General features: G+C 51.5%; 51 protein-coding genes and 1 pseudogene (2 of these 52 cut by a window edge). 26 read left to right on the plus strand and 26 right to left on the minus strand.

Annotated features, from left to right (window positions below; translation table 11 throughout):
* On the plus strand, positions 1-1,822 hold the 3' portion of the coding sequence (locus AC286M_RS15480; RefSeq protein WP_488205239.1) for a transglycosylase SLT domain-containing protein. Its footprint begins 443 nt before the window's first position; 1,822 of the gene's 2,265 nt are visible here — the last part of the coding sequence; its start codon lies off the left edge, out of view; the stop codon is at positions 1,820-1,822.
* Positions 1,823-1,934: 112 nt separating this feature from the next.
* Positions 1,935-2,732 (plus strand): twin-arginine translocase subunit TatC, encoded by a 798-nt coding sequence (tatC, locus tag AC286M_RS15485; RefSeq protein WP_488205240.1) that lies wholly within the window; start codon positions 1,935-1,937, stop codon positions 2,730-2,732.
* Between the two features lie 76 nt (positions 2,733-2,808).
* Here tatC and AC286M_RS15490 read toward each other — a convergent pair whose 3' ends face one another.
* A complete protein-coding gene (locus AC286M_RS15490) occupies positions 2,809-3,123 on the minus strand; it encodes a DUF3067 family protein (RefSeq protein WP_488205241.1) in 315 nt (104 codons plus the stop codon).
* A gap of 564 nt (positions 3,124-3,687) precedes the next feature.
* Here AC286M_RS15490 and petC point away from each other — a divergent pair.
* Positions 3,688-4,233: a cytochrome b6-f complex iron-sulfur subunit gene (gene petC, locus AC286M_RS15495; RefSeq protein WP_488205242.1), complete on the plus strand. Its 546-nt coding sequence runs from the start codon at positions 3,688-3,690 to the stop codon at positions 4,231-4,233.
* A gap of 98 nt (positions 4,234-4,331) precedes the next feature.
* Positions 4,332-5,318, plus strand: coding sequence for a cytochrome f (gene petA, locus AC286M_RS15500; RefSeq protein WP_488205243.1), 987 nt, complete (start codon positions 4,332-4,334; stop codon positions 5,316-5,318).
* A gap of 118 nt (positions 5,319-5,436) precedes the next feature.
* Here the strand turns inward: petA and AC286M_RS15505 are convergent, their stop codons facing one another.
* Together AC286M_RS15505 and AC286M_RS15510 are read right to left on the minus strand one after the other, a co-directional pair.
* Positions 5,437-5,895: a hypothetical protein gene (locus tag AC286M_RS15505; RefSeq protein WP_488205244.1), complete on the minus strand. Its 459-nt coding sequence runs from the start codon at positions 5,893-5,895 to the stop codon at positions 5,437-5,439.
* 220 nt (positions 5,896-6,115) lie between these two features.
* The gene (locus tag AC286M_RS15510) at positions 6,116-6,580 is read right to left on the minus strand and encodes a hypothetical protein (RefSeq protein WP_488205245.1); all 465 of its coding nucleotides are present in this window, start codon (positions 6,578-6,580) and stop codon (positions 6,116-6,118) included.
* A 348-nt stretch (positions 6,581-6,928) separates the two neighbouring features.
* Here AC286M_RS15510 and AC286M_RS15515 point away from each other — a divergent pair, with 348 nt between their 5' ends.
* Together AC286M_RS15515 and tsaE are read left to right on the plus strand one after the other, a co-directional pair.
* On the plus strand, positions 6,929-9,148 hold the full coding sequence (locus AC286M_RS15515) for a transglycosylase domain-containing protein (RefSeq protein ID WP_488205246.1): 2,220 nt from the start codon (positions 6,929-6,931) through the stop codon (positions 9,146-9,148).
* A gap of 11 nt (positions 9,149-9,159) precedes the next feature.
* Positions 9,160-9,645 (plus strand): tRNA (adenosine(37)-N6)-threonylcarbamoyltransferase complex ATPase subunit type 1 TsaE, encoded by a 486-nt coding sequence (gene tsaE, locus AC286M_RS15520; RefSeq protein ID WP_488205247.1) that lies wholly within the window; start codon positions 9,160-9,162, stop codon positions 9,643-9,645.
* Here the strand turns inward: tsaE and AC286M_RS15525 are convergent.
* From AC286M_RS15525 to AC286M_RS15535, 3 genes are all read right to left on the minus strand, one after another.
* Positions 9,625-10,332, minus strand: coding sequence for a hypothetical protein (locus AC286M_RS15525; RefSeq protein WP_488205248.1), 708 nt, complete (start codon positions 10,330-10,332; stop codon positions 9,625-9,627). The two genes, tsaE and AC286M_RS15525, sit on opposite strands and share 21 nt — an antisense overlap.
* Positions 10,333-10,480: 148 nt before the next feature.
* Positions 10,481-10,711 (minus strand): DNA-directed RNA polymerase subunit omega, encoded by a 231-nt coding sequence (locus AC286M_RS15530; RefSeq protein WP_488205249.1) that lies wholly within the window; start codon positions 10,709-10,711, stop codon positions 10,481-10,483.
* A gap of 207 nt (positions 10,712-10,918) precedes the next feature.
* Positions 10,919-11,170, minus strand: coding sequence for an excalibur calcium-binding domain-containing protein (locus AC286M_RS15535; protein WP_488205250.1), 252 nt, complete (start codon positions 11,168-11,170; stop codon positions 10,919-10,921).
* Between the two features lie 154 nt (positions 11,171-11,324).
* On the opposite strand from AC286M_RS15535, the gene AC286M_RS15540 reads away from it, so the two are divergent.
* Positions 11,325-14,171, plus strand: coding sequence for a GAF domain-containing protein (locus AC286M_RS15540; protein WP_488205251.1), 2,847 nt, complete (start codon positions 11,325-11,327; stop codon positions 14,169-14,171).
* Positions 14,172-14,282: 111 nt separating this feature from the next.
* On the opposite strand, the gene AC286M_RS15545 is transcribed toward AC286M_RS15540, so the two are convergent.
* The 3 genes from AC286M_RS15545 to cofH form a co-directional block, all read right to left on the minus strand.
* The gene (locus tag AC286M_RS15545) at positions 14,283-15,554 is read right to left on the minus strand and encodes a lipid-A-disaccharide synthase-related protein (protein WP_488205252.1); all 1,272 of its coding nucleotides are present in this window, start codon (positions 15,552-15,554) and stop codon (positions 14,283-14,285) included.
* Positions 15,555-16,418: 864 nt separating this feature from the next.
* Positions 16,419-17,639: a DUF790 family protein gene (locus AC286M_RS15550; protein ID WP_488205253.1), complete on the minus strand. Its 1,221-nt coding sequence runs from the start codon at positions 17,637-17,639 to the stop codon at positions 16,419-16,421.
* A 14-nt stretch (positions 17,640-17,653) separates the two neighbouring features.
* Positions 17,654-18,808 (minus strand): 7,8-didemethyl-8-hydroxy-5-deazariboflavin synthase subunit CofH, encoded by a 1,155-nt coding sequence (cofH, locus tag AC286M_RS15555; protein ID WP_488205254.1) that lies wholly within the window; start codon positions 18,806-18,808, stop codon positions 17,654-17,656.
* A gap of 118 nt (positions 18,809-18,926) precedes the next feature.
* On the opposite strand from cofH, the gene AC286M_RS15560 reads away from it, so the two are divergent.
* Together AC286M_RS15560 and AC286M_RS15565 are read left to right on the plus strand one after the other, a co-directional pair.
* Positions 18,927-19,589: a MarC family protein gene (locus AC286M_RS15560; RefSeq protein ID WP_488205255.1), complete on the plus strand. Its 663-nt coding sequence runs from the start codon at positions 18,927-18,929 to the stop codon at positions 19,587-19,589.
* Between the two features lie 631 nt (positions 19,590-20,220).
* The gene (locus AC286M_RS15565; protein ID WP_488205256.1) at positions 20,221-23,304 is read left to right on the plus strand and encodes a glycoside hydrolase family 10-like protein; all 3,084 of its coding nucleotides are present in this window, start codon (positions 20,221-20,223) and stop codon (positions 23,302-23,304) included.
* 147 nt (positions 23,305-23,451) lie between these two features.
* On the opposite strand, the gene AC286M_RS15570 is transcribed toward AC286M_RS15565, so the two are convergent.
* From AC286M_RS15570 to zds, 3 genes are all read right to left on the minus strand, one after another.
* Complete coding sequence (locus tag AC286M_RS15570; protein WP_488205257.1) at positions 23,452-23,739, minus strand: hypothetical protein; 288 nt, start codon at positions 23,737-23,739, stop codon at positions 23,452-23,454.
* Between the two features lie 329 nt (positions 23,740-24,068).
* Positions 24,069-24,518, minus strand: coding sequence for an SRPBCC family protein (locus AC286M_RS15575; RefSeq protein WP_488205258.1), 450 nt, complete (start codon positions 24,516-24,518; stop codon positions 24,069-24,071).
* Between the two features lie 122 nt (positions 24,519-24,640).
* Positions 24,641-26,110, minus strand: coding sequence for a 9,9'-di-cis-zeta-carotene desaturase (gene zds / locus AC286M_RS15580; protein WP_488205259.1), 1,470 nt, complete (start codon positions 26,108-26,110; stop codon positions 24,641-24,643).
* A gap of 248 nt (positions 26,111-26,358) precedes the next feature.
* Here zds and AC286M_RS15585 point away from each other — a divergent pair, with 248 nt between their 5' ends.
* Together AC286M_RS15585 and AC286M_RS15590 are read left to right on the plus strand one after the other, a co-directional pair.
* Positions 26,359-27,051: a DUF8692 domain-containing protein gene (locus AC286M_RS15585; protein ID WP_488205260.1), complete on the plus strand. Its 693-nt coding sequence runs from the start codon at positions 26,359-26,361 to the stop codon at positions 27,049-27,051.
* A 264-nt stretch (positions 27,052-27,315) separates the two neighbouring features.
* Positions 27,316-29,493 (plus strand): DNA phosphorothioation system restriction enzyme, encoded by a 2,178-nt coding sequence (locus tag AC286M_RS15590; RefSeq protein ID WP_488205261.1) that lies wholly within the window; start codon positions 27,316-27,318, stop codon positions 29,491-29,493.
* A gap of 226 nt (positions 29,494-29,719) precedes the next feature.
* Here the strand turns inward: AC286M_RS15590 and AC286M_RS15595 are convergent, their stop codons facing one another.
* On the minus strand, positions 29,720-30,139 hold the full coding sequence (locus tag AC286M_RS15595; protein ID WP_488205262.1) for a hypothetical protein: 420 nt from the start codon (positions 30,137-30,139) through the stop codon (positions 29,720-29,722).
* A gap of 273 nt (positions 30,140-30,412) precedes the next feature.
* Between AC286M_RS15595 and AC286M_RS15600 the strand changes: the two genes are divergently transcribed.
* Positions 30,413-30,712, plus strand: a complete 300-nt coding sequence (locus AC286M_RS15600; protein WP_488205263.1) for a hypothetical protein — start codon at positions 30,413-30,415, stop codon at positions 30,710-30,712.
* Between the two features lie 2 nt (positions 30,713-30,714).
* On the opposite strand, the gene AC286M_RS15605 is transcribed toward AC286M_RS15600, so the two are convergent.
* A complete protein-coding gene (locus tag AC286M_RS15605) occupies positions 30,715-30,921 on the minus strand; it encodes a hypothetical protein (protein WP_488205264.1) in 207 nt (68 codons plus the stop codon).
* Between the two features lie 220 nt (positions 30,922-31,141).
* Between AC286M_RS15605 and AC286M_RS15610 the strand changes: the two are divergent.
* Positions 31,142-32,265: pseudogene (locus AC286M_RS15610) on the plus strand (ISAs1 family transposase).
* Here the strand turns inward: AC286M_RS15610 and AC286M_RS15615 are convergent.
* The 3 genes from AC286M_RS15615 to AC286M_RS15625 all read right to left on the minus strand — a co-directional run bounded on the left by AC286M_RS15615 (position 32,215) and on the right by AC286M_RS15625 (position 37,143).
* Positions 32,215-32,958, minus strand: a complete 744-nt coding sequence (locus tag AC286M_RS15615) for a hypothetical protein (protein WP_488202632.1) — start codon at positions 32,956-32,958, stop codon at positions 32,215-32,217. The pseudogene AC286M_RS15610 and the gene AC286M_RS15615 overlap by 51 nt on opposite strands.
* A 50-nt stretch (positions 32,959-33,008) precedes the next feature.
* Positions 33,009-33,482: a hypothetical protein gene (locus tag AC286M_RS15620; protein ID WP_488202633.1), complete on the minus strand. Its 474-nt coding sequence runs from the start codon at positions 33,480-33,482 to the stop codon at positions 33,009-33,011.
* Between the two features lie 97 nt (positions 33,483-33,579).
* Positions 33,580-37,143, minus strand: a complete 3,564-nt coding sequence (locus AC286M_RS15625) for an NB-ARC domain-containing protein (RefSeq protein ID WP_488205265.1) — start codon at positions 37,141-37,143, stop codon at positions 33,580-33,582.
* Positions 37,144-37,275: 132 nt separating this feature from the next.
* Here AC286M_RS15625 and AC286M_RS15630 point away from each other — a divergent pair, with 132 nt between their 5' ends.
* The 7 genes from AC286M_RS15630 (at position 37,276) to AC286M_RS15660 (ending at position 42,162) form a co-directional block, all read left to right on the plus strand.
* Positions 37,276-37,500 (plus strand): hypothetical protein, encoded by a 225-nt coding sequence (locus AC286M_RS15630; RefSeq protein ID WP_488205266.1) that lies wholly within the window; start codon positions 37,276-37,278, stop codon positions 37,498-37,500.
* A gap of 391 nt (positions 37,501-37,891) precedes the next feature.
* Positions 37,892-38,125, plus strand: a complete 234-nt coding sequence (locus AC286M_RS15635) for a hypothetical protein (protein ID WP_488205267.1) — start codon at positions 37,892-37,894, stop codon at positions 38,123-38,125.
* 301 nt (positions 38,126-38,426) lie between these two features.
* On the plus strand, positions 38,427-38,597 hold the full coding sequence (locus tag AC286M_RS15640) for a hypothetical protein (RefSeq protein WP_488205268.1): 171 nt from the start codon (positions 38,427-38,429) through the stop codon (positions 38,595-38,597).
* On the plus strand, positions 38,594-40,666 hold the full coding sequence (locus AC286M_RS15645; RefSeq protein WP_488205269.1) for an AAA family ATPase: 2,073 nt from the start codon (positions 38,594-38,596) through the stop codon (positions 40,664-40,666). Before AC286M_RS15640 ends, AC286M_RS15645 begins: the two co-directional genes overlap by 4 nt.
* A gap of 15 nt (positions 40,667-40,681) precedes the next feature.
* Entirely contained in the window at positions 40,682-41,071 is a 390-nt protein-coding gene (locus AC286M_RS15650; protein ID WP_488205270.1) for a 6-pyruvoyl trahydropterin synthase family protein, read from the plus strand.
* Positions 41,064-41,720, plus strand: a complete 657-nt coding sequence (locus tag AC286M_RS15655; protein ID WP_488205271.1) for a 7-carboxy-7-deazaguanine synthase QueE — start codon at positions 41,064-41,066, stop codon at positions 41,718-41,720. Before AC286M_RS15650 ends, AC286M_RS15655 begins: the two co-directional genes overlap by 8 nt.
* A 4-nt stretch (positions 41,721-41,724) precedes the next feature.
* The gene (locus AC286M_RS15660) at positions 41,725-42,162 is read left to right on the plus strand and encodes a DNA phosphorothioation-associated protein 4 (RefSeq protein WP_488205272.1); all 438 of its coding nucleotides are present in this window, start codon (positions 41,725-41,727) and stop codon (positions 42,160-42,162) included.
* Between the two features lie 99 nt (positions 42,163-42,261).
* On the opposite strand, the gene AC286M_RS15665 is transcribed toward AC286M_RS15660, so the two are convergent.
* The gene (locus AC286M_RS15665; RefSeq protein ID WP_488205273.1) at positions 42,262-42,624 is read right to left on the minus strand and encodes a HesB/IscA family protein; all 363 of its coding nucleotides are present in this window, start codon (positions 42,622-42,624) and stop codon (positions 42,262-42,264) included.
* A gap of 412 nt (positions 42,625-43,036) precedes the next feature.
* Between AC286M_RS15665 and AC286M_RS15670 the strand changes: the two genes are divergently transcribed.
* Positions 43,037-44,740 (plus strand): DUF6930 domain-containing protein, encoded by a 1,704-nt coding sequence (locus AC286M_RS15670; RefSeq protein WP_488205274.1) that lies wholly within the window; start codon positions 43,037-43,039, stop codon positions 44,738-44,740.
* Positions 44,741-44,873: 133 nt separating this feature from the next.
* Here the strand turns inward: AC286M_RS15670 and AC286M_RS15675 are convergent, their stop codons facing one another.
* Positions 44,874-45,896: a cation diffusion facilitator family transporter gene (locus AC286M_RS15675; RefSeq protein ID WP_488205275.1), complete on the minus strand. Its 1,023-nt coding sequence runs from the start codon at positions 45,894-45,896 to the stop codon at positions 44,874-44,876.
* Between the two features lie 469 nt (positions 45,897-46,365).
* Between AC286M_RS15675 and AC286M_RS15680 the strand changes: the two genes are divergently transcribed.
* Complete coding sequence (locus AC286M_RS15680) at positions 46,366-47,007, plus strand: ABC transporter permease (protein ID WP_488205276.1); 642 nt, start codon at positions 46,366-46,368, stop codon at positions 47,005-47,007.
* A gap of 3 nt (positions 47,008-47,010) precedes the next feature.
* Here the strand turns inward: AC286M_RS15680 and sodX are convergent, their stop codons facing one another.
* The 5 genes from sodX to AC286M_RS15705 all read right to left on the minus strand — a co-directional run bounded on the left by sodX (position 47,011) and on the right by AC286M_RS15705 (position 51,377).
* Positions 47,011-47,364: a nickel-type superoxide dismutase maturation protease gene (gene sodX, locus AC286M_RS15685; protein WP_488205277.1), complete on the minus strand. Its 354-nt coding sequence runs from the start codon at positions 47,362-47,364 to the stop codon at positions 47,011-47,013.
* Between the two features lie 96 nt (positions 47,365-47,460).
* Positions 47,461-47,916, minus strand: coding sequence for a superoxide dismutase, Ni (sodN, locus tag AC286M_RS15690; protein WP_488205278.1), 456 nt, complete (start codon positions 47,914-47,916; stop codon positions 47,461-47,463).
* Positions 47,917-48,311: 395 nt separating this feature from the next.
* Positions 48,312-48,830, minus strand: coding sequence for an acetolactate synthase small subunit (gene ilvN, locus AC286M_RS15695; RefSeq protein ID WP_488205279.1), 519 nt, complete (start codon positions 48,828-48,830; stop codon positions 48,312-48,314).
* A 404-nt stretch (positions 48,831-49,234) separates the two neighbouring features.
* Positions 49,235-49,957 (minus strand): PEP-CTERM sorting domain-containing protein, encoded by a 723-nt coding sequence (locus tag AC286M_RS15700; protein WP_488205280.1) that lies wholly within the window; start codon positions 49,955-49,957, stop codon positions 49,235-49,237.
* Between the two features lie 256 nt (positions 49,958-50,213).
* The gene (locus tag AC286M_RS15705) at positions 50,214-51,377 is read right to left on the minus strand and encodes an aromatic ring-hydroxylating dioxygenase subunit alpha (RefSeq protein ID WP_488205281.1); all 1,164 of its coding nucleotides are present in this window, start codon (positions 51,375-51,377) and stop codon (positions 50,214-50,216) included.
* Positions 51,378-51,755: 378 nt separating this feature from the next.
* On the opposite strand from AC286M_RS15705, the gene AC286M_RS15710 reads away from it, so the two are divergent.
* Positions 51,756-52,961 carry an MFS transporter gene (locus tag AC286M_RS15710; RefSeq protein WP_488205282.1) on the plus strand — a complete coding sequence of 402 codons (1,206 nt, stop codon included), beginning with the start codon at positions 51,756-51,758 and terminating at the stop codon, positions 52,959-52,961.
* A 66-nt stretch (positions 52,962-53,027) separates the two neighbouring features.
* On the opposite strand, the gene AC286M_RS15715 is transcribed toward AC286M_RS15710, so the two are convergent.
* Positions 53,028-53,828 carry a lysophospholipid acyltransferase family protein gene (locus AC286M_RS15715; protein ID WP_488205283.1) on the minus strand — a complete coding sequence of 267 codons (801 nt, stop codon included), beginning with the start codon at positions 53,826-53,828 and terminating at the stop codon, positions 53,028-53,030.
* 414 nt (positions 53,829-54,242) lie between these two features.
* Positions 54,243-54,764 (minus strand): tRNA adenosine(34) deaminase TadA, encoded by a 522-nt coding sequence (gene tadA / locus AC286M_RS15720; protein WP_488205284.1) that lies wholly within the window; start codon positions 54,762-54,764, stop codon positions 54,243-54,245.
* A gap of 458 nt (positions 54,765-55,222) precedes the next feature.
* On the opposite strand from tadA, the gene AC286M_RS15725 reads away from it, so the two are divergent.
* The 3 genes from AC286M_RS15725 to AC286M_RS15735 all read left to right on the plus strand — a co-directional run.
* The gene (locus AC286M_RS15725; protein ID WP_488205285.1) at positions 55,223-55,816 is read left to right on the plus strand and encodes an NAD(P)H-dependent oxidoreductase; all 594 of its coding nucleotides are present in this window, start codon (positions 55,223-55,225) and stop codon (positions 55,814-55,816) included.
* Positions 55,817-56,010: 194 nt separating this feature from the next.
* Positions 56,011-56,391 (plus strand): hypothetical protein, encoded by a 381-nt coding sequence (locus AC286M_RS15730; protein WP_488205286.1) that lies wholly within the window; start codon positions 56,011-56,013, stop codon positions 56,389-56,391.
* Positions 56,392-56,467: 76 nt separating this feature from the next.
* A protein-coding gene (locus tag AC286M_RS15735; RefSeq protein ID WP_488205287.1) for a TldD/PmbA family protein crosses the window boundary here: on the plus strand, positions 56,468-57,671 show its 5' portion. The gene runs 134 nt beyond the window's last position; 1,204 of the gene's 1,338 nt are visible here — the first part of the coding sequence; the start codon lies at positions 56,468-56,470; its stop codon lies off the right edge, out of view.

The following is a 57,671-nucleotide window of genomic DNA, read 5'->3' on the forward strand; positions in this document are numbered from 1 at the left end:
CGAGGCTATGGGGCAGCCAGAGCAGGCACAACGGGCTTGGCAGACGCTACTGGAGGAACATGGTGAGCATCCAGTGGCGGCAGAAGCGCTGTACGCACTGGGTGAAAATGGCGATCGCAGCTATTGGGATCAGGCGATAGAGAAGTTTCCAGCCTCGCCCCGCACCGTGCAAATGGCTCAAGCGTTATTGAAAGAGCGAGAAGATAAGCTGCCGCTGATGCGGATAGTCGCTCGCCACGGCCTGCATCTGCCAGGTATTACAACTCTGCTGGATGAAATGGTTGAAACTTATGGCGATCAGCTGACCCCGGAAGATTGGGAGGCGATTGGCTTTGGCTATTGGGAAAAGTTGACCTATGGCAAAGCTGGAGACGCTTACCGCTGGGCACCAGAGACTCCTCAAAATCTCTATCGCGCGGGCAGAGGATTACAACTGGGACAGCAGCGAGATGATGCGATCGCAGCTTACTATTATCTCAGTGAGACGTTTCCGGATGATCCAGAAACGGCTGAAGGGCTGCTCAAACTGTCGGCTTTAGTCGATCGAGAAACTGCGATCGTGGTTCTTGATCAGGTGATTGAACGATTTCCAGAGGATGCCGCTGCAGCCCTGTACGAGAAGTCGCTGCTCCTGGACGAAATGGATAGTGCCGAATCTGCTTCCCAAGCTCGTCAATCCATTCTCAGTCAATACAGTTCCTCAGAAGCGGCGGCTACACTCCGCTGGAACATGGCGAACCAACATGCAGAACAGGGGCAGTACCTCCAGGCTTGGCAGTGGGCCGCTCAAATTCCTAACGAAAATCCAGACCATGAGCTAGCTCCAGAAGCCGCCTTTTGGGCGGGTAAATGGGCGCTAGAAGTGAATCAATCCGACGAAGCCCAACGCGCCTTTGAATATACGATTACCCACTATCCTGAGTCCTATTTTGCCTGGCGTTCAGCCGTTCATCTGGGGTGGGATGTCGGTGACTTTAATACGGTGCGTTACTTAAAGCCCGAAATTCAACAGCCGATGCAGCGAGCGCTGCTACCAGCGGGTTCAGAAACCCTGCAAGAGCTTTACCAATTGGGACAAGATCAGGAGGCCTGGGCACTCTGGCAGAGCGAATTTGAGAACCCAATGGAGCCGACGGTCGCGGAGCAGTTCACCGATGGTTTAATGCGTCTGGGCGTTGGCGACAACCTAGACGGCATTTTCATGGTGTCTAGCCTAGAGTGGCGTGAAAAACCAGAGGAAATTGAACAGTACAAAACCTTAGCGAAGCAGGATGCTTACTGGCAAGCCTTGTATCCTTTCCCTTTTCAAAACCTGATTCAAACCTGGTCAGCCGAGCGCGATCTCAATCCCATGTTGGTGACGGCGTTGATCCGTCAGGAATCCCGCTTTGAAACACAAATTGAGTCGGTTGTAGGTGCAAAAGGGCTGATGCAGGTGATGCCCGATACGGCAGCTTGGATTGATCAAAACATTGGCGCTGGGGAATACAATCTGGGCAATCCGGCTGACAATATTAAGCTGGGAACCTGGTATTTGAGCTACACCCACCAAGAGTACGGTGATAATTCGCTCTATGCTGTCGCTAGTTACAATGCTGGCCCCGGTAACGTGGCTGACTGGATTACGCGAGACAATTTCAAAAATGCCGATGAATTTGCCCAGCAAATTCCGTTTCCAGAAACCAAAAATTATGTGCGCTCCGTCTTTGGTGGCTACTGGAACTATCTACGACTCTACAATCCAGACATTGCGGCCAAGGTGGAACAGTACACTGCTCGCAAGACTACGAATTCCAACACATTTGAGATACCCAATAACTAATTCCAGAGCCTAAAGTTATCGTCTCGGTTCGAGCATTCATGAAGCAACCGATACAATAGGTTAAAGCACACAGAATCATCGTTCATTTAAACCGGAGAGCAACCGTTAGCGTATGACGCCTCCCCCTGAGTTGGAAACCGCTCAAATCAAGCCGTCCCAGGCAAATGACCCATCTGACTCCGATGAAAGAGATTATTTGGATGATCTACCGGACGACGTGGAAATGTCGTTATTTGATCATCTAGAGGAGTTGCGCTGGCGCATTTTCTATTCACTAATCGCGGTGATTGTATGCGTGGTTGGTTGCTTTGCAGTGGTGCGCCCAATTGTTGAGCTGCTGGAACTGCCAGCCAAAGGCGTCAAGTTCTTGCAGCTTTCGCCCGGCGAATTTTTCTTTGTCTCTCTCAAAGTGGCTGCTTACAGTGGCTTACTTTTGGCTAGCCCGTTTATTCTCTACCAAATTATTCAGTTTGTTCTACCGGGACTGACTCGGCGAGAGCGACGTCTGATTGCACCGATTGTACTCGGCTCTAGCGTGCTCTTTTTTGTGGGTTTAGGATTTGCTTATTTAGCCTTAATTCCAGCTGCATTGAATTTCTTCATCAGCTATGGAGCTGATGTGGTAGAACAGCTTTGGTCAATCGATCGCTATTTTGAGTTTGTACTGCTGCTCATGTTCAGTACTGGATTGGCGTTTCAAATTCCCATCGTTCAGCTTTTGTTGGGGCTACTGGGCATTGTGTCGTCAGAGCAGATGCTGAAAGGGTGGCGCTTTGTTCTGCTGGGAGCGGCAGTCCTTGGTGCGGTGTTAACTCCATCCACTGATCCGATTACCCAAAGTTTGCTCGGCGGTGCGGTGCTGTTGCTCTACTTTGGCGGCACTGGCATGGTCAAATTAGCTGGCCGCTAGCTGTCTTTCTCGTCTTCCTAAACGAATAAGAGCCGCGCTAGACGCGGCTCTTATTCGTTTTTCGAGGATTCTAGAGTTATTCATCCACGATCCATTCCGATTCGCGAATGCCTAAGTCAAGCGGGATACTGACTGCTTTGCCGAGGCGGGGGCTTTCTCGGGTTTCTTGGATGTAGGTGCGAATTTGGTCGGCACCGCCCCAGGCATTGAGATAGGCTGCGATCGCATCTAGATGAGCAAGATATTCATCTTCGGTCATGGGAAACGAAGCTTGCTCTAAGTACTTCCACATCACCTGCACAAAGATTTTGCCCTGGGTGCGTCGGAGCTGCATGCCAAAGGATCGGCCCCACTTGGTCAGCAGTAGTTCATGTAGTTCTTGTCCAGTCATCGTTTCAGGTCACTCATCCAAATCGCAATATTTGCAGCAACTACTACTTTGTTTAACCCCCATTTTGCACGTTGCAAAACTAGAACGCGAATCATCCGCTTGTCATGCTGCGATCGCAGATTTAACCGTAGTCAGCTCTGTTAGGACGTTTTTGTGGCACAGCTTCGCCGTGCCACAAAAACGTCCTAACCAATATGCCTATCGCAACCATCTTGTTAGTTTTTGGAACCAAGAGACGAAGCGCAAATTGATACATTTCTTAACGGAAAGCGAAAAGCTGGTTCACAATCTACATTTCCTAACGACCTTGAGGTTGAATCGTGTTTATGTTGTGTAACAATGGTCTCAGAAAACTGTAAACTGCTTTAGCAGATACCTTTATACGGATTGGGTTAGCTCAAAGTTTAATGAATTTAATCTGAATTTTCGTTCTGGATTTTTCATTAAGTTTAGTGAGTTAGCTGATGAATCTAAGCGCTCCGCTTCGTTCAAACGTTGCAGTCTGAATTTGAGCGCAGCAGTTATCGTAGTCTCCATTTTGAACGCCTACATACAGCTTAAGTTATGACTCAAATTTCTTCCGGGAATGCGGATGTGCCCAGCATGGGACGCCGTCAGTTTATGAATTTGTTGACGTTTGGTGCAGCTACAGGAACAGCACTCGGCGCGCTTTATCCCGTGGTTAAGTATTTCATTCCGCCATCCAGTGGTGCCGCAGGTGGTGGTGTCCTCGCTAAAGATGCATTGGGCAAGGACATTAACGCTAGTGAGTTTGTCTCTAAGCGTAAGCCCGGTGAGCGCTCATTGGCTCAGGGTCTCAAGGGCGATCCGACCTACATCGTAGTTAGCAACGAGGGTGGAATTGCGGATTATGGCATCAACGCGGTTTGCACCCACTTGGGCTGTGTTGTGCCCTGGAACGCCAACGAAAACAAGTTTATCTGTCCTTGCCACGGTTCTCAGTACGACAACACAGGTAAGGTTGTGCGCGGCCCCGCTCCTCTCTCCTTGGCGCTGGCTCATGCCACTGTCACTGAGAACGACACGATTGCACTGACGCCTTGGACAGAGACCGATTTCCGTACGGGCGATGATCCGTGGTGGTCATAACCCACCTTGCAAAGCTTTAAGCCTTGGTTGTTGTTTTCAGCCTAAGTTATTTCAACGTTTGAACCCCGAGTCCTGAGTTATTGAAAAGCGTGTTACTGATGAGAAGTGATTTTGTCCTGACGAGTGCGATCGCAAGTTTTCGCAGCATCGCCAAGGGCATTGCGGTAGTTTTGGCTGCTGTTCTGTTCTTGACCATTGGAGATGCGATCGCGCCTCAATCCGCTGCGGCTTATCCGTTCTGGGCGCAGCAGAACTATGACAGCCCCCGTGAAGCAACGGGCCGGATTGTTTGTGCGAACTGCCACCTCGGTGAAATGCCGACTCAGGTTGAAGTACCTCAAGCGGTACTGCCTGACTCTGTGTTTGAAGCCGTAGTCAAAATTCCTTATGACCTCGATACCCAACAGGTCTTGGGCGATGGCAGCAAGGGTGGCCTCAACGTCGGTGCTGTCGTGATGCTGCCGGAAGGCTTCAAGATTGCACCTGCCGATCGCATTCCCGAAGAAATGCAGGAAAAGGTGGGTAGCCTCTACTTCCAGCCCTACAGCGAAGACCAAGAAAATATCATCATTGTTGGTCCACTGCCCGGTGAGCAGTATCAAGAGATCGTCTTCCCAGTTCTGTCTCCCGATCCAGCAACCCAAAAGGGAATCAGCTTTGGTAAGTACCAGATTCACGTCGGCGGTAACCGCGGTCGGGGCCAAGTTTACCCGACGGGTGAAAAGAGCAACAACACCGTCTACAACGCATCCGCTGCAGGTACCATCTCCAACATCTCGGCAGTTGAAGCAGGTGGATACGAAGTCACCATTCAAACTGATGCAGGCGACACCGTTGTGGATACGGTGCCCGCTGGTCTAGCGCTAACTGTGGCCGAAGGTGATGCCGTTACGGCGGGTCAAGCGCTAAACGATGATCCGAACGTGGGTGGTTTTGGTCAGCGTGATGTTGAAATCGTGCTGCAAAGCTCTACTCGCATCAAGGGTTTGATTGCCTTCTTGGCTGCAGCAACCCTGACCCAGATTATGCTGGTGCTGAAGAAGAAGCAGGTCGAGAAAGTCCAGGCTGCTGAAATGACGTTCTAGTTGATCTAGAGATTTTGATTGCGAAAAATCTAGCTTCAGTAAAAGGCCATTAAAAAGAGGGCATTGCGCTTATGCGATGCCCTCTTTTATTTTTATTCAATCGTCTAGTGCAATCGGGTTAGACAACAATTTCAACGTGGGGAGCAAACACATACCAGGTCAGAATACCGTTGAGGGGCTGCTCTAGCTTGACTTTCAGATGCTGCGCTGCGGCTGGATCAGGGAAATACTGAGCCAAGTCAAACGCAGAGGGAGCTAAGACCTTGTACTTGTTCGCATTAGACAGTTCAGAAGTCTGAACGGCGTTTTGTTTTAGATAGGTATCTTGGGCAATCCGCATTTGGAAGCGCTCGTTGATGCCGTAGGCAATCTCAGCGTGCAGTGCGTAGACATACCAGGTTTGTTGGCCTCTAAAGGGAGTCGTTAAAAACACTTTGTAGTGTCCGGATTCACTCGTGAATCGGCTAATTTCAAACTCGGTGCCATCTTTTACTTCTGCCACAGTACTGGGAGACAGTTGAGTGGACTGCTGTGTGCTCGGCTTGAGGATGGTGTCGTTGATAATGATAAGTCTCATGGTGAGTACCTTGAGTGGAGTAGTGTTTACACTGTTCATTTCAGGGCAACGTCAACTCATTTCGCAGACCATCCCCGAAGTTCACCCAGCCTGGGTAAAGCGGCTAAATCAATACGCAAAAGGAGCTTAGCCTAAAGCTAAGCTCCTTTTTTATGAAACCTTTCTATGAGAGAGGCTAACCTCTTTCACCGATTAAGGTATGACTTAAATCGCAGTACACCTATGGACGGGTAAAGATCTCAACGTGAGGCCCAAAGGCATACCAAGTGATGATGCCATTGATCGGCTGCTCAAGCTTGACCTTGAGATGCTGGTTTGCTGCCGGATCGGGGAAGTACTGCATCAGGTTGAATGAATCAGGTGCCGTGACTTTATATTTGTTGGCATCTGATAGCTCATCTGCTTGCTTGGTCTCTTGCTTCAGATAAGTGTCTTGAGCGACACGCATGTAGAATTTTTCATCAACGCCGTAGGCGATTTCAGCGTGTAGTGCGTAGACATACCAGGTGCGCTTGCCTTCAAACGGATCGGTCAAAAACACTTTGTAGTGTCCCGATTCACTGGTATAGCCATTGATCTGAAACTCAGTTCCATCTGCAACCTTGACAAATGCTTCTGGGGGCAGTTGGGAAGACTGCTGAGTGCTTTGCTTAAGGGCCGTGTCGTTGATAATGATGAGTCGCATAAAGGGGGGGGCCTTTGTTTGAATGTGCTTACACGATTCATTTCAAGGAAATAAGAATCCATTTCGTAGAGGACGCCCAGAGATCACCCATTTAGGGTGAGCGCGAAAATTAATGGGCTTTTACCAACGGAATCTTCTATCATGGTGAGCCGAGTCCATAGATTGGCATGATTAAAACCCAAATTCCAAGTCCAGAAGGAGCGTTGTGTCGCCGTGATGCAATACACAACGCTCCTCCTAGATCTAAAAAAATCGACCAATGTATTGTCTTTATGCGATTTATTCGCTTGAATATAGACGCCTTGAACTAAACGCCTTGATTTTATTCGCCATTGGGGAGTTGTCACTGTGTCATTTGACGCTGTTAAATCCCGTTTTCGATCGATTCGGTTGCATCAACGTCCAGATATTCGCTGGGCTGATGTGGCTAGCTATATGCGGGAAGTCAGCCAAGTTGCCGGCTCGACGGTGATTGCAGTTGGCATGGTGTCAACCGCTGCGATCGCAGGCGGCTTCATTGGACTCGACATCACTCTGCGACGGCTACCAGATGTCCGACTGCTGGCCCACTACAGCCCAGTCGAGACGACTTATATTTACGACATCAACGGCAAACTGCTCAGCAGTCTGCACGATGAAGCCAACCGTGAAGTTGTTACGCTAGATGAAATCTCTCCCCATCTCAAGCGGGCTGTCCTGGCAATGGAAGATGACCGTTTCTATCAGCATGAGGGAGTTAGTCCGAACGGAATTGCCCGCGCGTTTTTGCGGAACGTGCAGAATCAAGAGACCGTGGAAGGGGCCTCGACCCTGACGATGCAGCTTGCTAAAAACCTGTTTCTCACACCGCGTCAGACGTTAAGCCGGAAAATTGCAGAAGCCGTCCTAGCGGTTCGTATGGAACAGGTGTATGGCAAAGACAAAATCCTAGAGCTGTATCTAAACCAGGTGTACTGGGGGCATAACACCTACGGCGTTGAAACAGCAGCTCAAAGCTACTTCAAGAAATCGGCGGCGGATTTAACTCTGGCTGAATCGGCGCTGATGGCCGGTTTGATTCAGGCTCCCGAAGAATATAGCCCGTTTGTCTCAATGGAATTGGCTAAGACGGGGCAACGGCTCGCCCTGCGACGCATGCGGGAACTGGGTTGGATTACAGAGACGGAAGAACGGGCTGCTTTAGCCGAAAAACTTCAGTTTGGTGAAGTTACTTCTTTCTCGCGCAGCAAATCCCCTTATGTCACCGATGCGGTCACTCAAGAACTGATCCGACATTTTGGTGAAGGCCCGTTGCTGAAAGGCGGAATGCGCGTTCAGGCGACAGTGGATGATTACCTACAGACTACTGCCGAAGGAGTGGTGCAAGCCAGCGCTTTTGATTTGTACCAGCGGGGATATTATGCGGATCAAATGGCGCTAATTTCGATTGACCCGCGTACTCATTTCGTCAAAGCCGTGGTAGGTGGCGTAAACTATCAGCAAAGTCAGTTTAATCGAGCGCTTCAGGCTCGCCGACAGCCTGGATCGTCCTTCAAGCCGTTTGTTTATTACGCAGCCTTAGCAACGGGTCAGTACACTCCCTACTCAACGATTGATGACACGGAAGTCACCTACCCCGATGGGGGCGGCACCTATACGCCACGCAACTACGAAGGTGAGTTTTGGGGGCCAATTACGCTACGGACAGCGTTGATTCACTCTCGTAATATTCCGGCCATTCGTCTGATGCACGATCTCGGTATTGAACAAGTGATTCAAACGGCGCGATCGCTAGGCTTGAAAGGAGATATGGAACCAGTCTTGCCCTTGGCATTGGGTGCTGTGGAAGTGACGCCGCTTGAGATGGCGAATGCGTTTTCGGCGTTTGCCAGTCAGGGTTGGTATGCTGAACCAACCTTCATTGCTCAGGTTACAGACAGCCAAGGACAGGTACTTCTCGATAACATTCCTGAACCACGGCTCGTTCTTGATCCGAGGGCGACAATCGAGTTAACCAGTATTCTGCAAGGGGTATTAGAAGAAGGGAGCGGTGTGGAGGCGCGGCTGCCGGATCGGCCTGCGGCAGGCAAAACCGGCACGACGGACGATGCCCGCGATGTGTGGTTTGTGGGCTATGTGCCCCAGCTGACAACGGCGATTTGGGTTGGCAATGACGACAACTATCCAATTGGGGCTGGAGCCGCAGCGGGTGATGTGGCTGCACCGATCTGGCGGCGATATATGATGGAAGCGCTTCAGGGTGTGCCCGTTGAATATTTCTCACCGATGGACGCACCAATGAATGGAATCAGTCCAGGGCAAGGGATGCCGGGAGCATTTGAAAATGGGGTTTCGCCACCGAATGCCTATCCACAGACGGGACAACCAACTGGCAATCAACCTGCATTTTCACCCTCGAACTCCACAGGTATGCCTCCAGTTCAACCTGGAATGCAGCCGAATGTGCCGTATAGCGCACCCGCCAATCCAACTATCCAAAATCAAACGATCCAGAATGAAGTTCAGCAACCTGCTGGCACGAGCAATCCATCAGCAGGTGTTTCTGAAATGAAGCAAGAACCGTTTTAGCGGCAATGGGCATGGAGAGTGTTCTTTCGTTGTTTCTGCCGGATGCAGAGCATACGCGCCAACTAGGGGTTGTTCTAGGCCAAACGCTGCCAGCCGGAATTGTCTTGCTACTAGAAGGAAATCTCGGTAGCGGCAAGACAACGCTGGTGCAGGGGATTGGTGAAGGTTTGGGTGTGACGGATGCGATCGCAAGTCCGACATTCACGCTGATCAACGAATATCTGGAAGGGCGAATACCGCTCTATCACGCCGATTTATATCGGCTGGAACCTGCTGAAACCGAAACGCTCTATCTCGATATGTACTGGGATGAGCTGGAAGTCGAACTAGGCATCGTAGCGATCGAGTGGGCAGAGAGATTGGTCTACAGGCCCGATCACTATCTCCAGATTCGCCTATTGCGGGACGAAACGGGTCGCCAGGTCGAGTTGATTCCCGTGGGGGAACGGGAGACGGAATGGCTAATAAATGCCCCTCTAGCGAAGCAGATCGGCTGAACCCCGTGCTGGGATTGTGGATTCAGACGATGAATTGGGCATTGAACTGTCTGTCGGCGTTGAGGATTCGGTCGCAGGTTCAGCCTGTGCTTCCGGCGTCATTTGGGGTGAGCTGAATGCCTCTGGATACGTCCGCCATCCGGCGATCTCGGCAAATGCAGGATTGTAAATTGCCACTAGCGTGTTGACTAGCGCATTGCGCTGTTCTGGCGAAAGACGTGCGATCGCAGCTTTGTCGCCTCGCACTGGATTCGTTTCGTAGCGGGATGATCCGGGATACTGGCTGATGATAATAATTTCATTTTCATCCAGATAGTCGGCTATCGTTAGCTTCCAATCCAGGCGATATTGGGTGGGACGACGCACAATCCGGGTATGGTAGTCGATCATGCGGCTGACTAAGGTGCCGTCCTCATCTACTTCGTTATCACGGTTGTCGATGTACTGGTTTTCCAGCGGTAAATCGGGAAATTGCTGGTACACATAGGCCGCAATCTGCTCCGGGATGAGGCGACGGAGTTCGCGTTCAGTGGGCAATTGTGCGATCGCAGATTGTCCATGCCACCACTGTCTCGCCTGAGTTGAACTGGAGGAATTGGACAGCAAACCGATTGGATTCAACAGCGTAAACCCAGCTATGACAACCAGACAGCTCAGAACGCTCAGGACAACATGAAATCGCTTCATTGGATTTAGCTAAATGGCAGTTATCAGAACAAGACGTGGTTTAACGCCAAAAGGTTCGCGCAGAATGAGTGGCACATTCACCCTCTTCCACGCGAACCCTGATGGAATTAAAACTGATTAAAAATAATCACATTGGGAACGAATGACCTTACTCGCCAATAATCTCAGGCTGAGTCAGTTCATCTGACATTTCAATGATGGCGCGAATCACGGGCTTCATTTTGGGGTCGTCGAGATTTTCGAAGTCTTCAAAACGACGGCGCTGTGCCCGGTTAGCAACCTGTACTGTAATCCGATAGCGGTTAGAAGCTGCCTCAATTAGGTCTTCTGAACGACGCATGAGCTGAGCAGAATCGAACGGAGAGCGCTTCTTTAGCATAGAAAACCTACTGGAGAAAAGTTCAGCAATTTGTTCTTTCCTAGTTTAGCGGATCAACTGGCTAGACCGATAGAACCTCGTATGGTGTACTTGCAGCCTGCACCGTGCCAGTCGTGCTAGTCGAAAACCCGCAGCGGTGATGATGCCGCCACACTGCGGCGATACAGTCATGCTTTCAGAATTTAGTTAAACTATGACTCGGTTAGACTATGACTCGCAGCCAATACCGTCGTGGTCACCGTCGAAGCGATGTGGATCAGCACCCGTTACTCTAAAGTTACGATACTCAATCTCGCCACAGTCCAGATCGGGTGGCGGTGGTGCAATACACACGTCGGGATAGGACGGGTCGCAGTTGGTTTGGTGACTGGTCTGAGCCAAGCCTAGCGGAGAATACAGGGTTAGAGCGGTCATTGCGATCGCAATCCCCACAACAAACACAATAAATCGACGTAGCATAGGAGAAAACATCCCAGATGTGGACACTCTAGGATGCCCCAATCACTCAACTATCGGCAAACACTGGCAAGTTTCGATGGACGTTGATCGACCCCCAGCATTAGATCGAGATTCTTATCGGCTTTTTCAGGTGATAGGCGAGATATCGCGTTGCTTGCAGACCCCAAGCGATATCCATCATCAGCTGGCCGAGATTGTTCAATTAATCAAAAAAGCTTTGCAGTGCGATCGCACATTGATTTATCGTTTATTGCCGAATCAGGATGGTGTGGTTGCGGCTGAAGCCGTTGATCCACAGTGGAATGCTATTCTGGGCCAATTTATTGACGATCCTTGCTTTCATCGTGACTGGGTGTCTGCTTACGAGCAGGGACGAATTAGCGCGATTGACAATGTTCATGAGAGTCATATTCAGCCGTGCCATGCTGAGTTACTAACCCGATTTCAGGTGCAGGCTAATTTGGTCGTGCCTGTGCTGGTTGATCGTCACCTTTGGGGGCTCCTGATTGCTCATCAGTGCCAAGCTCCACGGCAGTGGAGCAGCTTGGATCAAACCTTTTTACAGCAGGTTGCAATGCAGCTCGGCTTGGCCGTGCAGTGTGCGACACTGCGGCAGCAAATGCAAACCCTTGAGCAGCAGGGAGTCTCTCTATCAGAATCTAAAGAGGAATCTGCAAGGGAAAAGAAGCAGCCCCAGGTTGATTGCGCTGCCGATTACGCGACAGAACAGGCTGACCTTCATTCCGCTCACTATCGAAATCAGCGGTTTATCAACAGCATTCTGGAAACTAGCCCCAGCACGATTTATGTCTATGACCTCGAACAGCAGCGGAATGTCTATAGCACTGCCAATATGCTGGAACTGCTGGGGTATACGAAGGACGCCATTCACGCGATGGGCAGTCAAGTGTTGTCCTACCTCTGTCATCCTGATGACCGAGAGCGAGTGATGCAGCACCTTCAGCGCTGCCAAACATTGGTTAATCATGACGGAGTAGAAATCGAGTATCGCTTTCGCCATGCTGACGGGCACTGGGTTTGGCTGCAAAGCCGAGAAAGCGCGTTTTTGCGAGATGAGCAAGGACAGGTGACGCAGCTTTTAGGAACAGTTCAGGATATTAGCGATCGCAAACAGGCAGAGGCCATTCTGCGAACCCAATTTGAACGAGAACATCTGCTGCATCAAATTACCAAACAAATCCGCAAGTCACTGGATTTAGACGGCATGTTAGCAGTGGCGGTTAGCGAAATTCGGCAGGTTTTACAGGCCGATCGGGTTCTGATATTTCGGCTGCTGTCGGATGGTTCAGGGCAAGTGATTCAAGAATCGGTGCTGCCCAATTATCCAATGACAAACGATATGCGCTGGCTGGATGAGCATTTTCCGCCCGCCTGTTACGAGCACTATCGCAGTGGCAAACCTCGCATCGTGCCGGATATTGCCACAGATGACTGGGGCAGTTGTTTGGTTGAGTTTATGCAATCGGTGGGGGTGCAGTCGAAAGTTGTTGCGCCCATTGTGCAGGTATTGCCTGATGCATCGTCCCATCCATCCCGCCGAGTTTGGGGATTGCTGATTGTTCATGCCTGCGCGGAATGCCGAGTGTGGCAACCGGATGAAGCCAGCCTGTTGCAGCAAATTGCCGATCAGCTTGCGATCGCAATTCAGCAGGCCGAACTCCATCAGCGCATGCAACAACTCAATATCAATCTCGAAATTCAAGTCCGGGAACGAACTGCTCAAATCCGTCAGGCGCTGATGTATGGAGAAACGCTCAAACGGCTGAGTGACCGGGTGCGCGACAGTTTGGATGAGCAGCAAATTCTACGTACCGCCGTGGCAGAACTGGGACAAGCCCTGGCCGCTGAAGCCTGCGATTTGGGCCTCTACGATCTGGAACAGGCAACTGTTACGATTCATCACGATTGGGTAAAAGACAATCTGCCATCGGTTCAAGGCTGTGTTTTTCCGGTTGATTCCTTAACCAGCGTCCATCAGCAGACGCTCCGGGGGCAAAGTGTCCAATTTTGCTCGCTCCCGATTCCACCTGCGCCAGCTCGAATTTTGAAGCAGCCGTTTACCATTTTGACCTGTCCCCTGATCGGTGAAACTCGGATTTTGGGAACGCTGTGGATTTTTCGGACGGCCAAAAGTTACTTTTCAGACCGCGAAATTTGGCTGGCGGAACAGTTTGCTAACCAATGTGCGATCGCACTCCGGCAGGCCCGTCTTTATCAAACGGCTCAGTCACAGGTGCGTGAGCTGGAACGGTTGCATCAGCTTAAGGACGACTTCCTCAGCACGGTGTCGCATGAGTTGCGCACGCCGATGGCCAGTATCAAAATGGCGACGCACATGCTAAACGTCAGTTTGGCCTCGCTGGAGGGGTTGCAGAACTCACAAAACCCTAAAATGCCAATGATTCAGCGCTATCTCGACATTTTGCAGGAAGAGTGCCAGCGTGAAACCACTCTAATCAATAATTTGCTGGATTTGACGCGCTTAGAGGCGGGGACAGAGTCTCTTCAGTTGACGCCGATCCAGCTTCGATCCGTGATTTTGCAGCTCGGTGAACCGTTTATCGAGCGATCGCAACAGCATCAGCAACGGTTAGCGTTTGAGCTGCCCAATCACCTGCCCACGATTGTTACTGATTTGGATTATCTAGAACGTATCGTACTGGAATTACTCAACAACGCTTGTAAATACACCCCAGCCCACGGCACAATCACTGTTGGCTGTGCGGCCACTGCTGCTGGTATCACGCTTCGAATCAGCAACTCTGGAACAGAAATTTCTCCCGCAGACTGCGATCGCATTTTTGATCGGTTCTATCGCATCCCGAACAATGACCCCTGGAAGCATGGCGGTACGGGCTTGGGCCTCGCGCTGGTGAAACAGCTCGTTGAGGCTCTACAGGGCACAATTCGCGTCGAAAGCCAAGACAGCCAAACGCATTTTATTGTGCAGCTTCCACTGAGTTTTGCTGCTGCGGGGTGACTAATTGGGGGGCTGGATACTGAGTGCTAGATATTAGATTTTGGGTTCTAGGTGCTGGGTCGAATCTTTACAGCTTTTACAGCCTTTTATGACCTTTCCACGCCTTGCTCCTCACGCCTTACTCTCCAAAGCTAAACATTTCTCTCGTAAACAAGCCGCAATCCGAGATGCTGCACCGGGTGCGCCCATGCGGCGCTGGCCGTTTTCAGCTACTAGTTGCAGCAAATCAGGCCGAGTTAAAAAGTTTTGTACAACTTGACCCGCCTGTTCCGGCTTAATCAGAGTGACAGATGGCCCCAATAGCCGTGTCTGGGCTTCGGCAAAGCGGGGTGAAAATTGCGGCCCCGTTCCGGGTAGAATGAGCGCTGGTTTACCCAATCCCACAAACTGTTCTGTTGCGGTACCTGCCATTGCGATCGCAAAATCCGCCTGCTGCAAAAATTCTGCGTATCGATCGGTGGCAATGGTTAATGTTGACGCTCCTCGGATATAGGTTAGAGCATCGGTCGAATCCGGTCGCCAGCCTTCCATCTCTAAACGTTCACGGAGTGGTGCTAAATCAAGGCTAGGTGCGATCGCCGCTAAAAAGCGCACGGACTGCCGATCTAAATCTCGCATCACGTAAGATCCAGCGGTCAGAACAGTTTGCCAGTTGCGATAGGCTTCTGGCGGACGCGAACCCGGTAACAGTACAACCGTCAGCGGTTGCGGTGCGTCCTCTGTACCGACCGTGGAGTTAGTATTGTGCAATTCTGAATCGGTAGCCTTGCTAGTAGCTGTAACCAAGCCGTCCATCATGGGATTGCCTAGGTCATAAGCAGGTAACGACTTGGCTTGCAAAACGTGGCTGGTGAGGGAATCTCTAGGAAAAATGGCCTGACAGCGTTTGCGCCCCATGAGCCAGCGCTCCCACGGTAAATAAACCGATCCTGACCAGTTTTCCAGCGTGGCCACCCAAGAATCGCGCGGCAACCAGCCCACCTCATCCCGCAGATAATATTCTGATTTGGCTGTTCCTACAAAGGCATAGTTGGCCCTACTCAGCCACGCAAACAGCAGCGGCACAATATCGCCCACGGCTAAGATGAAGCCGCCCTCTTTGGCCCAAGCTCGGATAGTTTTGAGTTGCGATCGCGTCAGTGCCAGCAACCCCCCCTGCAAATCTCTGGCCAGTTGACGACCATCCATATAGATAAAGCCACCGGACGGCATGGGTTTGACTGCTCCGATAATGGGAATCTCCGCCCGCTGATAACTCAGTCCTTCTCCCACAATCGGTAGCGCAGCAATCTCCAGTTCGGGAGCCTGTTGCTGAAGCGCTTGCAAAATCCGCAAGCCGATTATGTCTTCACCATGACCGTTACTTAAACAGAGAAGCTTCATTGCCATCAGCTCAGCATTACAGTAGCAAACGTTGCAACTATAGCAATGGAAGCCTCTTTGCAACAGACCATACTCTCCCAGTGCTACACGATAACTAATCTAGGAAATGCAGCTTTTCCGAAATATATCTATACACCTTCAGAGAGACGCCAAGCCTGCTGCCTATTTGCCATACTCTAACCTGAGCGTTTTTTTACAAAGTCTTTAGTATTCTAAGTGCCGCCAAACCTGCCAAAACATTTAAAATTTGATCAGATAATATTCAAGGCTTTTAATCTTCAAATGCTTGTTTTTGAGCGGTTTGATACAGCCAGAATTGACTCCAAAATTCAATTCACGAGGCAAACAGCTCAACTTCATTTGCTTTTTGACCACCTTGACAGCGGCTTGACAGAGGAAGTTGAAGCGCATTATAACTAAATGGTTATTGAGTAATCAAATCCAGTTTTGGACGCTTTGCTAGTATTTACTGTATTTACTTGATCAAGGCTTTGATAACTTTGTATTAAAGATGCTTGAGGTGAAGATGATGACTATTTCGATCACAAACACGATAGCTATTTTAATATCGAATAAGCGTCAGTCATCTGTTCAGTCATCCCCTTGGAACCAGTTCCTAAGTTGGGTGATTCATGGTAAAGATTACCCTGATATTGAGTCAGATGATGTATCAAAAGATTCATCGAATCCTAGTAATCATTCTGATCATCAAGATATAAACGTAACTCAAGAAACCTGTGCTTATTGCTCGTTTTATGAGTTTGGTTGGTGTACGTTTCATGGAAAGTCGGTGGCTTCAGATAGTGAGATTTGTAATGAAATAAAGTGCATGCAATAGGTCAGTGCGATCGCAATCTCACTGGCTTAATTCTCCAAGATTTTAAGAACATCTTTAGGTACGAGCTTGTTTTTGAACCACACGACTCGTGCAGGCGTATTAGCAATATTCACCCCGGCCTTTTCCAAATTCAGCCGCTCTGAAACCGCCAGGATGAGATTCGGACAGCCCGACTGTCGCACCTGGGAGAACTTCTTACGCAGATACTCCGGTCGCCAGTAGCCGACAATTTCCAGCAAATAGGTGCGGCCATCCTCGTGTACCAGCCGGAAATCGGGAATCATCACGCTGCCGGGAATCGGGATGAGATCCACCTCTCGTTCCAGTTGCCAGTCGCTGTTGAGCTGAGCCCAGCGGTTGGCAAACGACTCCTCTAACATGCTGTCGTAGGGCTTGCCTGGTGGATAGTGCGTCACCAAGTCACAGCGCTCGGAATCCAGCGTAAACTGCTTCTGCTTCGGCGTTTTACTGTAGGAATCCTTCACCTGTAGCGTCGCCCGCAGATTCCAGCGCGTCACGTGCAGCAAGGCAGGCAGCAGCTTAGCAATATCCAATCCGTAGCGGGTGCTAGGTTTGAACAGACTAGTGGGGCCGTCAATCGTAATCGTAAAGCCCTGATCGGCATCGCCCTCAATATAGGTCATCAGCCGAAAAAACTTGAGATAGCGAAACAGCAGCTTATACTCGCCTGGATCGTTGCGGTGGACGTTGAGCGTGATGTGGCTGGCTTTGTAGAACACACCCTGCACCTGCGACAGGTTGTAGCGATGCAGCAAGGCTTCCGGAGTCGGCGCATCAAACTCGGTCAAGATCCGGTTTTCTTGCAGGTCAGCATACAGTCCGTGCTGGATGTCTTTGACCGACACTTCGCGATCGCACTCTACACTGAGCTGATCGGCTAGCTTGGTCAAATGCACTTGAGCATTGGGTATACTCGGCACCGTCTGAGCCGCCAAGCTAAACACCCGCTGCCGCAGATCCTGCGGTTCCAAGGGACTAACGATGTCAAACGTGCTGAAGCTGCTGCGGAGAATGTGAGCCAGTCCCCGCCTAATTCGGTAATCGGTATCTTCACCTTCTAAATCTTGCAACCGTCGATCTAAATTGCCCTGGGTGTCGCCCTGGCAGTCCTGAAACAGGGTGATCAGATCAACCGCCATCTCTAAGTTGCGATCGCAAATCGACAGCTTTTTCGGAATTAGGGAATCACCGCTCAGCCGATAGCTCAGCAAATCCGTTGGCAGCATAAATCGGGTCTGGATTACGAAACAGCGATGGGCGTGAGAACAGGATTATATAGTGTATCTCGCTGCTGATAGGGACGGTTCAGATCTGCGATCTCAGATCTCAATTCATCTACCGTCATACAGGTGCCGCCCTGTGCCCCAGCCATTGAGGTGATATGTTCTTCCATCAGCGTGCCGCCGATGTCGTTGCAGCCACAGGTGAGGGCTTCGGATGCGCCGTGTAAGCCCAGTTTCACCCAGCTTGGCTGATGATTGGCAATCCAGTTACCCAGGAAAATACGAGCCACTGCCGTGAGTAACAAGGCATCACTCAGGATCGGTTGATCGCGTCCGACCCGTTTTCGTAGCGGCTTGGGCGCTTCTTGACCGATGAAGGGCAGCAGAATAAATTCAGTAATCTGGGTTGGATAGTCGCGTTCAACGGCTTGCTGTTGCAGCGTGCGGAGGTGCTGAAAATGCTGCATTTGCTGCATGGGTGTTTCAATATGACCGGACAGCATTGTGCTGGTAGTCGGCAAGCCAACTTGATGTGCTAGGCCGATGATTTCCAGCCAGATAGCGGTGTTGATTTTTTCGGGACAGAGAATGCGGCGAACGGAGTCGTCTAGCACTTCAGCGGCAGTACCGGGCATGGAGCCAAGGCCCGCCTCTTGCAGCGCTTCAATCACGGTGCGATAGCTGAGGTCATCTTCGCGGGCAATAAACTGAATTTCCTGGGGTGAAAAGGCGTGCAGATGCAGGTCTGGAAATTCATCTTTGATGGTTTTGACCAGCCGAACATAGTAGGGCAGCGATTGACCGTCGAGCTTTGCCTCTAGATTCAGGCCGCCCTGCATACAAATTTCTGTGGCTCCGAGCTGTACGGCTGCTGCCGCTTTTTCCAGAATCGTCGCTTCGTTGAGCCAGTAGGCTCCATCCTGATCTGCGTCGCGCCGAAAGGCGCAGAAGTTGCAGTGCTGCTCGCAAATATTGGTGAAGTTGATGTTGCGGTTGATCACATAGGTGACAGTATCGCCTGCCTGCTGTTGCCGGAGCTGATCCGCCGCCAAGCGAATGGCTGCGATCGCACTTGGATCAGTTTGGCTTAGCAGCACCACCCCATCCTCGACTGAAATATCGTTACCCGCTAGGGATTGGCTAAGAATCTGATCAACGGTAGCAATAGACATAAACGCTCATCATGGAGAACCATACTCTACTATTGTGGCGGATTCAGGCGGGAAGGCAATCTGTCTTATTTTGCTGTCGTTAACATTGATCGAGATTTGGCGATACTGAGCAATTTCCATGCAGCAGTTTTTTGAGTTTGCGGTTGGTAGCCTACTGGCGCTGATTCCGGTCGTTGATCCGATTGGCGGAGCGCCCATTTTTCTGGTTGTGACGCCCGATGCGTCGCCGACTGTGCGCCGTCAATTAGCGGGACGAGTGGCGCTGAATGTGATGGCTGTCCTGCTGCTGTTTTTGCTGGTGGGTGGCGGCATTTTGCGGTTTTTTGGCATTTCGCTGGAGGTGGTGCGGATTGCTGGGGGCATTGTTGTCTTCAATGCGGCTTGGCAAACGATGAATGCTCAGCCCAAAATCTCCAGACGGGAAAATCGAGGTGCGATTCAGCAGTTAGAGCATCACGAAGACATTGCGCTGATTCCGATGACGATTCCGATGCTGGCTGGCCCTGGTTCAATCGCAGTAACACTGGGTTTAGCGGCTCAAGCCGGACGAGACTTATCCACCGGGACATTCATCAACCTGGCCGCCGCCGGAGCTGCGATCGCAGTTTTAGGCTTACTGATTTACCTATCGCTGCGCTCTTCGACTCTGCTGCTGAAACTGCTGGGCGAACGGGGCATCAGTGCTCTCAGCCGCATTTTGGGTCTGTTCATTATGGCGATTGGTGTGCAGCTCATTCTGAACGGCATTGCCGATTGGCTAGAGCTAATTGGCCTAATTTAAGTGGATTTGCTGTGGATTTGCAGCGGTCTTCACCCAATTTTCATCAAAATCTGCGATCGCAACCTTGTAGCGCGTCACCAATCGGTGTCATGATTTGCGTTGGAGTGCCCATCTGCCGCCACAATATCTCACCGTTTTCCTGAATCCTGTACCCAGTCAATAAACTTTATTGGAAATAAAGTTTTTGGGGTTGAAAATTGTTTTGTAGCGCGGCGGAGCCGCGCTACAAAACAATTTCCGATAAAGTCTAATGTAGAGAAACTCAATTCTTTTTTAGAAAAGCTTTATGCAGTGAGCTTTCAAAAAGAACGGTGAGTTTTTAACCTGACTGGGCAAAACTCATCTGCATCAGCCCAATTCCTGAGTGATAGAACCCGTTGGCTGATCAAGCTGTTTTGATTGAATAGTTGTGATCTGGCAATGAAATGCCCAAACTCATCGTAATTTCACGGTTTATTTGCAATCTCTTTGTAGAAATTCGTTGAAGCTACAGAATAATTGGGCATGCTAACCCTGTAGATTTTCAATTAGGTTCTCAAGGTATCGTCGTCGAATAAGGTCTGAAATCGTGAGACTAGTCCAGCATTTGCGCCACGCTAAACCGTTTATGGCATCATTTACGGCACCGTTCATGACTCGGTTGGTATATCGCCTGATGACTCAAGGCACAGGACGGCTGCTGTTTGCTGCATTACTGTTGACGCTGGTGGGATATACCTGCGATCGCGGTTTACCCGCTGCCCAGGCACAGACGGAAGTGGCCTCAGCGAATCCGGGCACGGAGCAATTGGTCTTAGGGGTCGTACGCAGCCCAGATAATCAGGCCCAGTGGTCAAACATCACCAGTCGCATTCAGGCTGCTGGTATTACCTTTCAGGAAGTTGAACTGGGCCAAATTCGCTCGGTGGCTGATCTGGCCAATGTCAATGTGCTCTTCATTCCCAGCGTAGAAGCAATTTCAGCCGAGCAGGTAACGGTGCTGGAAGCCTGGGTGAATCGGGGCGGACGCATCATTGCTAGTGGCCCAGTCGGGAATTTGGCCGAAACGCAAGTGCGTCAGCAACTGCGATCACTTCTGGGCGCATACTGGGCGTTTCCCCTGGCCCAACCCGCCAATCTGCAAACCGTGCCCAATCCCTCCTACCGCTGGGTACAGGACGGCAACACCAGTGAGGAAGTATGGGGCGGAGTGCTGCTGCCGACCCATTCCATGAGCAACGTTGTTGTCACCTGGCGCAGTGCAGCAGCCAATATTCAGCAGTCGGAGATGGAGCTGTTCAGTAATGAGCAGGCCGCAGCAGTGATTTCCAATGAGCGGGCAACTCTGCTGGGCTGGCGCTGGGGCATGGGGTCGTCCCAATCGGCCCAGTTTGATAGTCAGTGGCTGCAAGCTGCTCTGTCTTATTATCAAAACACGCCCAGAGTGGCGGCTCCAGCCGATTCTGCTTCCTCAACATCTGCTCAATCAGCTCCGTCTAATCCAGCACCGAATCAAACGGCTCAGGCACCGCGTCCATCAGCCAGATCCGAAGCGCCTGTAGCGCTAGCCGGAGATGCGGTATCTGAATCTAACCTACCCACCGATCAAACGTCGCGCCGTACGTCAACCGACCTGCCATCCAGCTATCGATTGACGCCGCTGGTGGAACCCGATACGGCTTCCTCTAGTCCGTCTTCTACCCCGTCTGCATCTGCGTCCAACCGAGTGGGTCTAGCAGCGAGAGATGCAGCGACACCTGCTACGCCATCTACGACCAGTGCGGCCAGTCCATCCCCGTCATCCCGCTTTTGGATTCGGCCCACCGAGCAGCTGCCCAGCCTGCGGGAACCCAATGACCCAGCCGAACAGATGGTGCCACCGGGCTTAAACGTGACCCCGAGTGCGCTGCCGATCAATACCTATGATGCGCTCACCATGCGTCAGGAACTGGAAAGCCTAGTCGGTCGCTATGAAAGCGCCCTATTTGCTGCGCGATCGCAAGATGCTGATACCAGCCTACAAGCCAGTGCCGCACCGATTTTGACCGCTAGTAGTGAAGGTGCTGGACTGGATCAACCTGCGATCGCACTGCCGCCAGCTCTCCAGCAGGCTGAGTCGCTACTCAATGACTGGAACGGCTTGATCGAACAGCGCCAGTACGAAGAAGTGCGATCGCGCTGGCTGGCGGTACGGGATGCGCTCTGGAGTGATTTTCCGGTTGACAATCGCTTTGCCCAGCCTGAAATTCGCGCCATGTGGCTCGATCGGGGCACGATTGTGGCGGCAGGATCGCCCCGAGGGCTAGAGCGCGTGTTTGACCGACTGGCTGCAGCGGGCATTAACACCGTATTCTTTGAAACTGTTAATGCAGGCTATCCAATCTATCCCAGTCGAGTGGCACCGGAGCAGAATCCGCTCACGCGCCACTGGGATCCTTTGGAAGCTGCGGTGGAACTGGCCCATGAGCGCGGCATGGCAATCCATGCCTGGATGTGGACGTTTGCGGCGGGCAACCAGGCCCATAACCGCATTCTGAATCAGCCCGACAGCTATCCTGGTTCGCTAATTGCCGCTCATCGTGACTGGGCCAACTACGACAATCGCGGCGAGATGATCCCGCTGGGCCAAAACAAGCCCTTCCTGGATCCGGCCAATCCAGAGGTCCGCAGTTACCTTTTACGCATGGTGGACGAGATTGCCAGCCGCTATGACGTAGACGGTATTCAGCTTGACTATATTCGCTATCCGTTCCAAGATCCCAGCGCCGGTCGCACCTACGGTTACGGTCTTGCCGCCCGCCAGCAGTTCTATCAGCGTACCGGAGTTGATCCACTCCAGCTTTCGCCGCGTGACAATCCCGAGCATTCACCTGCCGAACGGCAGCAGCAGCGGCGGCTGTGGCAAGCCTGGACGGACTTCCGAACTGAACAAGTTAGCTCGTTCGTCGGCGAAGTTTCGAACCTGCTGGAGCGCCAGTATCCCGATCTGAACCTATCCGTCGCCGTTTTCCCTCACTCCGAACATGAGCGCTTGCAGAAGCTGCAGCAGCACTGGGAAGCCTGGGCTGAGGAGGGTGATGTTGATCTGGTCGTTTTGATGAGCTATGTGCAAAACACCGATCAGCTAGAGCGAGTAACGCGGCCTTGGCTGATGGAAAATCGGTTTGATTCAACGCTGATTCTGCCAGGGATTCGGCTGCTCGACATGCCTAATGAAGTGGCGCTGGATCAAATTCAGTTCTTGCGCGATTTGCCGACGGGTGGATATGCGCTGTTTGCGGTTGAAAACCTCAATCCTGAGCTTCAGGAAATTTTTGATCAGACTCAGGGTGGTGAGTCCGTTGCGGACGAGCCAATTCCCTATCGTCAACCGTTTGAAGCGGCCTCGGCTCGTTATCAGGCGCTGCTGCGGGAGTGGAACTGGCTGCTAGAAAATCGCCAAATGTGGGTGCAGGGTGGCGCATCTGAGCAGTGGGTTCGGTCAGCTCAGGAGCTAGACGAAGCGCTGACTAAGCTGGCTGCATCTCCCTCAGTTTCCCACTTGAATCAAGCGCGATCGCGGTTAAATCAGTTTCGTCAGCGCCTCCGGGGACAGGTCTATGTTCAGTCGGTGAGCAGTCGCTATCGGGTGCGCGCCTGGGAACATCGGCTGATCACGCTGGATAATTTGCTCAACTACGGTGAGCAGCATCTTCTGGGCGTGCAGACGAGTATGGAGTTGCGTGATCAGGACTGAGAATTGATGGCAAACAACAGAGCCGCGCACTGCGCGGCTCTGTTGTTTTAGAACCAGTAATCGTTGAATGTGAAGTTGGATTCATGGTGCTTGTCTGGAATGGGTTGACTGAATTAAACAGCAATCTCCGCACACCTGCTCACGTTGTTAAGCGGCAGGATAGGAGTAGCGGTTTTCCAGCCAAATCCGAACTTCTGCCTCCGATGCGTAGTACAAGCTGCGATCGCTAATTGGATCATACGCGTTCCAGAGAACGTTGCCGTTGCGATCGCGGGTTTGCCAAATGTGGGGTTCGCCGCTAGCAGACAAACCATGTTTCCAGCTTTCCCATGTCATACGTAGATGATCAAATAGAGTGGGGCGAGTCATGGTCGCTGGGGAGTTTGAGCGGTCATGGCTCGGACGCCAGTTGAGAGCTTTGGAATTGAATGACATGTTTCGTACCTCCTTGATTGGGCAACATCCTTCGTTTTGTTCAAGATGTTTAAGGTGTAACCTCTGCTTATCTCCAGCGTATTGTGACCGTTGATACAGATCAAAATGTATAGTGCATAGATGTTATGAATAACATTCATGGAATAGGGTGTTAGAAAAGCCAAAAAATGGGAGCCGTAGACACGGCTCCCGTTTTCTTTGAATGGTGTATGTAGCTGGATGACTCGTATGCAGTCTGGTTAAAAGCCCATAGTTTATTTTTTCTGACGCGCTTGCTTCGCAAGCGCGTCAGAAAAAATAAGCTGGGTTCCTATACGCGGACTTGGATATTATGTGGCGTTGGCTTTGGCCTGCATTGCGTAGTCGCGGAATCGTTCTAAATCGGCGTTGAGGGTACTTTCGACAACACGACCCAGGAAGAGATTGTCCATGATTTTGCCAATTACGCCCGGAATCGCGTAGGCCGCAGTGAGTTTGACAATGCTGCTGCCTTTGCGATCGTAGAATCGGATGGCACCACGATTGGGCAAGCCATCCACCGATTCCCACTGGATAATCTGTTGCGGCACCACTTTCAAGATTCTTGACAGCCAGCTAAACTCAAAGCCCGTGGATGCTAACTTCCAGCGCGACAGTTCCGGATTATCTTCCAGCACCTCAACCGAGTCGATCCACTTCATCCAGCGCGGCATTTGCTCCAGGTCTGACCACAGTTCCCACGCCAGTTCGATCGGGACATCGACCTCAATTTGGACGGTATGTTCGAGCCAGTCTGCCATAAGTGGTTGGTTGGTATTAGAGTCAGTTGAGCTGTGCGAGTTTTGAGTTCTCAGTTTTGAGTTTTGAGTTCATAGTTGACGGTTAATTCAACATTCAAAACATAGAACTTAGAAAGGTTTGATTAGTACTTGAATAAACCTGCGCCCTGGACACGGTAGCCTGTCGGCTCTAGCATCACGTAGGCGGCCTGTTTGCCAGAGATCACCGCTCCTTCCATACTATCGATGTAGTCCTGCTGTGTGTAGCTTCCGGCTAGGAAAAAGTTATCAACTGGTGTTTTTTGGGCCGGACGATAGGGTTCCATGCCGGGTGCTTCGCGGTACAGAGACTGGGCCAGCTTGACCACACTGTACCAGGTCATGTTCAGGTCGCGCGACGACGGGAAGAGATCATGTACCTGTTTGAGCACGTGCTGTGCGATCGCATCATTACTTTCTTTAATAAACGGATCGCCGGGAGTCAGCACCAGCTGCATGAGGGAACCCTGGCCTTCCCGGTAGTAGTCGCTGGGACTGGTCAATGCCAGATCGGCAAAGCAGGAAAAATCGGCATCGGGCGTATAGAGTAAGTTGTCTAACCCTGCGGCTTGTCCGAGCTGACGGCGCTTTTCATCGTCCTGCAGCTCTGTCACCCAGCCGTCAAAGCGGAGCTGAACGGTGGCAACGGGCACGGCTTCTAGCTTATAAATGTTGTCGAACTGCGGCCACTTGCGCCACGCATCGGGCAGCAGACGCTGCACGCCGGGCACATCGCAGGCACAGAGGTAAGCATCGGCAGTGATTGTTTCAGTGCGATCGCCGTTGGCAACTTGCAGTCCGGTGACGCGAGTTTGACCGTTCTCTTCGGCGAAGGTAATCTCGCGAACACCGCGACGGGTATGAACTTGGCCACCCCGTTCCGCCAGGTAGTCCAGAATCGGCTTGTGAATATACTCGTAGGGTGAACCCTCCAGCATCCGCAGCACCGACGCTTCCGTCTTGGCGGCGAAGAACTGGAAGATGGTCAGCATACAGCGAGCGGAAATATTTTCGGTGTCGATAAAGCCCAGCGCGTAGGCAATCGGGTTCCACATGCGCTTGAGGCTACCGTTGGAGCCGCCGTGGCTGCGGAACCAGTCGGCAAAACTGATGTCGTCCAGATTGCGAATCGTCTTCATCGCGCCGTTGAAGTCAATCAGGCCGCGCACCAGGGGACTGGTACCGAGGGCCAGCGAGTTTTGCAGCTTATCCTGGAGCGAAAGCTGATTCGTGGTGAAAAATGCCTTTAACCCGTTGAACGGTGCGCCTGTGATAAAGCGGAAGTCCAGCGCCCCGGTTTGGCCCCCCCGATTCACGAAGGTGTGAACGTGATCCTTTTGCAGCAGCGAGTCGAATGTGCCGATCTTTTGCATTAGGGCAAATAGATTGTAGTAGCAGCCGAAAAAGACATGCAGCCCCATCTCAATATGGTTGCCATCGCCATCGACCCAACTGCCCACTTTGCCACCAACAAAGGGACGAGATTCAAATATTTCCACCTCATGTCCGGCATCGACTAGTTCAACGGCGGCAGATAGACCCGCTAATCCGGCCCCAACGATCGCAACTCGCATGCTGGCTTTTCTCTTTTTTTACTGATTTGCTTTATAGATTTTAATATTGATGGGCTGTTTTAGGCGGATGAATCGTCTGAAACCTAACTATCAATCGCTAGACGTTTCACGTTTCACATCCTGCACCGTTGAATGGGCCTGGAAGTGGTGCTTGTGCCACCGCACTGCGGCAGCACGATAACGATTCTGGGTTCTTGATGGGCTAAGTGCGAGGTATGAGACATCATTCAACCGTGAGGTGTATCTGGATGACGATTCCCCCCGCTTCTATCGTTCCTTGGCTCTCCGCTTGGCTGCTGATGCTGCGCCAGCATCTCTTCGGCAATCGCTATGTCGTGCTGATCAACAGTTTATTTACGGGTTTGTTGATCGTCCTGACTCTGAATGCGGTGATTCATCCCTACGGTGGGGCAGTGATTGAGCGATTGTTCAAAGAGCCATTTTCGATTAAGTATCCCTATCTGGGGGCTCTTGTTCTGGCGTCGGAGATCTTATGGGGCGCAACGGGAGCCATTTGCCTGTTTACATTTATGGTGCTGCGTCGCTTGTCATCTGCCTCGTTCTATCAACAGTTCATTTTGTGTTCTGGGTTAGTGACGATTCTGCTGGTCTTCGACGATACGTTTCGCTTAACAACCTGGCTAAATGTTGTGCTTGGTGTGCCCAAGCAGCTCAGCTATATGGTTTATGGGGTGGCTGCGATCGCAGTTGGCATTGTCTTTCAACCTGTTATCCGCACCACTCCCTATCTATTACTGGTCTGTGCCGCACTGTTGTTCCTATTTTCTACAGGTATTGATCTGGCTGGCATTGAGGGCCAAGGACTGCCCGCCATGCTAGAAGACGGCTCCAAACTACTCGGTATCCTCAACATCGGCCTCTACTACAGCAGCGTCTGCCACACTGCAATTCTCAACATCTGTCAAACTCAAAAGGTTTAGGAGAGTGAGGAGTGAGAAGTGAGGAGTGAGGAGTGAGGAGTGAAGAGTGAGGAGTGAGGAGTGAAGAGTGAGGAGTGAGGAGTGAGGAGTTCACCGTGGCTCCCCTGCCCCCCTGCTCTCTTTACAGCCCTTTACAGCCTCTACACCCTTTACAGCCTTTACAACCCTCTTGCTCTCCTGCCCACAGCATCCGTGTAAACCAATTTGGCCAACCAGATATCACCTACCTTTTAGGATTGTTATAGATGTCTCCCAGGTGCCGACTTGAGTCTGCAAGACCTAACGATTCAGGATGAATATCGTAGCGATCGCGATGATCTGATTCAGGACTTCTACGTTCCCTGTCTGGAGCAAGCGACGGTTTATGACCGAGCCGTCGGCTTTTTCTCCAGCACCTCCATGTCAGCCGTGGCGGCAGGATTGACCGCGTTTATCCGTTCCGGTGGGCAGATGCGGCTGGTTACGTCGCCCAAGCTATCTGCTGAAGATGTCCAGGCGATTGAGCAGGGACTGGAGCAGCGGGAGCAAGTGTTCACCACGGCGCTGCTGCGCGAACTGGAGACAGAACTGCCGCAACTGGTGCAGGATCGGCTGGCGGCACTGACTTGGTTGCTCAGTCAGGGACTGCTGGAAATTAAACTAGCCGTGCCCAAAACGCTGCGTCAGCAGGGCATTTATCACGAGAAGCTAGGCATCTTTGCCGACGAAGCGGGCAACGTAATTGCCTTCACTGGCTCAGCCAACGAAAGCGCCAGTGCGCTGATTGACAACTTTGAATGCATTGAAGTCTATCCGTCCTGGGACAAGGGTGTGCAGCAGCGAGCTTTGCGAAAGGCCCAGCATTTTCAGGATTTATGGCATAACCGCACCCAAAATGTGGAAGTCCTCGCCTTTCCAGAAGCGGTATCGCGTTCGCTGCTAAAGCTGTGCCCCAACCGACCACCGCGCAAAGAACCCGTTGAGCAAAAGTCCCGCACCACGACCAAATCCAATCCCAGAGCCGCCACCAGTTCCGACCAATCAACCATCAACCATCAACCCCTATCCCTCAATCTGCTACTGCCCGAACCCCACTTTCCCTTACTCCCCCCTAACCTAAACCTCCGCTGGTACCAAGAAGACGCGATCGCAAATTGGTTTCAAAATAAAGGACGCGGCACGCTGAAAATGGCTACGGGCAGCGGCAAGACAATCACGGCACTTGCGATCGCAGCTGCTCTCTACCGCAAAAGTGCCGACCAGCAGCAGCCTCTGCAAGCGCTGATCATCATTTGTCCCTATCGTCATCTGGTGACGCAGTGGGCCGCCAACTGTCGGCAGTTTCAGCTTGAGCCAATTTTGGCCTTCGACCGGGCCTACACCTGGCAGACGGAACTGCAAGCGCAACTGATTGCCCTGAAGCGGCAGCAGCGGGATTTCATTACGGTGATCACCACCAACTCGACGCTGCGGGGCGACAGTTTTCAGGCGGTGCTGGATTTCTTTCCGAAACGGACGCTAATTATCGGCGATGAAGCGCATAATCTGGGTGCCCAGCATCTGGAGCAGAGTTTACCTGCTCACATTCCCTTTCGTCTGGCTCTGTCGGCCACGCCGGAGCGCTACTTTGACGAAGAAGGTACGGAGCGGCTGTTCGACTATTTCGGCTCGGTGATTCAGCCCGAATTTACGCTGAAAGATGCGATCGCAGCCGGGGCGCTAGTGCCCTATTCCTACCATCCGCTGCTGGTGGAGCTGACCGACCGGGAAGCAGAGCAGTATAAGAAGCTGACCATGCGGATTATGCAACTGCTGGCGATGGATGATGCGGAGGAAAGCGCCAAGCTGACGGCGCTGGTCACACAGCGATCGCACCTGCTCGGCTCGGCGGTGAATAAGCTGGACGTGCTGCGCGAGTTGATGCGGCAGCGGCTAGAGACGACCCATACGCTGTTCTACTGCGACGATGGGGCGGTGCGTGACGAGGCAACCGATGACAGCGTGCGCCAGTTGGATGCGGTGATGCAAATTTTGAACCAGGAACTGGGCTTCCAGGCCAAGTCCTACACGGCGGAGACAACGCTGGATGAGCGGGAGGATCTGCGCTACACGTTTGCGGCGGGACTGCTGCCGGGAGTGGTGGCGATTCGCTGCTTGGATGAAGGGGTGGATATTCCGGCGACGCGCACGGCGATTATTCTGGCCAGCAGCAGCAATCCGCGTCAGTTTGTCCAGCGTCGAGGCCGCATTCTGCGTCCGGCTCCGGGCAAGGATCGGGCGGAACTGTTTGACATGATTGTGGTGCCGCCGGATTTCGACCGCAAAACCCTGGCGACGGAGCGTAATCTGCTGCGTAAGGAGCTGATTCGGGTGGCAGAATTTGCCGACTTGGCGACCAATGCGGGTGAAGTGCGGCAGCGGCTGTATGGGTTGCAGGAGCGGTATGGGTTGTTGGATTTGTGAGGAGTGAGGAGTGAGGGGTGAGGAGTGAGGAGTTGAAGGGCTGTAGAGGGCTGTAAAGGGCTGTAAAGGGTGTAAAGGGTGTAAAGGGTGTAAAGGGTGTAAAGGGTGTAGAGGGTGTAGAGGGTTGCTGAGGGGGGCGAGGGTGAGGGTTGTGTAGGTTGGGTTGAGCAATACGAAACCCAACGATGGTCAGGAGTGGTTGGATTTCGCAGGGGATTGGTTCGGTCTACATTGCTGCGGGTAGGGTTGGGTTGTCGGGTTTGGGGCGGGGTGTGGGGTTGCGGCGTTTGCGATCGCTACTTTTTACACCGCCTGCCATTTGATATTCGGGGCTGTCTTTGCCGTATTGGAAGGCGACGCCGAGCAGCATTTGGGCGGAGAGGTCGCTGAGTTTTTTCTCGCGATCTTGGATGCTGCTGCGGATGGTGTCGATTTCGGCGAGGGCGGTGTTGTAGGTGTTGATTTGGGCCTGTAGCTGGGCGATTTGCTCGTTCAGGTGGCTGAGGGTGCGACCGTCGCCGAGGTCGAGATCGGGGTCGATGGCGGCGAGTCCGGCGGCGCGCACTTCGGCCCGTTCGAGGATGCGGGTGGATTTACGTTTTTGGTAACTCATAGTAGATGGTTCCTGATGGATAGGTTGTGTCACAGTCGCTGATTGCGAGTCAGTTTAAGGGTTAGCTTACTTTCTGGCTTACATTGGCGATGTGATTTCTCCAAGGTAGCCTTGGGGGTTGGAAATGCCGTCTGGAGGAGTACAGAATCGGGGTTGGCAATATTGCAAAGGTTTGTTGAATATGGGGCGTTGTGCTGGTTTGAATACGGAGAAGGAATATTTTGGGATGTAGCAATTGTGGTTTTGGGGTTTAGCGATGTAGGTTGGATTGAGCAATGCGAAACCCAACGATGAACCAAAGTTGTTGTGTCTCACCAGCTCGACACCAACCTGAAAAGCGTTGCAGAGATCTCGGGAAGCGTTGCAGACTTGTCGGGAGCAATAACAGGGAAGTTTGTTAGGGTTGCAGACTTGTCGGGAAGCGTTGCAGACTTCTCTGCAAGAAGAACAGACTTGTCGGGAAGCGTTGCAGACTTGTCGGGAACGACAACAGGGAAGTCTGTTGCGAGTGCAGACTTCTCTGAAATAAGAACAGACTTCTCGGAAATGATTGCAGGGATCTTGGTTGCTGTTGCAGGGTGCTTGGATTGGCTAACGGTGATGTGAGTCTATTTCCACTGGCTACAGACGTCGCGCATGGCATCGACGACGCCTCGAATGGCGGTTTCGCCGCCGAGATGGGTGATGGCAGGATAGAGAGTGGCGAGATCTGGCATGAGGTCTGAGCGTTTGCGAGAGGCGAGAAGATGGAGATAGGTTTGCCAGTCGGAATGAGATAACGTTTTGAGGAGTAAACGAGGAAGTAAAGCGCTCAATGCATTTGCACGAATTGACTGAACAAGAAGGTCGGAGGTTAATTTTTGAACATGCTGTAAGAATTCAGCGGAAGAATGCTTTGCTAGTGCGCTTAAAACTATCGCTCGAGAATCTTCATTTTGAATTGCTTGTGCTGATTTTAATATAATGGCAGGGCTATTTCATTCTAAACAAGTAGCCTAATATGGGATCGAAGCTGACGCTCATCTACAGGTTCAGATGACTCAACTTGCGATTGTAGAAGCCTTTGCCGACTTACCCGATACCCGCCGTCGAGCCGGACAACGGCATAGCCAAGCCTTATGCTTAGCCCTATTCACCTTGGCCGTTGCGGCAGGGAATCGGGGATTTCTGGCGATCGGGGATTGGCTCAAGGCGTATCACGATGAATTAGTGGCGTTGTTTTCGCCTCCTCAAGACCGTTTACCCTCCTACAGCACCATTCGACGAACGCTCTTGCGGGTGGATTATCACGAGTATGCCGCCTGTTTATCTCGGTTTTTCGGCGTTCATCCTCAGCCTGGAGAAACGATTGCGACTGATGGCAAAGTTGTGCGGGGGTCTTATGAAGCGCTCAGCGATGACCCACAGGTCGAGTCGCATCCAGCGATTCTGCTGGTCAGCGCTTACATTGTGGAACGAGGACTCATCCTGGAGCCCTATGAGGTGGAGTCCAAAACCAATGAAATCACAGCCTTGCCCATCTTCATTGAACAATTGGCGCTCAATGGAGTGGTGTTTGCCTTTGATGCGATCAGTACTCAAAAAAAACGGCTGAGGTGATTCTCAGCAGTGGCAACCATTATCTGGGGGCACTCAAAGGCAACCAATCTGGGCTGCTCCAGGCCGTAACGACTCATTTTCAGGCGCAGCAAACCGTCCAACAGCTCAACAAAGGGCATGGTCGCATTGAAAAACGAACGATCAGCATGAGTCACATCCTGGATAACATGCCCGAGTTTCCGGGATTGCAGACGCTGATTCGAGTTCAATCCGAGCGCCAGGTGCATCGAGCCGACATCGTTGAGGTGTCTCACGACACCCGTTACTACGTGGCTTCCTTTTGTGAGAGTGTCCAAGCCTTTGCTCAACGCATCCGAGGCTATTGGGGCGTAGAAAACAAGGTGCATTATGTCCGAGATGTGACTCAAGGGGAAGATGCCTCCCGCATTCGAACCCCTCCTCTGGTGCAAAATTGGGCACTGGCCCGTAATTTTGCGCTGAACTTATATCGCAATCATGGCTTTGAGAATATGGCTCAAGCTCAACGCCGGGCTGGATCTAGTTCCAACTTATTTTGTGTCAGCGTTCCTGAGCAATGGTCTTCTGCCATTCAACGATGAGGCAATCAGCCAATTGCGAACCCAGTTGTCGTGATAGCGGAAGCCGTTGAGTTGCTCAAAGGGGCATAAGCACCCGCCCATTGCTTTGCGAGTCTTGCGACAAAAGGGATGGAAGTTCCAGAGTAAGGCCATCGAGCGCACCGACTGTTCCGCCGAGTCCCAGAATCCATGAAAATCTTGCATGGCATACAAGATGCGGTCAAGATAGTTCATCGGACGGTCAACCTGATTGCTGGTGCGATAGGCGTCAGGGAAGTCAAAGGCGCGTTGGAAGACGTGAGATTTGTCGTTGAGGCGTCGCAAGCGAGCGTCAATGGCCTGGGGCAACGCGTGGGTGTTCACCCACTCCAGCAACCGACGCAACCGTTGAGCAAAGTGACGTTTGCTCTGGCCCCGATACAGATGCCAAAGCTTGTCGGCTAGTTGCTGACCCAGGACTGGTTTAGAGCGGCACCCATCGCGAATTTTAATCACCTCATGCAGGAAGCACAGAATCCAGACCAGGCCAGGGAATAGCTCCTCCCAAGCGGCTCGGGTGGCCTCCCAACCATCAGTCGTCACCGTCTCGGGCGCATAGTCGGGAACATGATGGGCAGCTTCCTGCTGGAATACCCCATAGGCTGCGGTTAATCCATCCTGACCCGCATTGGCACTGAGACTGGCTCCCAGGACGCACCCTTGCGCCGCTGTCACTGCCAGATAGACTCGCTGCCCGTGCCAATCACAATGCTTCTCATCGGCAACTAGATGGGGGGGAGCGCCGTTTCCCTTTTGAGGGTACTGCCCACAATCGAGGCTCGACCGAACGACTGACAGAGCCGATACCAGTGCATCTCAGAACGGCCCAGCACATAGGCAATCCCCTCATACGACAGGCCATGCTTTCTTAAATAGAGCGCTTTGTCGGCCATCTCCGCCGTCTCGCTCATGTACGGCATCACCAAATCGGGACGCAGTTGATAAGCCTCTCCGGTACTCGGCAGCAAAATCCGCCGGGTCTTGAGCTGTTGACGAGAGGACTCGACCCATCCGTGAAAGCGATAGCCTGCCTCAATCCCGTCGGGAAACAGTTCCGGGTGGGATGCGATCTGCTCGTTGAGATACTGGCGAAAGGCTTCCCGGTCTTCTACTAAGACCTCGTAGTCAAGGTCGTCTGCAATGGGCAGACAAATCGTTTTATCGCCTGCTGTGCCACGCTTGCGTCGTTGCTGAGCCATCGGCTTTGACCTGCTGAACTCTCTGCCTCAATTCTACTCAACACAAACTTGGGTGGAACTAGGGCTGGATTTGGACTTAGCACTCTCAAGTCTCTATTTAGAATGCAATAGCCCTGAATATAATGGAGTAGTTAGCATCACTACGCTTTGCCAGTTCTTCCATTAGTGATGCTCGAATATACTCATTTTGAAATGTGAGCACTTCCTCAAGGAGGACATCAAAATCCACTTCATCAGTTTTTATTAAAAGTTGCAACGCTGATGATCTAAAAGCTTCCTCTTCGATAGATCGCATAGTCTCTAAAGTTTTATTCAAATACGATATATCGATTTGTATTAGATTACTCAGTATATGAACTCTCCACGATGGATCCGATAGCATTTTTTCCGCTTCTAATGCTGCAGGCAAATAAGCCGTATCATTTTTTGCCAATTCACTTAACACTAGAGCATATAGGGAATCTATTGGTGCTACCTCTAAAGCTAAATACAAACATATTGGATCAATTCTAGCAAGATCAATTAGTTTCTCAGTCCGATCTAATTGATCTTCTACTCCCTGACATATGTCTAATGCCTCAGCCAAATAGTTTGGGTTGACTCTGGCTAACTTGATCGATATTGCTGCTTTGAATTTCTGATCTTCAATTAATCTAATGGCTTTGGTCGCTTCAACAAGACAAGCCGAATCAACTTCAGATAGCTCACATAAAACCGACGCCTTCAAAACTTCACCTTGAATAGCTTGAGCAATTTCTACTGCCTCTGAGAAATAAACTCTATCAAGCTCCGATAAACTAACAATAGCCAGCGCTCTAGAATCCTCATCATGGATAGTTCGCGAAACTTCTAGCAACTCTGAAAAATATTTCGGGTTGATCTCTGCTAACTGATCTAGTAATGTCGAACGATGATTTAGTTCATCTTCTACTACTTTAACCGTCTCTAGAGCATTAAAAAAATAGATTTCGTCTATTGAAGCTAATGTGCTTAATATTCTTGCCTTATCCAATTTAGATTGAATTTGTTGTGCAGCATCAAATATCTCATAAGCATGATTCCGATTATATTTAGCCATGAAATTCAACAAGATGGCGCGATGAGATGAATGTTGAATATCCTGTACAGTTTTCAACGCTTCAGCAAAGTATTTATCATCAATTTGAGCCAACTCACTTAATAGTGCTACTCGTTTATCCATATCCTGACTGGTTCTTGCAAATTCTGCACATAACTGTAGGTGCATTGAATCAGATTCAACTAAATCAAACAAAAAGTAAAATAATACTCTTTCTAAGATAAAGTCGATTTTGCTGCCAAGAATTTCTTCCAGCAAAGCTGAAATGTTGGCTCCATCCATCTTAGTTAATTCACACAAAACATCTAAGCGCCTCACCTTACATTTAATGGTTTGCGCCACCTTCCATAAAGGTAAAAATTTGGCTGAATTTATCTTGGATAAATTACATAGAATTATAGATTTAGTGAAATCATCTTTAACATCATTCGCTATTTCTAAGGCTTTGCAGAAATATTCTGGGTGTTCCGCAGTAAACTCATATATAGCGTATATATTTGCGAACTCGTCTTTGATATTATTTGCTGAATTCCATGCCTTTGATAAGTAGCTTTTGTCGCTTTTTGATAAGCTGATAAGTGCTCGGAAGCGATGATTTTCATCCCGAATATTTTCTACTTTTTTTACTGCACTTTGCCATAATGATTTGGATAAGTATGGTCTTAACTTGGCAATTGCCGTTGCTATCGTTTCCTCAACTGATATTTGCTCCACATACGCCCAAGCCTGTTCTATTGTCCAGAACCCGTGCTTTACAAACTCTGCCATCATGCCAATCGGCAAATTCGCTACCACACTATTCAGCGTTGCCGTAATCAACGCATAGCGACATTGCCACACAATCGCCTGCGTTGGCTCCTGCTCATATCCGGCCTCCGCCAATCGCCAACCCCGCGCCACATCATCCACAAAAATCGCAGGCTGCCCAATCCGGTCACAAGCTTCAAACCAGGCATTCCGCCCTTGCTCATCGCTCATCGCCATCAGCGCATGCACTTCCTCCGCCCAGTCCGCCTGCTCCAGATGCCAAGTCAAATGCCGATGAATATAGCCATCATTCGGTAACTTGTGCCAATAGCCATCTGTTGCTAACTGACGATAGCGGTCTAGAAATTGACGGTGAGCCAGAGAGAGAGGATTTTGGATTGGCGATTTTGAATTTTGGATTGTGAGCGTACCGTCTTCAATCAGATTGCGAGCCATATCGTGCATCAAGTCATGCACCCTATAGGTCAGCTCTCCCTCAAACGTCGCCACACCTTCCGTTAAGAACGACCGTCGCCGCAAGTCAATCAGCGTCTTCTTGGCCAGCAGAGGCCGCACATCCCACAGCACCGCTGCCACCGGAGCCGTCAAACTCACATCCTCTGGCAACACGCCCAACCAGGCAAACTGCTGAAGCTGCTGCGGCTGCAACCGTTTCACGCTCAAATTAAAACAGGCCCGTAAACTATACTTGCGCTGCTCCTCTTCTTTTAAGCGATCCCACGCTTCAGATGCATCCAGCACCTCCAGCGCCACCGCTTGCCGCTCGACCTCAAATTCCGCCCGCAAATCTGTCCAGGTCAACCCATCCCGCACCTGGTTCGCTGCCAAATCCAGCGCCAGCGGCAAATAGCCCAGTACTTTGGCAAAAGCTTTTACTTCTGTTTTTTGTTCGGCTGTCCACTGCCGCTCTAGCTTCTGTCGCACCAGCGAGATCGCTTCATTTTCCGTCATCAAATCCAGCGGATAATACTCTGCCCCGTCAAGCTGCGCCTCTCGCGTTGTCATCAACACCCGACAACCTGCCCCACCAACCCGAAACCGCTCCGCATGAGCCGCATGCCACACATCATCCACCACCAGCAACATCCGCCGCTCCGCCAGTAGGTTGTGCAAATATTGCGATGCCGCCTCCAGCGTATTGGCACTAAACGCCTCCCGCGACTTATCCAACTCCCGAATCCAATCTCCCAGCAGCGTCTGCAAATCGGGATTCTGCCCCAGCGTCACCCACAAAATGCCATCCTCAAACCGCCTCTGCACCTCCCCATCCTGCACCAGCGCCGCCGCCAATACCGATTTCCCTAATCCACCCAAACCCGAAATCGCACTCACCACCAGCGTCCGCTCATCCTCCGCTAGCAGCTTGGCTTTTACGGCATTCAGCGCATCCGGTCGCGGCACAAAGTTCTCCGGCAACCGCACCTGCGGAAACGGCGCACCGGGTTTAAGTGGCAATGTTTGGTTAGACGAAGGCTTTTCGTCCCCTAAATCTCCCAGTTCTGGGGGACTTGGAGGATCAACTTGCTTTTCTTTATTCGATTGTGCATAAGCTTCTTTCAGACAGGCCCGTAGTGTTTTCAGCTTGCCGCGACCTTTGACGGCTGCTACCTCTGGAAATTCCTCACCCGCAGCAGCATAAACCGCATTCATGTGTTTCTTTAGATTGGCCGCACTGATATAAATTTCGTCGGCAACCTTCGCTTCACTTTTGCCGTAGTTCTCATCTGCTAGCCGCGCCACAAAAACGTCATGCTGCTCTGGTGTCAGACGCAAACAACGATGACTAAATTCAACTAAAAACTCGTTCCAATCCATTGGGTGGCGGGCTATCTACCAAGTCTCTACCTAATGTGTACCAATTTTTCTACCTCTGGCAACTTTCTGGGAACTTCTACACAAATAGACACCCATACGATGAATTCATCAACCACTCGGAGTTACCTAAACATGATGAATTCAACCGAAACCCAAACCACTAACTCAACCATTCAAACCATCGAACCCGAACTACCCAACCTGCCTATCGAACTTTCCCAAGTCCCACTCGACCCCACCAATCCACTCGTCTGGATTATTGTCTTTACCTTCCTACTCAGCCACACCGACGAAGTGATCAACGCCATCGCCAACCTAATCACCGCGATCTCAAACTTCAAACAGCCCAAAGAGTAACTGTCCTGCGATCTCACTTCCTACTCAAAAAGATTAAGTGCGATCGCACTCACGTAGCTAATGTTGGGTTTCGCGTTGCTCAACGCCAACCTACGATGGAATGGGAAAGTGCGATCGCACTTCACGTCAGCAGTTCCAAACCTAATCCTTACAAACAGATAAATACGGTTGAACTGCCTAGCCGCTTCTTGATACCTTAATTTTTGCGGGGAATGATTCTAGGCGGAGATCTGGAAGGCGGCCACCTCCCAAATCTCCTGATCATCCCAACTTAAACCGGGTAAGTCGAGATGACTGGGATCATTTTAGTCCTGCTATCTTGCCTTTACCGCTACAAATAGGGATCTGGATAGTTCCCCGTTTTCCTTTAGTCGAAAACGGAGACACCCGTATGTTTCAATCACCCAGCGGAGAGGCCACTGTCTCTCCTAGTTTTAGCTTGCCAACCTTCAATCAGGAAACCGTTCGCCACATTCTGCTGGGCGACTATGCTGCCCTGACCGATGCCATTCATCGTTTGGATGCGCTGGGCTATTGCGATCGCATTGCCTGGAGTAAGCCGCTGCCCACGGGTCGCAGTGGGGAATACATCAGCGTGATGAGTCGTAAGCGGACGATGCCGTAATGGGATGCGTTTGATGATAGTTGAGGGGTTGTAAAACCTGGCTACTGGGGGCATTTCGATTGCCCCCAGACCCCTTCGACCAGGACGAACGACCGTCCTGGACCTCGTCGAAGGTAAGTTGAAGGTGATCGGTTTTGTGTTGATGAGTGGGTGCGATCGCGGTCTTAGTTTGGGGAAGTGCGATCGCGCTAGTAAAACTGAATTAGAGTGTGTAGGATAAGCTAACAATAATGGAACCTATGCTGGTGCTGGGTTTCATGCTTTGCTCAACTGAAACTGCTCATCTACCACTCCTCACTCCATGTCTGCCAAGAATCCCCAAAGCGAAATCGAAGAACCGATCAAAACTGCGCCACCGAAGGTTGAGAAAATCATTCGGGATGTGATTCAGCTTGAGAAGGCGCATCTGGCGATTGATCGACCGCGCATCAAGGCCGACGTGCTGCGGATTATTAAGGAAACGGTTCGATGAAGCTGATGTCGCTCAAGCTCTTTAATTTTCGGCAGTTTTGGGGAGAGGTGGAACTGAAGCTGGCCTATCAGGGGGAGCGCCGCACGACGGTGATTCACGGTAACAATGGGGCAGGCAAAACGACGCTGCTGAATGCGTTTACCTGGGTGCTCTATGGCGAAACCAGTGCCGCTTTTGCGCCGGGGCCAATGGTGAACAGTCGTGCTGTGGCGGAGGCTGCGGCGGGCAAGTCGGTAGACTGCTGGGTGGAAGTGGCGTTTGAGCATAATGGCAAGCTGTATCAGGCCAAGAGACTGCGATCGCAGGTTAAGCCCAAATCGACCAAAACCAAACCTGCGGATGTGGAAGTTTCCGAGACGGAAAGTGCGCTACAGCTGACAATCAACGGCAAGCCTCAGCCGGAAGATGAGGTGGAGGCGGCGATTGGGCTGGTGCTGCCGCAGAGTTTGCATCGCTACTTTTTCTTTGACGGTGAGCGGATTGAGCGGATCGTCAAGTCGGAAAACAAGGCCGACATGGCGCGGGCAATCAAAACGCTGCTCAGTGTGGAGGTGCTGGAGCGCTCGGTGCGGCATTTGGACGATGCGCGGCGGGCGCTGGAGCGGGAGCTGCGGGATATTGGCGATTCGGAAACGCAGCGGTTACTGTCCGATAAGGCCCTGCTGGAGGAGCAGCGCGATCAGCAGGTGAAGCGCAAAGAGGAAATTGCGGTTGAACTGGACAATCAGCAGGAACTGAAGGAGCGCATCAGTGCCCAGTTGCGCGATCTAGCCAGCGTGGGTGAAATTCAGGGGCGACGGGATGACCTCGACCGCCAGCAGAATGAGCTGACCCGGCAGCTAGAGCGCAGTGAAGATCGGCTGCGGCGGACAATTTCGGCGCGGGGCTATGTGGTGTTTTTGGATAGTGCGATCGCGCAGTTTCGCAACCTGGCCAACGACCTGCGCCAGCGGGGGGAACTGCCCGCTGGGATTAAGCAGCAGTTTGTTCAGGATTTGCTGGATGATCAGCGCTGTATCTGCGGTGCGGATCTGACGCCGGAGAGTGAGCATCGCCATCAGGTGGAAACCTGGCTGAATCGAGCCGGACTACAAGATGTGGAAGAATCGGTGCTGGCACTCAATGGTGACGTGAGAACCTGGGAGCGGCAGGTGCCGGAGTTTTGGGCCGAGATTGAGCAGGAGCAGGCCAGTATCGACAACCTGCGGCGGCAGATCGGCGCAACCGAGGATAAGCTGGCGGCGATTCGAGAGCAGCTCAAGGGCAATGAAGATGTCAACGTCCAGGGCATGGAGCAGCGGCTGGAAAATATTGAACTGCGGATTATTGATCTGCATCGGGAAGACAGCCGCGTAGATGAAGCGATTCAGCGACTCGATGGCGATATTCTGGCGGCGAATAAGCAAATTAAAGAGCATAAGGCCAAAGATAAGGAGCAGGCTCGGGTCAAGCGCCAGATTGCCGCCGCCCAAGATGCAGTGGAGCGGCTGGAAGAAGTGACGCGGCGGGTGGATTTAGCCTTTCGGGCCAAGCTAGAGGAGAAAGTGCGGGAAATTTGGCGATCAATTTCGTTTACCTCCTACCTGCCGAAGCTGACGGAGGATTATGAGCTAATGCTGATCGATCCGGCGCAGGCGGAAGGAGTGCCCGTTGCCGCTTCTACTGGACAAAATCAAATCCTCAGCTTAGCCTTTATCGGCAGCGTGATTGAGCGGGTGCGCTACTGGAGTCAGAAGCATTCAGCGCTAGGATTAGACAGCGGCGGCTTCCCAGTGGTGATGGATTCGCCCTTTGGTAGCTTGGACGAACTGAATCGGCGCAATATTGCCCAGGCAATCACCCAACTGGCCGATCAGCTGATCGTCCTGGTCAGCAAAACCCAGTGGCGCGGTGAAGTGGAATCTGAAATGGATAGTGCGATCGCAGCCGAATATGTGCTGGTCTACCATACGGCTAAACCTGATACCGAACTGGATGATATTCACCTGCACGGGCGCACCTATCCGCTGGTGAAGCCAAGCGCCAATGAGCATACCTGGACAGAAGTATTAAGGGTTGATCGGGAATAGGATAGGCTGGACTTTATGCCAAAGTGGAAACTCTCAACTGAATTTACGTTTGATGCCGCCCATTCAATTCGCGATTATGACGGGCCTTGTGGGCGGATGCACGGTCACACCTACCGAGTCCGCATCGAAGCCGAATCGCATCGGCTGCATTCGTCGGCATACTGTCCCCATGAGGTGATGGTCTGCGATTTTCGGACGCTGCGCTGGGCCAAGCGGGATATGCTCAAGGGCGGACTTGATCACTGCGTGCTGAATGAAGTGCTGCCGGAGGGCTATGAAACCACGGCGGAAATGATTGCTCAATACATTTACGATCGCACCAAGAAAGAAGTCCCAGAAGGCGTGAAGCTGAAGGTTTGCGTCTCCGAAACGCCGAACTCTTGGGTGGAATACGAAGATGACTAACGCTGAAATGACGAATCCAAACACAATTCATCGACCCGTCAGTCAGGTGAGCGCAACGGATCTGCCGATTGTCGAAACCTTTCATTCGATTCAAGGCGAGGGCTTTTGGGCTGGCACCAATGCCTTTTTTATCCGACTGGCGGGCTGTGATGTCGGCTGTCCCTGGTGCGACACCAAACACTCCTGGAATCCCAAGCGCCATCCCCGTCAGGAGATCGCCGCTCTGGTCACCGCTGCCCGTGCCGCCAATCCCCAAATTGTCGTCATCACGGGCGGAGAACCGCTGATGCACGATTTAACGGAACTGACTCGGCAGCTTAAGGCAGCTAACCTCCAAGTGCATCTGGAAACCTCCGGCGCTCATCCCTTCAGCGGCACGTTTGACTGGGTGACGTTTTCGCCTAAGCGATCTAAGGCTCCCCATCCCAGCATCTACGTCCATGCCAATGAACTGAAAGTGGTGATTGCCGACGAATCAGATCTGGAGTGGGCAGAACAGCAGGCAGCTCAGGTTCCCGATACCGCTGTCAAGCTGCTGCAACCGGAATGGCAGTCGCTCAACAGCCAAGACATTGTGTTTAACTACGTTCTCAAGCATCCACAGTGGCGCGTCAGTCTGCAAACGCATAAGTTCTTGGGTGTGCAATAGGATAATGGCTGCAATTCGAATTAAAGTTGCCACGGAAAAAGCTGAGTTAGTCAGACGGCTGCGCACGGAGGTTTTTCAGACCTACGCTGAGGCGATTACGTTCGCGGCGGTCGTGGGGTTTCATTATCAACGGCGTCTGCCGCTGGGCGAGACATCCCGAAAAGAACCGGATCCGATTCCGTTAAATCAGTTCAAGAATGCTCAAATTATTGATCTGATTGCCGTGGCTCATGAGCAAGATGCCAAAGTCCTGATGCACGACGAAGACCATGAGCAGTTGCGGGCCAATCTGTTTCAGGAATATGCCAACGGTGGGCTGCAAATTTTAGAAGAGAAACTGCGCGGCGTTGATGGCTACCTAAACCACATTTTGCTGATGTTAATGAATCAGCAGCAACAGTCTGAAACCGATTTTGGCATCGACCTAGACGGAATTATCTGAGGCCAAAAATAAACACCTGTAGGGGCGAATGCCATTCGCCCTTACGTAATGTTAATGGGTTCAGGGCGAATGGCCATTCGCCCCTACCAAGATTTGGCGTTAAGCGCCGAAGGACTTGCCGCAGCCGCAGGTTTGGTTGGCGTTGGGGTTGGTGAACTGGAAGCCACCGCCGATTAGGGCGTCGCTGTAGTCCAAAACCAGGCCGTAGAGGTAGAGCAGGCTTTTGCGATCGCAGATCACCTTGAAGCCTTCATAATCGTAAACTTCATCATCATCACGGGCATTGCTAATGTCCTCAAAATCCATCATGTAGGACATACCAGAGCAACCGCCTTGGCGGACACCAACCCGCAAACAAAGCTGATCGTTACCCTGCTTTTCCTTCAGAGCCAGAACATGCTTCAGCGCCGCGTCCGTCATCTGAATGCCCTGTTGGGCCGTTTGCTGAGTGGTTTGTGTCATTAGTCTGCTGGACTCCTTCTGCAACAAAATGGTCAGCTAATCTAACCAGTAAACGAGAATAGCCTGTGATCTGTCACCATTCTATCGAATCTATTCAACTCATACTGAATCTGTCTGTAATGATTGAACTGAAAGGATCTAAATGTGACGTTTCATAAACTCTAACCCCCTGACTTAATAAGAACCGCTTTCGATCTCGGCTTCTATGCTTAAGATGAAACATAAGATTGCAGCAGTGCCCTTAGCAATGCCCCCAAACGCATTAACATGACACACCCGTTGACCTGATTCTTACCTGATCTACCTGATCCATAGATTTCCTAGATTCATTCTGCTGTACTGAATCATTTCGGTGAGTCATTTAAGCTATTTGCTACTGTGTTCATTGGTTACCTAGTCCGCTGGCCTCTCTATGACCATTCTTAGTCCGATATCCTGTCGTCGCCTACAGCAGCTCCCCAAGACCCAGTCAGTTTGGGAGGGCGACCGTCGCCTACTCACTCAGCACTTAGCTCCGTCACTGGGGCTGGAACCGAGTGCAGATATGAAAGGGGACTGCATTCTTTGGGTAGATGGTAGTGAGGGATTTGTGCGCGGTGTGGATGTTGTGCCGTCAGATACGGGCCATGAAGCCGTGGTGCGGACGCTGTTGCAGGCGATGGAGCATCCCCACGGCTCAGTGCCGCCGTCTCGTCCGGGCAAAATTGTGGTGCGCGATCGCGAAATTCAGTTTTTCCTGCGCGGTGCCTTACAGAATCTCGACATCGTGATTGAGTACGTGCCGGAACTGCCGCTCATCGACGAGGTCTTTCAGGGCTTACAGCAGCAGATTGAAGACAGCCACCTACCGCCTTTACCGGAGGATTGTGTTGATGCGCTACGTCAGCAGGCCGATGCGCTGTGGGATATTGCGCCTTGGACGATCCTGGATGAACAGCAGATTATCGCGGTTGAGCTGAATCGCTGGGATATTGACACGGTTTACCTCTCCGTTCTGGGCATGATGGGCATGGAGTTTGGTGTGTTGATGTACCGCTCACTGGAGTCGCTGAAGCAGTTCCGGCAGCGGGTTTTACGTACTGATCAGTCGTCTAACCAAATGCAGCAGGCGTTTCTAGAGCAAGACTGCATCTTCTTGACCTTTGATCCGCTAGAGGATGAATCAGACACGCCGGATTTAGCGTTGCCGCAGGATTTGAATATCCAGAACTGGATTGAAGCATTTGTCTCGGATACAGAACGCGAACCCTCCTACGGCGTGATTCATCCGCTAGAAGGTTTGAGAACTCAGCTAGTCCAGGAAGAAGCCTTTGCCTGCATCGCAATTCTGACGGCCTTTCAGCGGTTTGTGCGGCGCTATGCCGATGACCTGAGTCAGGATGACTTACCAGATTTGAAGGAACGCTATCGAATTCCGAATCCGGAACCAGGCGCATCTCCGAAAACCATCTCCATTAAGGTACAGACGCTACCTGAGATTGCAGAGGAGCTGATTCAAATGGCCGATGACAGCCCGATGTCGCTGTCATTGCCGATGTCGCTGGATGAGATGCAGCCACCGGCCCCCGTATTGCAAGATGATTTGGTGCCGGAGAAGTCCATCATCCAGTTCAGCGTTTTGTCTTGGGAATGGGTTGAATATGCTAAAGAGGCGCGCCGTCTGGTTTACAACCCGCTCAAGCCATCCGTTTCCGAAACGGGCAAGGGCTTACCCGTCATCATGATCCATACTTCACAGCCCAAGGGCAGCGACATGATGAGCAGGATTCAATCCGCAGGCGGAGTGCGGCACTTCTGCTTCAACTTGGGAGAAGATCCGTTTAATGCCGAAGAGTATGATCTGGCGCTGGTGCAAACTCAGGATGGTCTGTTTCATCTGATGGCGGAGTATCTGCGCGATAATCCTCGCTACCGGAAACAACGGCAGCAGTGGGAAGCCGTATGTAAAAAGCTTAAGGGCCGCTGTGGCATTGCGATCGCAAAAGGGGTTACGGGCAAAAATCGCGGTAATCCTCAACTGCGCGACCTGATGGCGATTTACGAAGTGAATTTGGTTGAACCCACCACCCTGGGTTTGAGTCCGCTACAGCTCCAGTTTGCGATTGATTGGTCTTGATGCTCCTGGTTGACGGATAATCGTTTTCCCCTCATCCCTAAATTCCTTGGCCCACAAGGGGCGAAGGGACTTCAAATAATTTTGGGGATTTGAAAATCTGGTAAGGTCGGATGGCCATTCGCCCCTACTCGCGTTAATTGAGCTGAATGAGATCCGTTAGTTTCGTTGTGGTCAACATTGGTAAGAGCGTCTGTGGCTGAGCAAATTGAATCGTGACGGTTTCAATGCCAAACTCAGCCTGAAGCAAGGTGTGTACCGTGTGAATCAGGTGTTCGCGCGACTGACCGGAGGGAACGGTAGCATCCAGGATGAGATGGACAGCGGAATATGTGCCTGTAGATGTCGTATCTGCGGGTTTCGTATCTATATTCGTATCTGATATAGATGTAGAGGCTGCTTGGCTCGACCGAAACTGGAGATAAAGCACCTGATTGATGCCGTCAATTTGCTGAATTTGAGTTGCGATCGCATCCGGCGTGACCCCCAATGGTGACTGAGCCAGTAGCGCCCCCAAGCTTTGACGAATCAGCGGCGCAGCGCCTACCAGGATTAGCCCTGCTACGACAAAACTTATGGCGCTATCCATCCAGACCCAGTGGAACTGCCAAACTGCGATCGCGGCAATAATTACGCCAATCGAGCTGATAATATCGGCCACCATGTGCAGAAACGCGCCGCGCAGATTGAGATCAGCATGGCTATGCTGGTGCAGCAGCAGGGCGTTGAGGGTGTTAATCACCAGGCCAACGCTGGCCGTGATTAGCATGGGAGCACTCAAAATCTCACTGGGCGGAGCTTGAAACTGCTCAATCGCTTCCCAACCAATCAGTCCGCCCACTACCAGCAAACCGATGCCGTTCACCAGTGCCGCCAGCACCTCGATTCGGTAGCCGCCGATTAGCCGCTGATGGGAACGCTGGGCTAACCAAGCCGCAAACAACGCCAGTGCGATCGCGCCACAGTCCGCCACCATGTGTCCCGCTTCCGCCTGAAGCGCTAGGCTATGGCTCAGCCACCCCGCCCAGCACTCACCCGCAGCAAACAGCAGCAGCAGCCCAAAAGCTAACTGCAGTCGTCGGATTTTCTGCGGCTGAGATTCTCCGTAGGGCACATTCAGCACACAGTCTGGACAGTGAAAGGTCTGCGTTTGGTGCATAAGGTTCCGTAAAGAAAGGGCTTTGGGTTTAAACTTCCCTAAACGTAAGTCGAGATGCCAACTTGAGCAGAAGGTTAACTTCAATGTCCGTTATCTGTCATGGAAATCGAATAGTTGTCGCCAAGTTGGGTGAGATGTTGATAAAGTTCGATGTTCCAGCGTGAGACGTTTTCAGAATTTCTCAACGTCCTAACCGATGCAGTTACTGCTATCGATTTCCAATTTCAGACTTTAAATCGCTAAATCCTAATGACGTAAATCAAAATTATTATGCTCCCAAAATCCAAAATCTACCGCCACGTCTCCTAAAGTTGCCTCAATCTTCAAAACACAGAGTTCCAAACATCTCCCTGGCTCCCCTGCTTCCCCTCTCCCTTACTCCTTTACTCCCTCTCCCTTACTCCTAATCCTCCTCCAAATGTTCTAACCTAAACAACAAGCGCACCACTAACCAATCGGGTAAATACGAATGGATGTCCTCATTCAGGCTTATCGCTACGCGGCTGATCATGCTGATCAGGTCTGGGCCGCCCTGGGTGAGCACCTGCTGTTAGTTGCAGTGCCGTTAGCGATCTCACTTTTGATTGGCCTGCCAGCGGGACTGTGGAGTGCGCGATCTCAATTAGCCTCGACGGTGCTGATCAATACGTTCAATGCGCTGCGCGTCATTCCCAGTTTGGCGATTTTGTTTTTAGCGATTCCCTATTTCGGTCTGAGTTTCCAATCGGCTGCGATCGCGCTTACGCTTCTAGCCCTACCGCCCATTTTGGTGAGTACAGACGTGGCGTTTCGCAGTATTGAACCTGCGGTTTTGGAAGCAGCTCAGGGCATGGGCATGGCTGCTAGTCAGCAACTGCGTCAAGTTGAAATTCCACTGGCCCTGCCTGTAATCATCGCGGGAATTAAAACAGCTACGGTAGAGGTGATTGCCAGCGCTACGCTGGCTGCTTTTATTGGCAGCGGCGGCTTGGGTCAATTCATCGTGTTGGGATTTGCTACTTACGACACGAGTATTTTGCTAGTTGGCGCAATTCCCGTCGCGCTACTCGCATTACTAGCTGAAATCAGCCTCAGTCAAGCGCAGAAGCGATTGCAGCCATATAAACTTTAATTGTTAGGGAAATCGACAGACCACCTGACCCAGGATTAGCTGATGCGGCACTGCTCCAAATGATCGGCTATCGGTACTTTCGGCAGGATTATCGCCCATCAGCAAGCAATCGCCATTTGCTCGTACCGTGACCAAGCGTTTAATCAGCCGCAATTCAGGTTTGAGTGGATGTTGAGCAATCACTAATTCACCGGGGTTTGGCAGTTGCTGTTGATAAGCATAGGGATTGACCAGAACTTCATCCCCCGGTTGCAAGGTCGGCAGCATCGATTCTCCCGTCACGCGAAACCGCCGCCGCCGCCGCAAAAGCCACAGTATTAAATCAATGGTTCCACTATCCCGCAATGGCTGATGCATTTTATTCTTCTCACGCATTCATAAGCTAAAAGCGGGCATTTTGTCGCCAAATGGCGACAAAATGCCCGCTTTTAGCTTTTATACAACTTGCTGTGACTAGCTAGCTTTGTACCAGTTCACATCTTTTTCTTTGGTTGCCCAGAACATGTCGTGGATCTTGTGGATAGCTTCCATCAGTTCATCGGCATGCTGAGCGCTGACTTCAACCTTACAAGCGGAGCAGAGCTTAGCTGCCTTCCAGAAGGTGTCGTGCAGATCAGGATACTTATCGAGATGAACAGGCTTGAAGTAATCAGTCCAGAGGATTAGTAGTTCCTCTTTAGCGATTTGAGCCTGCTCTTCCTTGATGGCAACGTAACGAGAGAAGGTGTTGGCCTTCTCAACGGTGTCGGGCGTGCCCATATCAAGCAGCTTCTTGGTCATGGAGACAACAGCCTCAGCCGCAATCCGAGCAGAAGCAGGGTCATATACACCACAAGGCCCATCACAGTGAGCATGAACCTCTGCTGCTGGGAACAGGGCTTTAACTGTAGACGCGAATCTCTTCAACATAATGGCAAAATTTCTATTTCTACAACTGAACTCAATTCTAGGACTAGAAGCACTTTGCAAGTTACTTCTGAGGCAGAATAGACCCAATTCACACTATCCCCCCTGAGGGGATCTGTTTCTCTTCTATTGTGTTCAAATTGGGTAAAAAAAGTCAAACTGACTTCATGTTAGCGGTCTGCCAGTCTGATTAGGACACTCGCAACAGCGATTCTATCTTGAGGAGGAGCTAATTCGAGCGTCAATCTGTCTTGAGGATGAATGACGATTGGGTGAAGTGGATTAGGTGAAGTGAGTGCTGAGAATTGAGTGTTGAGTAGGAGCAAATATAGCAACGAGTTCAAGATCTAGGAGCAATGCCCTCACATCTTGAACTCATGACTTAAACCCAGCAGTTTTTACAGTTTGGCTTCTAGCGACTTGAGGTATTCCGTGTTGACACCGGACTCGCGAGTCAGCGCAATCTTGCCTGTCCGAGCAACTTCCTTCAGACCGAAGCGATTAAGCACCTGGACAATCGCCACCATTTTGCCGGGATCGCCAACCACCTCAATTGTGAGCGAATCTTCGGCTACGTCTACTACGCGTGCCCGGAAGATTTGGGCCAGCTCGACAATCTCCGATCGCGTGTTGCTATTAGCGCTCACCTTCAGCAGCATCAGCTCACGTTCCACGCAGGGGGTTTCCGTGATGTCCTGCACCTTGATCACATTAATCAGCTTATAAAGCTGCTTGGTTAGCTGTTCGATCGCGCTATCGTCACCGGGCACCACCATCGTGATCCGAGAAATGCCCATCTGCTCGGCGGGGCCAACGGCTAGACTTTCAATATTGAAACCCCGCCGAGCAAACAGCCCAGCGATGCGCGTTAGAACGCCTGCTTCGTCTTCAACTAATACGGAGAGGGTGTGTTTCATGTGGCTGCCTTCTGTGCCCCGGTTGCTGGGAGCTACGTCTCAAAGTTCTCAAATACGCTAATGGAAAACAGCCGAATATCAACTGAATTTCAGCTGTCGCCAACTATTAGCGTTGCTATGTTCAATAAGTCTCTAATCTTATCGAATTTTTGTCGCGCTCGAAAAGAGGCAAATCAATAAAATTTGGCTGTCAGAGTACTGCTCCTAGCGCCATTACCAGAATCCAAAACTAAAAAAGAGGCACTGCTCTATCTTGATAAGACGCAGTGCCTCGCTGGTTTTTGTGCAAGATGTGAGTCATCTCACATTGGAGTTTGTCCTAACCAATGGGACTAGATGCTGACCCTGATTGAAAAAAAGACGACATAACTGAAATGAAGAACTGAGTTAGTTATGCCGTTCAATTATGCATTGCGCTGGCGGCGACGTAGACCGAAAACACTACCTACACCCGCGATCGCAAGTGCTGCTGTTGCCGCAGGTTCAGGCGTAGAAGCCATATCTTCATCGATAGCGACAATTTCGCCAGCGGCGGCAGGCAAAACGGCGAGATATCCACCTGTGCCATCAACCTCACCTGGCGTTCCAGCACCGACTCCTGGCTCAACCGTCAAACCGTGATAAACAATCTCGCGAAAGTCCAGAGGAAACAGGTCGGATGCCGTGAAGGTATCCATATCGTCGGATGTAAGCACGTTGCTACCAAAAATGCTGCTATCGGTTAGATCGTAGGTCATGGTGTAGCTGGCGCTGCCGTCTGGAGTATTAACCGTTTCAATAGGCAGCACGATTGGGCCATAGACAGGGGCACCTTCACTCAATTCAATAAAGCCGTCTTCGTCGGTATCTTGAGCTAGGGTTGGAGTCTGAGAGTCAACGACTGCTCCCATTATGTCGAAAGCTCCGTGGATGTGCCCCACGTGATCAACATTTGGTTCAAAGCCCATTGCATCCAGCGTTACCGTGAGCGATTCCATGTCATCAGACAGATCAAGCATGACTGTTCCGGTCACGCCAGAATCATTCAACTCATCTAAATCGACTTGAAAGCTGGCAGCTTGGGCCGAGGAGGCAAACAGCCCAAGCAGAATCGTGCTGAGGAACGAGATTGTGCCAAGATTATTCATGATTTAATTTTTGAGCATCATGACCGAAGATTCCATTGGATAGCGACGGTCTGTTTTAAGTACGAACAAACCGCGATTTTGGATGACTTCACTTTGCCCTGACAAATCAAGAACCAGAAGAGGCTATTGTGCTGCCGCATCGCGGCAGCACAATAGCCTCTTCTGGTTTTAGTGCAAGATGTGAGATGACACAGATCTCAAATTTGAGAGTTAATCAGTTGTCTTGTCTTGGCACATATACGTTCAACTCGTTTAGCTACACGTTCATCTCGCGGCTCTCTGTTGCCGTTGAGGATAGGTGATTCGTTGCGCTAGAGGGTGTGTCCTCTTCAATGATCTGGGCAGAATGCGATCGCACTTCGGACTGATCGGGCTGCTGGAGAAAGGCATCATACTGGCGCACCGTCACCCGCTGAATAGCGATGATGGCGGGGTTGATCTCAACATAGCGCCGCTGGGGATTTTGCAGGTACGTTTGCTGCTCACTTTCAATCATGCCAACGTCTTGAGCCAGGAAGCGCTCCAGCACAAAGCGCCGCAGCACCGGACTGAGAACGGGAGCCATTGAGTTAATCATCCACTGAGGTAGGCGCACTCGGAAAAAGAAGAACGCAAAGGATCGACTGTGGGTTTCATCTACCGGGAGCCGATGCAGATAGAGGGACGACACGCCCTGGAGCGTGCTTTGGTAGTGGGGATACTGATAGTCAATGGTGATGGGCAGTGTGGTCACTTCGTCAGCACTTTCAGCCAGGCCCAGGAACTTGGCCATTTGGCCTTTGTAGGACACGTTGTACTTGGCTGTGACGGAGGAGTCAGTGGCGCTCAGGTCGATGAGAACAGGATCAAACCAGCCCTGTAGCTCTTCGTGAAGAAAGCCGTGGAAGACATCCATCGTGTTTTCGTTGCAGATGGAGAAGTGGGCATTGAACTGACCCGTAATCGGAATCATCAGCCAGCCCGGTTGATCGAATTCTTTAATATCGGGTAGCGATCGCACATTAGCCAATTCTGGATCGCCAGGAAAAATCCAAATCAGGCCGTATTTTTCCTGGATCGGAAAGCTGTGGGTCTGGGCGCAGGGCAGCTTTTGGCCTTGGGGCAGATAGGGGATGTGCACACAGTCGCCCGTTTCGCCACTGAACTGCCAGCCGTGATAGGCACAGGCTAAGTGCTGACCCTGGACTTTGCCTTCGCTCAGCGCCACGCCACGATGGGGACAGGCATCTTCGAGGGCATGAAGCTGGCCCTGGTCGTCGCGATAAACTGCGATCGCACGCTGCCAGATCTTGACGGGCATGACGTTACCGGGCTTAAGCTGATTGGCCCACTCCACGGGATACCAGTGGTTGGGATTGATCCCTACTTCCCGCACGCGATTCTGCACAATTTGGCTTTTGAGAGTTGTTTCGATATCCATGAATGATGCCTGATCAAAAGGTGATACTACGATACTCGTTAATCCAGCTCAACCTAACGGCTTCAGGTGGGGGAGAAGATCATTGGAACTATTTGAGTCATCACAGATTCAAATGAGCTGGAGCAGACCTGACTCTACACATACCTGATTTGGGGTTCGGTGTGGATTGGCTCAATGACAGCTCATCCAGTTGGCACAACTCTGGATGAAATTTGGTGTCCCGAAATTTGGTACAACAACCCCAACCGTCTTTTGTTGCTGCCTAATTTGCTGTCACCGCACGATGACAATAGTCTCCTGCTAGGTTTTGGTGCAAGATAGGAGTCTATCTGCCATAAAGCGTTCTGCCTGTTTCCGTCGTACTTAACCACAATATTTATGTCATCTGCCGATTCGTCTAAATCTTCCAGGGTGTTTACCCGTCGCAATTTGCCACTGTTGCTCGTACTCATGTCGGCAGGTGCGCTCACCAGCGTGGTGGGTGGCGTTGTGGCCCCCGTTTTTCCGGAGGTGGTGGAACAGTTCAATATTGATCCCCAGTGGGCGGGCGTCATGGTGGGCATGCACACGCTGACAATTGCCCTAGCCAGTCCCATCTGCGGTATCCTGGCCGACCGGATTGGCAAATTCAAAGTCCTGATCCCGTCGCTGCTGCTCTACAGCATCTTTGGCATTATGGGCGCGTTTGCCCAGAGCTTTGCGTTTATGATGGTGAGCCGTGCCTTGGTCGGAGCGGCGGCTGGGGGAATCGCCGCTGGGGGAATTGGCTTCCTGGCCAGTATGTTTGACGGAGATGCGCGATCGCGGGCGATGGGTTACGCCACTAGCGCTCTAGCATCCTCCAGCATCTTCTTCCCGCTGCTGGGAGGCTGGCTGGGATCATACAACTGGCGCTATGCCTTTGGGCTATACGTGATGGCGATTCCAATCATGGTGCTGGCGATATTTGTTCTACGCAAACCCGTCACTCAATCCGCGTCTACAGTTGATCTCGGCCACAAAGACGAACTGCTGCGCGTACTGGTCAAACCCGGTGTGCTGCTCGCTTTTCTAGCCCTAGCGATGGCCTCTGCTGTTTTCTACATCGTGATTGTCTACGCACCGCTCTACTACAAGCAGACCATTGATGCGAGTACGCTCCTGAACGGGGCAATTCTGGCTTCACGAGCAATTGGTGCATCGGTGATCTCGGCAGTGGGAGCCAGCCGCATTGCCAGACGATTGGGGATCAATGGGGCCATTATGGTGGGCTTTTTAGGCATGGCGATGGCACTAGCCACCGTGCCCTATCTGGATCAACCAGGGACAATTTTGCTTGCGGCTCTGGGCTTTGGTTTGGGCTTCGGCGTCGTGATGCCCAATCTGTACGACATTTTGGCCAAATTTGCGCCCGAAGGTCAGCGGGCTGGCGTGCTAGCAATTGGCACAGGTGCATCGTCGCTGGGACAGTTTTTGTCGCCGCTGCTGCTTGGCCCAGTTTGGAAGTATTACGGCATCGCCGTCTTTTTCGTTGGATCAGCAGTTGCGATCGCAGTTGGTTTCATCTGCTTAACGCGTCACGCCTCCCACGCTGGCACAAGCTGAATTACGGCCAGACAAAAAAGAGCCACCCCGCACGGGGTGGCTCTTTTTTGGGTCTCGGGTGAGTTCCTAACGATGTCCAGAAGACGTGAGCAACAATTCGCGCCGCGAGTCGTCTGCTACCTCAATTTGGCGTTCCCCCGTCAGCAGATAGGACAATGAGCGATTGAGGTCGGTAGTCAACTGCTGCGCGGCCTGCTTGGTTGGAGCGGTTTGGTAGTGCCGCACGTTCAGCGGTTTGCCAATATTGACCTCGACATCACAGCCCCAGCGCGGATTTAGCGGATCGTAAGCAATCGAAATGGGAACAATCCGCACGTCCTGATCCGTCTGGATAGACTGAGCCTGGAGGGCTAGACGCGCTAATCCTGGCTTTAACGGGTGAACTTCGCGATCGCGGAAGATACCGCCTTCCGGAAAAATTACCATCATTTCACCCTGGCCCAGCAGTTCGATCCCGTGACGCAAACTGCTGATTCCCGGTCGGTTCGGGTCAATGGGAAATCCTCCCAGACGGCGGATAAACCAGCCCTGTAGTCCTTTAACTTCATTGGCGGTCACCATAAAGTGCAAATCGCGCCCCGTCACCGCTCGACCCGCCGCATAGGGAACCATCAGGGCATCCCAGCGGGACTTATGCAGCGGAGCCAGAATCACTGGGCCGTGACGCGGCAAATAGTGCTGCCCTGTCACCCGAATGTCGCCAAAATAGGCCGGGAAAACAATCTTGTTTCCCAACCAGTAGGCTGTCGGAGTCAGCCACGGCGAAAATCGAGAGGTTGTTGGCTGACAAGATGCAGACGTTGCGATCGCGCCGGATGGTTGATTGGATGATTGAGATGACGATTGAGCTGGATGATTTGAAGCCATGTAAGGATCTATCGCGGTTCAGGATACAAGGTTGCAATGGATTGCACCCCCAAGCAGCCCGATCGAAACTGATACTGACATCGAATCCCTTAGCAAAATGGATTTTCAATCAAATAAACTTCGACCTGGCGCTCCAATAGGCTGGATAGGTAAACAACTGATGAGATTAACGAAGCTAACGCATTTGATGCTGCTCGATTAACCTTCCTAAACCCTAAAGGGTGATGCCACACTTCTTGATCCTCTCTTAGACACTTTCCCTGGTGTCACGTTCAATCGACTGATTTTGGCCGAATTTTCCGTCCAACTCCCGATAGAAACTACTCAAATTTCTTTAACCCAAAACTTCACTCCCACTCTCCATCCCACACTTAACCCCAAGCCACACTCCTACGCTCCTACTCTCCCACGCTTTTACTTTCTTCCCTTACTCCTCGCTTTCTCACTCCTTACCTCCCGCCGCCGCTGAAACCACTTCTGAAGCTGCTCCCGACAACGTTCTGCTTGAATTCCACCCAGCACCGTCAGCCGATGATTGGAACAGGCACTATCGGGAATATTTATAGCTGTACGCACAGCACCCGTTTTAGGATCATCCACTCCGTAAACCAGCAGTCCCACCCGCGCTTGCACAATGGCCCCCGCACACATCGGGCAGGGTTCCAGCGTTACATACAGCGTGCAGGTATTGAGGTGCCAGTTGTTAAGTATTTGGCCGGCCTGCCGCAGCGCTAAGATTTCTGCATGACCCGTCGGATCGAGATCGCGCTCCTTGCGATTCTCCGCCTCCGCAACTAACTGCCCCTGCTCATCGACAATCACCGCCCCAACTGGCACATCCCCCGCCGCACCTGCTGCCGCCGCCAACTCCATCGCCCGCTCCATCCAGCGACAGTGTGTCGTATATTCAACCCGTTCCCACCTCGTTCCCAACATGCCCTATTTCTCCATAGCTTCCCGTTCTCTAGAGCTTTTCGACCAGTAGCCTTCTGAACTGGCGATGAACTTGCGATCGCAGGTGCAGACTTGCCCACACCATCCATTTCCAGATTAATCGCCAGCTTATTACCGTAAGCGAGAAGCATGAACTTCTCACCACCACCAGCCAATCCATCTACTTCTACCACTTTCACTTTGTTGCAAGCGCAAATATTGCGATCGCGAAAATAGTCACACTTATTGTCATCTAAATAGGGACAGTGTGTATTTGATATGGCGTATTGTCTTTCTTGAGAAGTTAATTCATGATCGATACAGCAGATGGCTTGGTTTGAGGTTGAAGTTTGCTTTCTGAAAACTGTGCTCCATACGACTTCCAGCCCATTCTCGGAATTGCTATTGTGCTGACGCTACGCATGTAATTTCTCAATCACACAGGTCTTGCAACAACCATCATGAACAAGCTCTTTGTCATTTATCACAGTGGTTACGGTCATACCAAGCAGCAGGCCGAGGCCGTTTATAAAGGTGCTGCGGGTGTAGACGGAATTGACGCAGAACTGATCACTACCGAAGATGCGATCGCGCGTTTGGACGATCTTGATAGTGCCGATGCCATGATCTTTGGTTGTCCAACGTACATGGGCAACATTTCCGCCAAGATGAAGGAGTTTATTGAGGTCGCCGCTAAAAAATGGTTCACTCAAGCCTGGAGTAACAAAATTGCCGGAGCCTTTACGAACTCCAGCTCTTTTTCGGGTGACAAACTCAACACGCTGGTTGGCCTGATGATTAATGCCATGCAGCACGGCATGATCTACGTCGGTACAGGTATGATGCCAGCGGCATCTGATCCTGATTCAATGAATAGCTTGGCTGGTCCTGGTCCTGATGTAATGAATCGCGTCGGCTCGTTTGCAGGCGCAATGGCAACCAGCTTCCAGGTTGATCCACCGGGTGCTCCGTCTCCAGGTGATCTTGCTACGGCAGAAGCCTATGGCAAACGCGTGGCAGAAATTACGCTCCAGTTTGTTCGAGGACGAGCTTAAGGCTTAAAAGCGCTCATATTAAAAAACTGATCAGAACGGATAGAGAACCGCACAACGCCATTCTCTATCCGTTTTTCTTGCGAGCGATGTATTTTCATGAAAACAAGACAATTCTGTAGCTAGATTTACAGAAATAATTTTAAAATTAAGATCTAAAAATTCTCCAAATACTTTATTTTCTAGGTGTCAATGTTATGACTACTGCTTCACCCAAACGTTTGTCTGCTTTAACCGCTCGGCATCGAGCCAATATGGCAAGATTGCTAGTCCGTCGTTTTCAGGCCGCAGAAGCCCGCCACGATGCGGCACTGATGGCTCAGCTTCGGCAAGAAGAGCGCCAACTGGTTAATTCCACTGCAACCGCCAGTTCTGTTCCTGCACATCCTATCCGCAGAATTTGGAACCAAGTCATGAATACCGTGATGCATTGGTCAGATTTGAAGGTGAGCGAATTTACGGATTCCCAAGGCCAGCACTGGTGGTATGGCTATGACCCGATCACAGGCCGAGCCATCTACGCCGAATCCGATAATGAGCTACGGAGCTGGATTGAAACCTACTACGCAGGCCGATAAGTGACACAGACATAAGATAGGCTAAGGAGAACTGCATCTCGCAACCTTTGTCCCCTATTTGTGTTGAACTTTGGTCATGTTGAATCATCTGGAAACGGCCTTTAATCAGCTTGTCCACCAGCTCCTCGAACAGGTGCAAGCCAGCGAACATTTAGTCATCACGCTATCTGCCGAAGAGAGCCAGTTTACCCGATTCAATCATGCCAAAGTGCGCCAAACGGGTTCCGTGATTGACGGCAACATCGAGCTGACCCTGATACATAATCAGCGAGCAGCGTCCTGTGAAGTGCCGTTCACGGGCAATGCGGAAACTGACGGTGCAATAGTGCAGATGGCGCTGGCCGATTTGCGAGACGAAGTCGCCCAGCTGCCCGAAGATCCCTACCTCGTCATTCCAGCCGGAGATGCTCAAAGCCACGATGTTTACACTGGGCATCTCCTGGAACCCGACAAGGTCGTTTCAACTGTTCTGTCCCTAGTGGAAAACTTAGACTTTGTGGGACTTTACGCTGGCGGATGGATTGTGCGCGCCTATGCCGATTCTGCCGGACAGCGCCACTGGTTCGCGACGGAAACATTTTCCCTCGACTATTCCCTATTTACGCCCGACAATCAGGCTGTCAAAGGCATCTTTGCTGGCAGCGATTGGCATACCGACACCTACGCCGACAAAATTCACACTTCCAAAAATCAGCTTGAGCAACTGATGGCTAATTCGCCAAAAGCGATCGCACGGGGGCAATATCGCACCTATCTCGCTCCAGAGGCTTTGGCTGAGCTGATTTCCATGTTTTCTTGGGGTGCTGTTAGTGAAGCCTCTCTGCAGCGGGGCGGCAGCGCTCTAGGCGCACTCCAGCGGGGCGAAAAGCATCTCTCGTCTCAGTTTACGCTGCGGGAAAACTTTCAGTATGGTGCCGTGCCTCGGTTCAACGATTTGGGGGAAGTTGCCCCGAAAGAACTGCCGATTATCGAAAACGGCCAGCTCAAAAATACGCTGATTAGCTCCCGCACTGCCAAAGAATACGGCAAAACTGCTAACGGTTCAGCTAGTGGTGAATATTTGCGATCGCCTGAAGTGTGTCCCGGTTCACTCGTGGCTGACGATATTCTCAAAACGCTGGATACTGGGCTTTACCTGTCGAATTTGCACTATCTCAACTGGAGCGACCAGCCTAGCGGACGGATTACGGGCATGACTCGCTACGCCTGCTTCTGGGTGGAAAACGGCGAAATTGTCGCCCCGATTGAAAATCTGCGCTTTGACGAAAGCCTCTATCGCT

It is taken from the genome of Thainema salinarum CENA647 (assembly GCF_057732415.1).

Coding starts and splice junctions, on each gene's coding strand:
- AC286M_RS15715 (WP_488205283.1), bottom strand. CDS start 53,828: ATGGCTTCAAATCATCCAGCTCAATCGTCATCTCAATCATCCAATCAA.
- petC (WP_488205242.1), top strand. CDS start 3,688: ATGACTCAAATTTCTTCCGGGAATGCGGATGTGCCCAGCATGGGACGC.
- AC286M_RS15730 (WP_488205286.1), top strand. CDS start 56,011: ATGACTACTGCTTCACCCAAACGTTTGTCTGCTTTAACCGCTCGGCAT.
- AC286M_RS15575 (WP_488205258.1), bottom strand. CDS start 24,518: ATGGCAGACTGGCTCGAACATACCGTCCAAATTGAGGTCGATGTCCCG.
- AC286M_RS15560 (WP_488205255.1), top strand. CDS start 18,927: ATGCAGCAGTTTTTTGAGTTTGCGGTTGGTAGCCTACTGGCGCTGATT.
- AC286M_RS15705 (WP_488205281.1), bottom strand. CDS start 51,377: ATGGATATCGAAACAACTCTCAAAAGCCAAATTGTGCAGAATCGCGTG.
- AC286M_RS15680 (WP_488205276.1), top strand. CDS start 46,366: ATGGATGTCCTCATTCAGGCTTATCGCTACGCGGCTGATCATGCTGAT.
- tsaE (WP_488205247.1), top strand. CDS start 9,160: ATGGAGAGTGTTCTTTCGTTGTTTCTGCCGGATGCAGAGCATACGCGC.
- AC286M_RS15635 (WP_488205267.1), top strand. CDS start 37,892: ATGTTTCAATCACCCAGCGGAGAGGCCACTGTCTCTCCTAGTTTTAGC.
- cofH (WP_488205254.1), bottom strand. CDS start 18,808: ATGTCTATTGCTACCGTTGATCAGATTCTTAGCCAATCCCTAGCGGGT.
- AC286M_RS15525 (WP_488205248.1), bottom strand. CDS start 10,332: ATGAAGCGATTTCATGTTGTCCTGAGCGTTCTGAGCTGTCTGGTTGTC.
- AC286M_RS15630 (WP_488205266.1), top strand. CDS start 37,276: ATGATGAATTCAACCGAAACCCAAACCACTAACTCAACCATTCAAACC.
- zds (WP_488205259.1), bottom strand. CDS start 26,110: ATGCGAGTTGCGATCGTTGGGGCCGGATTAGCGGGTCTATCTGCCGCC.
- AC286M_RS15570 (WP_488205257.1), bottom strand. CDS start 23,739: ATGTCATTCAATTCCAAAGCTCTCAACTGGCGTCCGAGCCATGACCGC.
- AC286M_RS15490 (WP_488205241.1), bottom strand. CDS start 3,123: ATGACTGGACAAGAACTACATGAACTACTGCTGACCAAGTGGGGCCGA.
- AC286M_RS15645 (WP_488205269.1), top strand. CDS start 38,594: ATGAAGCTGATGTCGCTCAAGCTCTTTAATTTTCGGCAGTTTTGGGGA.
- AC286M_RS15620 (WP_488202633.1), bottom strand. CDS start 33,482: ATGGCTCAGCAACGACGCAAGCGTGGCACAGCAGGCGATAAAACGATT.
- AC286M_RS15535 (WP_488205250.1), bottom strand. CDS start 11,170: ATGCTACGTCGATTTATTGTGTTTGTTGTGGGGATTGCGATCGCAATG.
- AC286M_RS15725 (WP_488205285.1), top strand. CDS start 55,223: ATGAACAAGCTCTTTGTCATTTATCACAGTGGTTACGGTCATACCAAG.
- AC286M_RS15550 (WP_488205253.1), bottom strand. CDS start 17,639: ATGCTGCCAACGGATTTGCTGAGCTATCGGCTGAGCGGTGATTCCCTA.
- AC286M_RS15655 (WP_488205271.1), top strand. CDS start 41,064: ATGACTAACGCTGAAATGACGAATCCAAACACAATTCATCGACCCGTC.
- tadA (WP_488205284.1), bottom strand. CDS start 54,764: ATGTTGGGAACGAGGTGGGAACGGGTTGAATATACGACACACTGTCGC.
- AC286M_RS15650 (WP_488205270.1), top strand. CDS start 40,682: ATGCCAAAGTGGAAACTCTCAACTGAATTTACGTTTGATGCCGCCCAT.
- sodN (WP_488205278.1), bottom strand. CDS start 47,916: ATGTTGAAGAGATTCGCGTCTACAGTTAAAGCCCTGTTCCCAGCAGCA.
- ilvN (WP_488205279.1), bottom strand. CDS start 48,830: ATGAAACACACCCTCTCCGTATTAGTTGAAGACGAAGCAGGCGTTCTA.
- AC286M_RS15545 (WP_488205252.1), bottom strand. CDS start 15,554: ATGAAGCTTCTCTGTTTAAGTAACGGTCATGGTGAAGACATAATCGGC.
- AC286M_RS15565 (WP_488205256.1), top strand. CDS start 20,221: ATGACTCGGTTGGTATATCGCCTGATGACTCAAGGCACAGGACGGCTG.
- AC286M_RS15640 (WP_488205268.1), top strand. CDS start 38,427: ATGTCTGCCAAGAATCCCCAAAGCGAAATCGAAGAACCGATCAAAACT.
- AC286M_RS15660 (WP_488205272.1), top strand. CDS start 41,725: ATGGCTGCAATTCGAATTAAAGTTGCCACGGAAAAAGCTGAGTTAGTC.
- AC286M_RS15675 (WP_488205275.1), bottom strand. CDS start 45,896: ATGCACCAAACGCAGACCTTTCACTGTCCAGACTGTGTGCTGAATGTG.
- petA (WP_488205243.1), top strand. CDS start 4,332: ATGAGAAGTGATTTTGTCCTGACGAGTGCGATCGCAAGTTTTCGCAGC.
- AC286M_RS15665 (WP_488205273.1), bottom strand. CDS start 42,624: ATGACACAAACCACTCAGCAAACGGCCCAACAGGGCATTCAGATGACG.
- sodX (WP_488205277.1), bottom strand. CDS start 47,364: ATGCATCAGCCATTGCGGGATAGTGGAACCATTGATTTAATACTGTGG.
- tatC (WP_488205240.1), top strand. CDS start 1,935: ATGACGCCTCCCCCTGAGTTGGAAACCGCTCAAATCAAGCCGTCCCAG.
- AC286M_RS15510 (WP_488205245.1), bottom strand. CDS start 6,580: ATGCGACTCATCATTATCAACGACACGGCCCTTAAGCAAAGCACTCAG.
- AC286M_RS15670 (WP_488205274.1), top strand. CDS start 43,037: ATGACCATTCTTAGTCCGATATCCTGTCGTCGCCTACAGCAGCTCCCC.
- AC286M_RS15505 (WP_488205244.1), bottom strand. CDS start 5,895: ATGAGACTTATCATTATCAACGACACCATCCTCAAGCCGAGCACACAG.
- AC286M_RS15625 (WP_488205265.1), bottom strand. CDS start 37,143: ATGGATTGGAACGAGTTTTTAGTTGAATTTAGTCATCGTTGTTTGCGT.
- AC286M_RS15530 (WP_488205249.1), bottom strand. CDS start 10,711: ATGCTAAAGAAGCGCTCTCCGTTCGATTCTGCTCAGCTCATGCGTCGT.
- AC286M_RS15710 (WP_488205282.1), top strand. CDS start 51,756: ATGTCATCTGCCGATTCGTCTAAATCTTCCAGGGTGTTTACCCGTCGC.
- AC286M_RS15700 (WP_488205280.1), bottom strand. CDS start 49,957: ATGAATAATCTTGGCACAATCTCGTTCCTCAGCACGATTCTGCTTGGG.
- AC286M_RS15585 (WP_488205260.1), top strand. CDS start 26,359: ATGACGATTCCCCCCGCTTCTATCGTTCCTTGGCTCTCCGCTTGGCTG.